This is a genomic window from Hymenobacter siberiensis (assembly GCF_018967865.2).
In the GTDB taxonomy this organism is placed as follows: Bacteria; Bacteroidota; Bacteroidia; order Cytophagales; family Hymenobacteraceae; genus Hymenobacter; species Hymenobacter siberiensis.
In genome coordinates this window covers 227,465-285,135 of the sequence record NZ_JAHLZY020000001.1, presented here as the reverse complement: position 1 = coordinate 285,135, position 57,671 = coordinate 227,465, and the positions used below count along the sequence as shown (strand labels likewise).

The window sequence follows — 57,671 nt, the reverse complement described above, 5'->3', positions numbered from 1 at the left end:
CGTTCGCCGGGCTCGCGCACTACGTTTTTGATAACGATGAGGCCATCGTAAATCTCGGGCACTTCCAGCTCGAACAAGCGCTCGAGGAAAGCGGGTGCGGCACGGGAGAGGATGATTTTCGGCGTGCCGTTAATCACTTCCACGCGGTGTACTACAGCCCGTACGGTATCGCCCTTGCGGAAACGGTCCTTGGGGATTTGCTCACCTTTCGGCATCACCAGCTCGTTGTCGTCCTTGTCCATGATGAGAGCCTCACGGCTCCACACCTGGTACACTTCACCGGTCACAATTTCGCCTACCTGGTCCTTGTACTTCTGGTACAGGTTGTCGCGCTCGAGGTCTTTCACGCGCTGAATCAGCGTTTGACGGGCCATGAGCACGGCGCGGCGGCCGAAATCCTCCAGCTTCACGCCTTCGGCCACGGACTCGCCTACTTCAAAGTCGGGCTCGATTTTCTGCGCCTCGGCCAGTGGAATTTTATCGTGGTCCCAGATATCCTCCGAGTTATCGTCCACGATTTCGCGGTTGCGCCAGATTTCGAGGTCACCGTTATCAGGGTTGATGATAACGTCGAAGTTTTCGTCCTGGTCGTATTTCTTCCGAATCATGGTACGAAACACGTCGTCCAGGATGCTCATCATCGTGGGCCGGTCAATGTTCTTGCTCCGGGCGAATTCGCCGAAGGATTCAATGAGTTCGTGGCTGTTCATAAATCACTGATTTCACGGATTTTTCACGGATTTCACGGATTTTGTAGTCGATTTCGTTGCAGAGGTACTCTGCTTTAGGACATGTATAGAGCGCTGGGGGCGGTGTCTACAAAATCCGTGAAATCCGCTAAAATCCGAAAAATCAGTGATTATTACTTGAAGGAAATAACAACCTTGGCCTCCTGAATGTCCCCGAAAGGGAAAAAGGCGGCGGGCAGGGTCGTTTTCTTGGTTTTCTGTTTGATAACTTCTTCGATTTCCACGCCCTCGGCGGTGGCGGCGGTGAGGGTGCCGGTTTTCTCGGTACCGTCGGCCAGCTTGAGGGCCAGCGAGCGGCCGATATGGCGCGGGTACTGGCGCGGGTCGGTGAGGGGCTGGTCGGCACCGGGGCTGGTGACTTCCAGGGAATAGGCGGATTCTTCGCCGTAGTGCTCGTCGATGCGACGGGCCAGACGGCGGCTAATGGTAGCGCAGGCCTGAATGGCGAGGCCGTTGGGGCCGTCGAGGGTGACGGTGACCTTGGGCAGCACCGAATCGGACAAGGTGAGGCTCACGATGAACAGCTCTTCTTCGCCGATGGCGTCGTGGAGCATTTCCAGCAGCAGGTTGCGGTCGAAGTGCATAGGGTTCTGAAACAAGCGGGCAAAAAAAGAGGGGACTGCGCGTCCCCTCTTTATCAGATTGAATACCAACTTCGGGGCAAAGGTACGACAATTGGCCGCCGAAAGCAAGATGGAGCCGTGCGGCGGCCCCTCCCCTGCTCCCGCGGGGCGAACGGCCAAAGTGCCGGGCGTAAGGAAATGATTGCGGCAACGCCAGCGGCAATCGCTGGCGTTGGTAAACCTCGGCGGCTGATGTGGGGTTTGCGAGTCGCCGGCCAACCTTCACGGCCTCGTTCACCCTCATTTTCAAATCTCTTTTTCATGAAAGCTTTCCCGATTCTTCGCACCGCTGCTTTCGGCCTGACGCTGGTGCTGGCCGGTGCCGGTGCCCACGCCCAAACGATGCCCGCCACCATGTCGGCTCCCGCTAAGGACGCAGCCAAGCCCAGCCCGGCGGCCACCACAACCGGCAAGATTGGCGCGGCCGATGTGACCGTGAAATACAGCAGCCCGGGCGTGAAAGGCCGCAAGATTTTCGGCGGGCTGGAGCCGTATGGCAAAGTATGGCGCGCCGGGGCCAACGAGGCCACCACGGTGGAATTCAGCAAAGCCGTGACGGTGGGAGGCAAAGCCCTGCCCGCCGGCAAGTATGGCTTCTTCGTGATTCCGACCGCAGGAGCGTGGACGGTCATCTTTAATAAGGTATCCAACCAGTGGGGCGCTTTCAAGTACGATGAGAAGCAGGATGCGCTGCGCGTGATGGTGACGCCCCGCAAAACGGCCCTCACCGAGCGGCTGGCCTATGAGGTGACGCCCAAGGCCCTGGTGCTGCGCTGGGAGAACGTAGAATTGCCCGTGGCCATCAAATAGCCGCTATTTACTGAATGGAAAGTAAGCGGGCGGCCCATGGTGGGCCGCCCGCTTACTTTTATGCTTTCGCTCGACTTTAGCAACCCATGGAATACAAGCTCACTCAATACAGCCACGGTGCGGGCTGCGGCTGCAAAATCGCGCCGGCCGTGCTCGACCAGATGCTGCACACCAGCATTGCCCAGCCCCAGCACCCCAACCTGCTGGTGGGCAACGCCAGCCGCGACGACGCGGCCGTGTACGACATTGGCGGCGGCCAGGCGGTGATTTCGACTACCGACTTTTTTATGCCCATCGTGGATGATGCCTATGATTTCGGGCGCATTGCGTCGGCCAACGCTATTTCGGATGTGTATGCGATGGGCGGCCGGCCGCTGCTGGCCATTGCCGTGCTGGGCTGGCCCGTGGATAAGCTGCCGCCCGAGGTAGCGCGCCGCGTGCTGGAAGGGGCGCGTAGCATCTGCGCCGAGGCGGGCATTCCGCTGGCGGGCGGGCACAGCATCGACTCACCGGAGCCTATTTTTGGTTTGGCCGTGACGGGCATGGTTGATGTTAAAGACCTGAAGCAGAATGATACGGCTACGGCTGGCTCAGAATTGTTTCTGACCAAGCCGTTGGGCGTGGGCATCATGACGACGGCTCAGAAAAAAGGTATTCTGCGGGATGAGGACGCCGATATCGCGCCGGCTCAGATGATGCAGCTGAACAAGATTGGCGCGGACCTGAGCAAGCTAACCGCCGTGACGGCCCTGACGGATGTGACGGGCTTTGGCCTGCTTGGCCACCTGGCCGAGGTGTGCGAAGGCAGCCACCTGACGGCTGAAATCGACTTCAATAAAGTACCGCGCATCGCGGCAGCCGAAGACTACCTGAAGCAGGGCAGCGTGCCCGGCGGCACAGGCCGCAACTGGGCCAGCTACGGCCACAAAATAGGTGCGGTGACGGACGAGCAGCGGGCGTGGCTTTGTGACCCGCAGACTTCGGGCGGGCTGCTGGTGTGCGTGGACCCAGCCGGGCGTGCGGCCGTGGAAGAAGTATTTGCCCGGTTTGGGCTGGCGCTGGAAAGCTTTGGCCACCTGCGCGCGCACACCGACGGCGAGGCCTGGGTGCAGGTGCAGGTGCAGGCGTAGCGCCGGGCAGTTTTTTCGGCATGAAATCGACTTTCTTCCGCCCGTTGCTCGAAGCGGCCATCGTGCTGTTTGTGGTGCTGGGGGCGGCACGCTGGGTGACGGGCCTGTTCGCAAAGCGTACCCAGGTGTACCAGACCACGGCGGCGCGGCAAATGCGGCTGCTATTCTGGCCGCTGCTGGCGCTGGGCGCGGGCTTGAGCGTGCTGCCGGCCGTGGCCATGGGCAGCACGCCGGTGAGCGGGTTCGAGTGGGCCCTGACGCTGGGCTTTATGGCCTTCACGCTGGGGCTGAGCGGACCGGCGCTGCTGCTGCATCTGCGCTACTGGGTGCTGAACCACGATACGGTGCTGGTTTTTCAGCCCGTTGATAATCGGTTTGAAGTGTATGCGGCGGGCCAGCGGCTGCCATTCGAGCGGCGCGACCTGGCCTGCGTGGAGCACGTGACGTGCAGCGCCCGCCGCACCTTCTGGGCAAAATATGACTACCTGACGCTGCACCTGCACGATGGCCGCAGCATTACCCTCACCTCGCTGCTCACGGAGCTGGAGCCGCTGGCGGTATTCCTGCGCAGCCTGCCAACGGACCGGCGCATTAAAGCCTGGTGCTGGGTGTAGCGGAGCTGGCTATATGAGCCCATCATGCTTCGGCTCCGCTCAGCATGATGGGCTTTCAGGCCCTACTTCCTGCGGTACAGGCCGGGCGTTTCCGTGGGCTCGTAGGCGCTGAAGATGCCGGGGAGCAGCTGTTTCAGGCGGGGCACTATGCGGCTCTGGTCGAGCAGGTAGGTGGGCGGATTGGGGGCCATTTTCTGAGCTACGCGCACAACGGCGGCATACTCATTGAGGTGGCCGAAATCGACCTGCGACAGTGCCCAGTCGAGGTAGGGCGTGGCGGGGTGGTTATTGAAATAGGCCCGGTCGTCGGGGCCGAGAATGAGCAGGGTTTGGCCGCGCAGGGCGGCGTAGCGCGGGTCGGGCTCCAGGCCGAAGCGGCTTTCGGCGGGCATGTGCAGCAGGCTTTCGAGGCGCGGCACCTGAGCGCGGTAGCGCAGCACCAATACGGAGTTGATGAGCAGCAGCAGCAGCAATTCCAGCAGCCAGCTCTGGCGGTAGCGCTGCCACAGAAACAGGCTGAAATAGGCCAGCGGCGGCAGCAGCAGCACCAGCGCGCCGGGAGCCGCACCGCGCTCTACGGCGGCAGCCACGCCGGCCACCACCAGCCAGACCAGCATCATCTGGCGGAATTTTATCTGGAATACCAGCCCCAGCGACGTGCCCAGCGACCGCAGCAGCGCTAGTCCCAGCACCAGCATGGGCACAATGAGCAGGCGCAATTGCAGGCCGGCGGGCAGGCCACTGGCAATGAGGTCGGTGAGGCCCGGCTGGAGGTGGAACTGCGTGAACCCCGGCAATGCTCCGGTGTAGAAGAAAAACGTGGCTACCAACGCATACGGAAAGAAAAACCCGCACAGCAGCAGTAAGGAGCTCCGAAAGGAATTGGCCGCGAAAATAACCACTGCGAATAGTCCCACTATCACAAACAGGCTCAGCGGCAGGTAGCACAGCGCCCCCAGCCCAATCAGGAAGCCGGCCCGGAAGAGGCGGCGGTTGTCGTAGCCTTCGCGGGAGGTGGGCAGCAGCGCGCTCAGCGCAAATACGATGAAAGTATTGCCCAGCAGCAGCGGCGAGAGGGCATCCAAATCGGTGCTCACGCTGCCCACCAGCAGGTAGGTGAGAGCGGCGACGTAGCCGCGCTCGGGATGCACATCGTAGCGGTTGAACACCAGGTTCAGGCGCAGGCCCTGCATGAACAGCAGCCCCAGCGCCATCATGCGATAAAGCCACACGGGGCGCGCCAGCACGGCATCGAGGGCGGCAAACGTGGCGGCGGCCAGCGGCGCGGTGCCGTCGTAGAGGTCGCGGTAGGGCATGGCGCCGCCGTGCAGCCGCTCGCCCACCAGCAGGGCCCGGAGCTCGGCCGCCGTCAGGGGCAGGCCGGCCCAGAGCAGCGGCAGGCGCAGGGCCAGCACCAGCAGCACCAAGGCCAGCAGCTGCGTAGGCAACGAGCTTTTGAAAAAGCGAAGCACTCGTTAGGGTATGAGGGTAAGAAGGTGTGGGGGTAGGAGGGTATAAGGATGCGAGGGTGGCGCAAAGGTATTGTGCGACCCCAACGCTGACAGCTATTCTTTTTATGCCTTCCGGCCCCCATCCCCCCTACCCTCCTACCCTCACACCCTCACACCCTAAAAACACCTCGTACCTTTGCCAGTCATTATGGATAGCAAAAGACAACAAAAAATGGCCAGCCTGCTCCAGCAGGAGCTGGCAGCCGTATTGCAGCGCGACCTGCCGCACCTGTTCGGGGGCGGAATGGCCCCCAGCATCAGCATGGTGAAGGTGACGCCCGACCTGGGCCAGGCCCGCGTGTACCTGAGCCTGCTGCTGGGCAACGATGCCAACGAGCGCATCGAAATAGTGCGTGACAACGCCAAGGAAATCCGCCATGCCCTGGCCAAGCGCATTCGCAAAACGGCTCGCGTGGTGCCCGAGCTCATCTTTTTCCACGACGATAGCGCCGCCTACGCCGCCCACATGGACGAGGTACTGGGCACGCTCGACATTCCAGCCGCGCCGAAGGACGACGCTACGAACGATGAGGAAAAGCCCACCCGCCCGCGTTTATTCAAAGGCGAGTAGTGAAATGGTGAGTTGGTGAGGTTGAAGTGCCTGCACTCGGTCAGCACATCAACCTCGCCAACTCACTACTCACTATTTCACTATTTCACTAGTTCACCACTTTGTACTACGACCCGATTAAGAAGACGCTCGGCCAGGTATTCAACCGCACGCCGTGGCTGCGCCGGCTGTTCTACCACCTGCTCGATTTACTGCTGCTGCGTACCTGGCACGTGCACCGCGAGCTGCGCCGCTGGGCCAAGGGCCGCACCCAGGAGCCGCTGAACATCCTCGATGCCGGCTCCGGTTACGGGCAGTACACGTACTGGCTGAGCGGGCTGAGCGCGAAATGGAACATCCTGGCCGTGGACGTGAAGGACGACCAGGTAGCCGATTCTAACCGTTTTTTCCAGCAGATTGGCCGCAAGAACGTGCAGTTTGCCGTGCAGGATTTGGTGCTCTATCAGGAGCCCAACTCTTTTGACCTGGCCCTGTCCGTCGATGTGATGGAGCATATTCTGGAAGATGTGGAGGTGTTCCGCAATATTCACGCTTCGCTGAAGGACGGCGGCATGCTACTGATTTCGACCCCCAGCGACCAGGGCGGCTCCGACGTGCACGACGACGGCGAAACCAGCTTCATCGAAGAGCACGTGCGCGACGGCTACAACATTCGCGAGATTCAGCAGAAGCTGCGCACCGCCGGTTTCGAGCGCATCGAGGCCCGCTATGCTTACGGTGAGCCGGGCCAGATTTCGTGGCGCCTCAGCATGAAATACCCCATTCTGATGCTGGGCAAGTCGCGCCTGTTTTTCATCGTGCTGCCGTTCTACTACCTCATCACGTTCCCGTTCTGCCTGCTGCTGAACTGGCTCGATGCCCGCACGGTGCACGACTCCGGCACCGGCCTCATCGTGAAAGCCTGGAAGTAAGCCGTAACACAAGCGGGCAAACCACCTGAATTTGTGCTCGTTACCGTTTAACCCGCATTTTGCCTTAGCTTTCCGAACGCTAACCCCGTAAAGCGCCCCGATAAAACCCACGCAGGAGCCGTCTGCCCCATCCGGATAATCCGTGACCTACCCGACGAGTCCGTGATTTATGAACGTCCCCATCCTCATTGCCCGGCGCTACTTTCGGTCCAAGAATAAGCGCAACATCATCACCATCATCTCCAACATTTCGATGATTGGGGTGGCGGTGGGCACCATGGCGCTGATTATCGTGCTCTCGGTGTTCAATGGGCTGGAGGATTTGGTGCGCACGCTCTACGGCAAGTCCGACCCCAACCTCGTCATCTCCGCCACCAAGGGCAAAGCCTTCGACGTGGACCGCACCTTCCTGATGAAGCTGGAAAACACCCCCGGCGTGGCCCTGCTCACGGAGGTAATCGAAGACAATGCCCTGCTGCAATACCACGACCGCCAGATGGTGGTGAAAATGCGCGGCCTGAGTGATAACTACTTCGGTCAGAGCCAGATTGATGCCAACATCCGCGAGGGCGACCACCGCCTGCGCCGCGACAGCCTGGAGCTGGCCCTGGTGGGGGCCGGCGTGCAGCACGAGCTCAGCATTACCCTGAATAACCGCCTGGCGCCCATGCGCCTGCTGTACCCGCGCAACACGCCCGGCAAAAAAACCCTCGACTTCAACCCCGAAAACGCCTTCAACGAGCAAAACCTGACGGCCGGTGGCGTTTTCCTCATCGAGCAGCACATCGACGACAGCTACATTTTTGTGCCCCTCACTTTTGCCCAGCGCCTGCTGGGCTACGGCACCCGCCGCACGGCCCTCTACGTGAAGGTGGGCCAGAGCTTCGAAATCGAAAAGGTGAAAAAGCAGGTGCGCAAGCTGCTGGGGCCCGATTTCAAAGTGCAGGATTCCGACGAGCAGCACGTCAGCCTGTTCAAGGCCATTAAAGTGGAGAAGCTGTTTGTGTTCATCACCTTCACGCTCATCCTGCTCATCGCCTCGCTCAATATCTTTTTCTCGCTCTCGATGCTGGTAATCGACAAGAAAAAGGATATCTCGGTGCTGCTGGCCATGGGTGCGAGCCAGAAAACGGTTCGGCGCACCTTCCTGTACGTGGGGGCCATTGTGGCGCTGGTGGGCGCGGCCACCGGGCTCATTCTGGGCGTCACGCTGTGCTGGCTGCAACAGCAGTTTGGCTTCGTGAGCATGGGCATGGCCACGAGCGTGGTAGACGCTTACCCGGTAAAAATGCAGGCCTCGGACCTGATTTTTACGTGCGTGTCCATTATCGTCATCACCTTGGCCGTGAGCATACGCCCGGCCCTGAATGCAAGCAAGTTGGACTTGCGAGATAATTTATAGCGTTTATCGACTTTTGGTCATCTCCGGTGATTTTCTGGCGTAAGAACATGGCATTCGCTCCTGGCAGAAAAGCGCTACTATACCAATTTTACGCTTTCTGCCCTACCTTGCGCCTTCCGCGTGCCCAGCTATGAAAGTATCTACCGCAGAACCGTTTCAAATCGTCTACTCGCTCTTCGAACATGAGTTCCTGGGCCACCTGTTTGCGGCCTACGTGGTCCAGCTAGGCCCCCGCGGCCAGCTAACCCTTCAGCACCAAACCGTTTCGGGGAAAAATGCCCACGAGTTTGCCGCCGGTCTCGATGCCACTGACTTTGAGCTGGTCGAACTCTGCGACCACATTCAGCAGGAAGCCGTGGTGAAGGAATTCTGGCCCCGCAAAATTGCCACGGCCGAGTTTTTCCTCAAGACTTACAACGCCGAAAAGGGCGACAAACCACTTCAGGAGCTCATTTCCAAGCACGTGCAAACGCGCATGGCCGGTATTCTGGCGCGCCTGGCGGGCAAGCAGGTCTTCATTATGGGCCGCGATGGCGAGCCAACGTGGAAGGAAATTGCCCTCGCCCCGGCCAAGGCATCCATCCTGTTTCACTTTCGCCGCAACGAGGAAGGCACCCACTACTTCCCCACCATCCAGTACCAGGGCCAGAAGCTTGATTTTCAGCACAAAGACGCGGTACTAGTCTGCCTGCAGCCGGCCTGGCTGCTGCTCAACGACCTGCTCTACTCCTTCCGCACCGAGGTGGACGGCCGCAAGCTCCTGCCGTTTTTGAAGAAAAAATTCATCGTGGTGCCCCGGCAGGTGGAGGAAAGCTATTTCCAGAAATTCGTGGCCCCGCTCATGGAGTCGTTTGAGGTGCACGCCCGGGGCTTCGACATTCGGTCGGAGCGCTACGTAGCGCGGCCCCGGCTCACGTTCAGCGATGCGCAGCCGGCTTTGCCCGCGCCCGAAGCACCAGTGCGCCCACCTGGCCCGCCGCGCCGGGGCCGCATCCCGCTGCCCAAACCCGTTGCGCCCCTGCTCACCGGAGCCGAAACCGAACAGATTCATTTCGAGCTGAGCTTCCGCTACGGCCCACACCTCATGCCGCTGGGTGCCAGCAAGCCCGTGAGCGTGCACCTCGAAAAGACGGCCGACAGCTACGTGTTCCACCGCCTGCTGCGCAGCCCCGAGCAAGAACAGGCCACCGTAGATGAGCTGCAGACGCGCCGGCTCACCGTGGCCAATGGCCACGGCTCACTGCCCAAGGCCGAGGCCTTTAAATGGCTGCACGACAACTCCCCCGCCCTTGCCGAGCTGGGCTACACGGTGGAAGCCGCCGCTACGGCCACCAAGAATTACTTCATCGGCCCGACCAGCGTGCAGGTGGGCATTCAGGAAGCCGGCGACTGGTTTGACGTGCGCGGCACGGTGCGCTTTGGTGACATCGAAGTGCCGTTTATCCGGCTGCGGGGGCACATTCTGCAACGCCGGCGCGAGTTCAAGCTGCCCAATGGCCAGATTGCCATCATCCCCGACGAGTGGTTTACGGACTACCTGGAGCTGTTTGCCTTCGGCGAAGAAACCGAGGACGGCCTTAATCTGCGCCGCCACCACCTAGCCCTGGTGGCCGACCTGCAAAGCAATGAACTGGCCACCGTGCGCATGGGCCGCAAGCTGGAAAAGCTCCGCGACTTTGCCGAAGTGGAGGACCACCCGCTGCCTGTAGGCTTCCTCGGCGAGCTGCGCCCCTACCAGAAAGCCGGCTACAACTGGCTGCGCTTCGTGCAGGACTACCATTTCGGCGGCTGCCTGGCCGACGATATGGGGCTTGGCAAAACCATCCAAACGCTGGCCATGCTCCAGCACCGCCGCGAAAGTGGCGAGGCTCAAGGAGCTGCGTCGCTACTGGTACTACCTACCTCCCTGGTTTTCAACTGGCTGAACGAAGCCCAGAAGTTCACCCCCGAGCTACGCGTGCTGGCCTACACCGGCACCTACCGCGACAAAAACCCTGACCGCTTCGCCGATTATGATGTAGTGCTGACCAGCTACGGCATCGTGCGACTGGATACGGAGCTGCTGGCCGGCTACAAGTTCGACTACGTGATTCTGGACGAGTCGCAGGCCATCAAAAACCCGTCGAGTACCACCTCGCAGGCCGTGCGGCAGCTGCACTCCAAGCACCGGCTCATTCTCACGGGTACGCCCGTGGAAAACAGCACGATGGATTTGTGGTCGCAGATGTCCTTCATCAACCCGGGCTTGCTGGGCACGCAGGCATTTTTCCGCAAGGAATTCCTCAAGCCCATCGAGAAAGACCAGGACGAAGGCCGCACGCGCCGCCTGCACGCGCTCATTAAGCCGTTTATCCTACGGCGGCACAAAGCCCAGGTGGCTAAAGAATTGCCTGCCAAAACGGAGCAGCTCAGCTACTGTCAGATGACGGAAGAGCAGGCCCACGCCTACGAGGAAACCAAGAGCTTCTACCGCAACAAAATCCTGCGCAACCTCGATGAGCACGGTCCGGCCAGCACCCAGTTTCTGCTATTGCAGGGCTTAACCCGGCTGCGGCAAATTGCCAATCACCCGCGCTTGGCCGACGAAAACTACGTCCACGAGTCGGGCAAGCTGCGCGAAGTGCTGCGCATGCTTCGCAACGTAGTGGCCGAAGGGCACAAGGTATTGGTATTCAGCCAATTCGTACAGCATTTATCCCTAGTACGTGCCGCGCTCGATGAACGGCAGATGCCCTACGCTTACCTCGACGGCGCGACCCGCGACCGGCCCGCCGAAGTAGCCCGTTTTCAGGAAACGGAAGAGTTGAAAATCTTCCTCATCAGCCTAAAAGCCGGCGGCGTGGGTCTCAACCTTACCGCCGCCGACTACGTCTTCATTCTAGACCCGTGGTGGAACCCGGCCGTGGAAGCCCAAGCCGTGGACCGCGCCCACCGCATTGGCCAGCAGCGCCCGGTGTTCACCTACAAGTTCATCACGCAGGGCACGGTTGAGGAAAAAATCCTGGCCCTGCAACGCCGCAAGCTGGCCCTGGTGAGCGAGCTCATCGCTACCGACGAGACCGTGATTAAGCACCTCACGCGGGAGGATATTGAGGAACTGCTGGGGTAAGTGAGCAGATTTTATTTAATCATTCCCGTTTTCAATTTACTTTTAAGCATATTTTTGCCCGGCTTTTTCCGTAAAAAAAGCCATTCGCTTTTCCATTTTCTTCTCTCAGGGTTTCTTCTCTTAGGCCAGCGCTGAATATATGGCTCCTGTTTCTGCACTGCATCCGCGTTGGAAAACCACTAGGCGGAAATGGTGCGGCTTGGTTTGCCTGCTGCTGGCTACCACGGCGGGCCATGCCCAAACCACCCAGCCGGAGCCCCAAACCAAGCCCGTAGCACCAGCTTCGGCCCCAAACCAGCTGTCGCCCCAGAAAATGGAGGAGGCACTGCGCCTCCTGCTCCGAGCCGACTCAGTGGCTTCGCAGCGCCAGCGGGCGCACCTGGGGTCCGGTGTGGAGTTTTCAGACCGTTGCCTTTCCTACTAACCGCTACCTGTTTGCCCGAACCGTAGTGGGCAACACCGACATTTACTCGGCAGATGGTACTGCTATGCCGGTGCAGCTCACCTTTGGGAGCACCGTGGAAACGGCCCCGCAGCTCAGCCCCACCCGCGACCTGATTGCGTACACGTCCAATGCTACGGGCCTATACCAGCTGTACACGATGAATCGCGACGGCTCGAACCCACGCCAGATTACCACGCTGGATGTGGATGGATACAACAACCGGGGCGTGGGCTACCGCTGGTCGCCGGATGGCGCATATTTCATCTACGCGCACAACGACAAGCTCTACCGCATCAACCGCGACGGCACCGGGCGGGTAGAACTGGCCACCGCGCCCACCGGCCGCAACTTCCGCGAGTGCGACTGGACGGCCGAAGACGGCGGCCACCTGGTGGTGCAAACCGTGGGCGCGGATATCTTCGACTCCGAACTCTACATCTACAATACCGATGGCACCAACTCCCGGCTGCTGGTGGGCAACCTGCCGGGCCGGGTCGATTCGCCCAGCTTCAGCATCGACGGACTGACGGTTGTGTACACGCGGGACGTAGCAGGCTTCAACTCTGCCGCTGGCCGGCAGCAGGACGCGCGCATTTTCAGCCGCCGCACCGATGGAACCGGAACGCCTGTGGACCTATCATCGGGCACCAATAACAGCGGCAAAACCTTGGGCACCAATGACCTGACCCCGCGCTTCGCTCCCGATGGATTTCACTTGATTTTCGTGAATCGGACTACCGACGAAGTTGCACCGCCCGAAGTATGGACAGCTGACCTCGACGGCAGGAACCGCACCCGCCTGTTCACCAACGCCTTTTTGCCCGATTACAAATAGCGTCGGGCCAACAATTACCGCCGGCCGGAGTTAGCAAACCATGCACGTTACGCTCCGCACCGCCGTTTCGCAGTCCCCGGCCGTGGTGATGGCCGGTTTCACCCGCGAATTATTTGTGGCCCTGGCCCCGCCCTTTCCCCGGCTGCGGCTGCTCCGCTTCGACGGCTGCCACACCGGCGACCGGGTTGAAATCGAGCTTGATACGCTAGTGAAGCGACTATCCTGGACCTCGCTGATTGTGGACGATGGTGTGCAGCCCGACGGCACCCATTTTTTTGTAGATGAGGGCCAGATACTACCGCCACCGCTGCGATTCTGGCGGCACCGGCATCTTATTCAGCCTGGTCCCAAGGGCGGCAGCGTGATTGTGGATGCCCTGGAGTACCGCACGGCCTCGCGCCTGCTCGATGCGCTGATTTATCCGGCCATGTGGGCGCAGTTTGCCTGGCGGCGGCCTATTTACCGGCGCTGGTTCCGGTAGGCGGGGTGGCCCGGCGCGGGGCCGTACCTTTGCGGGCCTATGCTAAATCCCGCCACCATCGTCCTCAAAAACGGAAAAGACCACAGCCTACGCCGCCGCCACCCCTGGGTGTTCTCGGGGGCCATTGCCCGCGTGCAGGGCGAAACCCTGGAGGGCGACCCCGTGCGCGTGGAAGCCATTGATGGCGAGCTGCTGGGGGTGGGCCATTTCTCGGGCGGCGGCTCCATTGCCGTGCGCATGCTGGACTTTGGCCAGGACGCCCAATTGCCCACGCCCGCATTCTGGGAGGCCAAGCTAGGCAATGCCTACGCCCTGCGCCAGCGCCTGGCCCTGACGGGCACGGCCGATACCAACGTATTTCGCCTCATCCACGCCGAGGGCGACGGCCTGCCGGGCCTCATCATTGATGTGTATGGCGACGTGGCCGTGGTGCAGGCCCACAGCGTGGGCATGTATCGTGCCCGCCCCGAAATTGCGGCGGCCCTGCAAGTGGTATTCGGCCACAAGCTGCGCGCCATTTACGACAAGAGCGCCGAAACCGTGCCCGGCAACGCCGTGCCCGATGCCCAAAACGGCTACCTCTTTGGTGAGAGCACCGGCACCGAGCATTTGGTGATGGAAAACGGCCACCAGTTTGCCGTGGATTGGGAAACGGGCCAGAAAACCGGCTTCTTCATCGACCAGCGCGACAACCGCGCCCTACTGGCCCGCTACTCGCCCGGTCGCAAGGTGCTCAACACGTTCTGCTACACCGGCGGCTTCTCTGTTTATGCGCTGGAAGCCGGGGCCGAGCTGGTGCACTCCGTCGATTCGAGCAAAAAAGCCATTGCCCTCACCGAGCGCAACGCGGAGCTTTCGAACCACGCCGACCGCCACGCCGCCTATGCCGATGACGTGCTGGGCTTCCTCAAAAACCACTCGGCCGAGTACGACCTGCTGGTGCTCGACCCACCCGCCTACGCCAAACATATGGGCGCGCGCCACGCCGCCCTCATGGGCTATAAGCGCCTGAACGCGGCTGGCATTGCGCACCTCGCGCCGGGCGGGCTGCTGTTCACGTTCAGTTGCTCACAAGTGGTGAGCCCCGAACTGTTTGAGGGCGCGGTGCTGGCGGCGGCAATTGAGGCCGGGCGGCCGGCGCGTATTCTGCACCGCCTCACCCAACCGGCCGACCATCCGGTGAGCTTGTTTCACCCCGAGGGGGCTTATTTGAAGGGGCTGGTGCTGGCGGTAGAATAGCCTGTCTGAAAAATAAAATGGCGTTTCGGCCCGGACAGAGAACGTCCGGGCCGGAGCGCCACTTTATTTTTGGCAGCTTCGACAAAACTTCTCCCCCCGCTACGGCGGTTAGCAGTTCAGTGTTTAAAAAGACAACCAAAATAACGCCTTCACAGCAGTCCGTGGCCATCATCGGCGCGGGCATTGCCGGCATTGCCACGGCGGCGCGGCTGGCGGCGGCCGGCCACCCGGTCACGGTATTTGAGGCCGGGCCCACATTCGGGGGTAAGATGCAGCAGTTTGCGCTGCCCGGCGGGTACCGGTTCGATGCCGGGCCGTCGCTCTTCACCTTGCCGCAGCTGGTGGATGACATTTTCCGGCTGGCTGGTCGCCGGCCCGAAGACTACTTCCGCTACGAGCGCCTCGACCCCATCACCCAGTACTTTTTTGCCGATGGCACCCGCCTCACCGCCTGGGCCGATGCCGGGGAGTTTGCGACCGAAGTGGAGGCCAAGCTTGGCACACCGGCAGCCGAGGTAACGCAGTTTCTGAGCCGCGCTGGGAAGGCGTATGACGCCACGGCGGGCACGTTTCTGCACAAGTCGCTGCACAAGGCCGGCACCTATTTCAGCCCCGAAACCCTGAAAGCCGTGGCCGCCCTGCCGCAGCTCGGCCTGCTGGGCACCATGCACCAGCGCCACGAAACGGCCTTTGGCCAAGATGCACGGCTGGTGCAGCTTTTCGACCGCTACGCCACCTACAACGGCTCCGACCCCTACCAGGCGCCCGCCACGCTGAGCATGATTCCGCACCTGGAGCACGGAATCGGCGCTTTTTATCCCGAGGGCGGCATCTACGCCATTGCCGAAAGCCTGCAACGACTGGCCACGGAGTTCGGCGTAAAATTCCGCTACAACGAAGCCGTGGAGGAAATCATCATCGCCGACAAGCAGGTGACGGGCCTGCGCACGGCGCTGGACGTGTACGACTTCGGCCGGGTGGTGAGCAACATGGACGTGGTGCCCACCTACCGCCGCCTGCTGCCGCACCAGCCCGCGCCGGAGCGCACGCTGGCGCAGCCCCGCTCCTCCTCGGCCCTGATTTTTTACTGGGGCATTGCCCGCGCGTTTCCGGAGCTGGATGTGCACAACATCTTCTTCTCGGCCGATTACCAGGCCGAGTTCAAGGCCATTTTCGAGGAGAAAACCGTGGCCGACGACGTGACGGTGTACGTCAACATCACCTCCAAAAAAACGCCCGCTGATGCCCCACCCAGCCACGAAAACTGGTTTGTGATGGTGAACGTGCCCCACGACCAGGGCCAGGACTGGGACGCCCTCACCCAAAAAACCCGCGCCACCGTGCTCCGCAAGCTGAGCCAGGCCCTTGGCACGGATATCGAGCCGCTAATTGCGGCCGAAAAAACCTGGACACCGCCCGGCATCGCGGCCGATACCTCGTCGTTTGGCGGTGCGCTCTACGGCAGCTCCAGCAATAATCCGCTGGCGGCGTTTTTGCGGCACCCGAATTTTTCGGGGCGGCTCGACGGGCTGTACTTTTGTGGTGGTTCGGTGCATCCGGGCGGCGGCATTCCGCTGTGCCTGCTGTCGGCCAAAATCGTTTCGTCGTTAATTAATGAGGGATAGGGAACAAGGGACAAGGAACGGCGACCGAATGCTATCGCCGCTGCTCGCCGTCCTGCTTTCCATTGCCGACCTATCCCCTGTTCCCTATTCCGTTTTTCTTCCATGGTTGATTACACCGAGCCGCTCCCGGCCGCGACTAACCGCCGGCTGCGTGTGGCCCAGGGCCTGGTGTTGCTGTTTCATTTCACTGGTTTCGTAGGACTGGCTTTTTCCAACAACCCCGATTTCTACCTGCGCTTTACGCCGCTCACGCTCGGGCTCACGGCGCTGCTGCTGCTCTGGTTTCAGCCGGGACGCAACGCCAGCTTCTGGGGCTTTTGCCTCACGGTGGCGCTGCTGGGCTTTGGGGCCGAGTTTGTGGGCGTGAACACGGGCCGGTTTTTTGGGCACTACACGTATGGCGACACCCTGGGCTTCAAGCTCTTTGATTCCCAACCCTTTAAAGGCGTGCCGCCGATGATTGCCCTCAACTGGGTGGTGACCACGTACTTGTGCGGTATGCTGGTGCGCTACCTGCCGCTGGGCGAGCTGCCGCGCATTCTGCTGGCGGCGGCCCTCATGGTGGGCCTCGATGCCTGCATGGAGCCGGTGGCCGGGCGTTTCGATTTCTGGCATTGGTCGGCCAACGTCATTCCGTTTCAGAATTTCCGCGACTGGTTCATCTTTGCCTGTATCTTGCAGATGCTGTTTAACCGCACCACATTCCCCAAACGCAACCCGCTGGTGCCGCTGGTGTACATTACGCAGCTGCTATTTTTCTTCCTGCTCGGAGCTCTCTAGGCAGCGTGGCAATGCCCGGCGCGGAGCCAGCTCGGCCCCTCATTCTTCTTTTTGAGAACAGACCTGTCTCTTTTTGCAGATGCGTGATTTTACCTTGTCCACACCTTCATTGGAAGCCGCCATTTCGGTTTTCTACCGCTACGGCCTGCGCGATGCGTCCGACGCGGCCCTGGCCAAGGCCCTGAACACCACCGAGCCCGACCTGGCGGCCCAGTTTCCCAGCCGCGAGCTACTGGTACACCAAGCCGTGCTGGCCGATATGGAGTGCCAGAAGCGCGAGCACGTTGCCCTGTATGTACAGTACTCGTCGGCCGTGGAGCGCCTTTATGGTTTGTTGCAGTTGGGACTGCGCGACTTGGCAGCCGTTCCGGACCAGTACTACGGCGACCTGCAAACCGGCTTTCCCCTCACCTGGGATGCCGTGATGGAGCACCTGAATTCCTACTCGCCCCCCCAGCTTTAACAGCTGCTCAACGACGAAATTGGTAGCCGGCTGTTTCGTTCCGACATTAATATTCAACTGGTTACCAAGATATTGCTTGAGCAGCTCAACGTGATGCTGAACCCCCAGGTGTTCCCGCCCGACCGCTACAACATGCGCGAGGTTTTTCGCAGCATCTTCCTGTATTACATTCGGGGCATCTGCACCGATGACGGCGCGCGGATTGCGGCCGAGCATTTTGCCCGGCTGTAGGCAGCCCTGGCGTCGCGACCGGGGTTAACTCTCTGTACCGATGCGTTTATCAATACTAAGCGGCTGGCTGGTGCCGGCCGCTGCGGGCCTGCTGTTGGCGGGCTGCCAGGGCAAAACCTCAACTTCGGAAACGGCCACGACCACGGCCGAGACCGAAGCTGCCCCCACCGACACGGCCAGCGTGGCGGCCCCGAACGACGGCATCACGCCGGCGCTCATCGCGCAGCACATCAAGGTGCTGGCTTCGGATGAGTACCAGGGCCGGCGGCCGTTCACGGCGGGCGAGGAGAAAGCCACGGCTTATCTGGCTTCGGAATTCAAGAAGCTGGGCTTGCAGCCGGGGACCAATGGCTCGTATTTCCAGGCGGTGCCGCTGGTGGAAATCGCGGGCAAGCCCGACTCGATTGCCACGGTGACGGGAAACGGCAAAACCCTGAGCCTGAAATACCGCGACGACTTTATGTTCCTCACCGAGCAGGAAAAGCCGGTTGTCACCATTAAGAATTCGCCGCTGGTGTTTGCCGGCTACGGCGTGACGGCCCCCGAATACCAGTGGGACGACTACGCCGGCCTCGATGTGAAGGGCAAGACGGTGGTGGTGCTCATCAACGACCCCGGCAATGCGGGCGACGACTCCACGATGTTCAAGGGCAAGGCCATGACGTACTACGGCCGCTGGGGCTACAAGTACGAAGAGGCCGCCCGCCACGGCGCTACCGGCCTGCTCATCATTCACGACACCAAGCCGGCCTCCTACCCCTGGACGGTGGTGCAAAGCAGCAACGGCGGTGCCAAGCTGCACCCCCAGACGCCCGACCACGGGGCCAGCAAAGTGGCCCTGGAAGGCTGGATGACGCTGGACGCGGCCAAGCGCCTCTTCACGGCCGCCGGCCAGAACTACGACGAAGCTTACGCCGCCGCCAATAAGCGCGGCTTTAAAGGCAAGGCCCTGGGGCTGAACCTCAGCACGACCATCCGCAACAAAGTCACCCGCAAAACTTCGAAAAACGTGGTAGCGGTGCTGCCTGGCACCACCCGCCCGCAAGAATACATCATTTACTCGGCGCACTGGGACCACCTGGGCATGGGCAAAGCCATTGCCGGCGACTCAATTTACAACGGCGCGCTCGACAACGCCAGCGGCTGCGCCGGCCTGCTGGCCATTGCCACAGCCTTTAAGCAGGCGCAGGAAAAGCCGCAGCGCAGCATCGTATTCCTGGCCGTAACCGGCGAGGAGCAGGGCCTGCTGGGTTCTGACTACTACGCCCAGCACCCGCTATTTCCGGTGAAAAACACGGTGGCCGACATCAACATGGACGAGCTGCTGGCCTTCGGGCCGATGCGCGATGTGACCGTGGTAGGCTACGGGCAGTCGGAGCTGGACGACTACGCCCGCGCCGCCGCCAAGGAGCAGAACCGCTACGTCATCCCCTTTCAGCACCCCGAAACCGGCAGCTTCTACCGCTCCGACCATTTCAGCTTTGCCAAGGTGGGCATTCCGGCCCTCTATGCCAGCGGGCAGTTTGAGAGCCGCCTGCACGGCAAAGCCTTCGCCGAAAAGCAGCGCAAGGACTTCGAGGAGAAAGCCTACCACCAGCCCGCCGACCAGTACGACCCCACCTGGGACCTGCGCGGCGCGGCCGAGGATGCCCGCCTGATGTTCCGCGTGGGCCAGAAACTGGCCGGCGAAACGACGTTTCCGAAGTGGAAGGACGGCTCGGAATTCAAGGCCACGCGGGAGAAGAGTGGGCCGGGAAAATAGGACACTTTCTGTACCTTCCTTAGCCCCGGCGGGGCGACACTCGTCAGCCAAGTGTCACCCCGCCGGGGCTTTTGTTTAATCCGTTTATTACACCAGCAGCCAGCCCAGCAGGCCGGCCCGCACCGTCCAGGCCAGCGTGCGCAGCCAGTTGGTGCGGGTGAGGCCGTCGATGGCTACGTAGTCGAATCCCTGTTCGAGGCGATTGTGGAAGGGCACTGAGATAAAGAACGTGGCCGACCAAATCAGCACTACCAGCCCCAGATTCCACCAGCCGGCCCCGCCGGGCAGGGCGGTGCGGCCGGCCCAGGCCAGCCAGCCGGCCAGGCCCAGTTCCAGCACCATGGGGGCCAGCACCACGTAGCTCATGCGGCGGGTGTGGGCCGCGTGGAAGGCCGGCCACGCCGCCGTGGGCACCAGCCCGAAGCTGGGGTAGTGCACCACCTGCACCGTCCAGATGAGGCCGGTGAGGCAGGCCGCGACGGCAAAATTGAGCAACAGCAGCAGGTGAAGCGTCATAAATTAAAATTTATTTTTGGTCGGGATATGACAGTTTTCGAGGGCTTGCGTGCTGCGCAGACGCTCCCGTAAATAACGCGGTAAACACCGCGAACGGTGCGTGGTTTTCGTGCCCAATGGTCCGCTGGTATTTCCGGCCCTGCTTACCCCGGTGCAGGCCGGCATGAAGGTGTAGCGTGAGGAGCCGTTCGGCCCGGTGGTGCCGGTGGCCCGCTTCGCCCACACCCAAGAGGCCATTCAGTACCTCATCAATTCCGACCACGGCCAGTAGGTGAGCATCTTCGGCCCAGAATCGCAGGAAGTGGCCGACCTCATCGACCAGCTCGTGAACCAGGTCAGCCGCGTGAACATCAACGCCCAGTACCAGCGCGGCCCCGACACCTTCCTCTTCACCGGCCGCAAAGACTCGACCGAAGGCACCCTCTCGGTGAACGACGCCCTGCGCTCTTTCAGCATCCGCACGGTGGTGGCCACCAAGCAGACGGAGGCGAACAAGCACCTGCTCAATGAGCTTGTAGACGGCCAGGAAAGCAGCTTTCTGAGCACACGGTTTATTCTGTAAATCTGGCCACGCCGCTAATAAAAAAACGCCGGCCCGTAATCACGGGCCGGCGTTTTTGTTACTGAACTCACTGCGTGCTACTGCCGGGTCAACGTAATGTCATTTGGCACGCTGAAGCTCGGAGGCGCGGTATTGTTGTAGGAGTTGTTCAGAAAGTCTACTCTACCCTACTATTTTTAGTAGTTGATTTCGAGCAAGTTGTCTCGTAGTGCAGTTTAGCAGCGTTTCAACCAGGCGGGCCAACGGGTCATCGGGCCGGGTTAGCGGGCGGGTGAGTTGGCGGAGGAGGTTGAGGCCGTGACGAGCCAGGCTCGCGGCCCGGTAGCCGTGCTTCTTGCGGGCAATGGGGTGGCGGCCGCCGTGGGCGGCTGCGCCCCCGCCCAGGCAGAAGGCGTAGGCCAGGCTGACGAGGGCCACGAGTTTGCGCAGCTTTTGCAAGCAGCGCAAGTGGGTGGCTTCCAGGTTGAAACCCCGGCCTTTCAGGTTTTGGAAGCACTGCTCAATCGTCCACCGCTTGGCGTAGCGTTGCGCGAGGTGGTTCAGACCGGCCGTGGCAAACAGGTAGACGAACTCGCCCGCCGCCACGGCCTTGACCCAGGCCTGTCCCCAGACCCCGTCGACCTGTACGTGGGCGAAGCGGCGCACCTGCCCCGGCACCAGGCCCAGGTCGGCCACGGCCTGCCGCCGGCCGTCGGCGTGGGTCAGGCAGTGGTGCTTGGGCACGCGCATGACAAAATTCAGTCCGTTGTCTTTGAGCCACTTGAACCACGCATGGCCGACAAATTCCCGGTCGCCTACGACCAGGCCGATGCGGTCTTTCCCCAGCAAAGCCACGCACTTTTCGAGCACCGCGATGCGGTCGGCGGCGTTGGAGTTGCCGCTGCGGTTGTCGAGCAGCTGCCAGTAGAGCGGCACGTGGACCTCGCCCGTGCCGACGGTGACGAGCAGCACGTTGACCTGGCACTGGCCGAAGTCCCACTCCGTGCGGTCCAGGCACAAACGCAGCTTGCCCTGCGCAGGCAATAAACTAAGCAAAAGCCTGGCCACCAGCATGTAATTGAGGTCGACTTCGCGGAAAAAGTCCTGAATGCGCGTTTCGTTCGAGGCGGGCTTAGCGGCGTCGTTGAGGTGCTGGGCCACTTCGCCAAATTGCACGTTGCGGCTCTTTATCAGGCCAAGAATGAACTGGCCCACAAACTTTTGGCGAGATAAGTGGCCCACAAACGGGGCCTGTTGCAAAAGCGTCGTAATTTTGGCAGCGAAGTGTTGCTTCACGGGGCAGAACGGGTTTTTGGTGGTTGGAACCCCAAAGGTCGGGCTGCCCCGTTTTTGTACCTGAAAAATAGTAGGGTAGAGTACAGAAAGTCACAAAAGGCACTCAAACGGTGATGCAGAGCGCAGCGAAGCATCTTGCTCGCATCGTTGAACGGGCCTGACGATGCGAGCAAGATGCTTCGCTGCGCTCTGCATCACCGTTCGGGGACTTTCTAAACAGCTTCAAATTTTGAGGACTGAATCCAGCCTACCAGGGTACTTTTTTTATTTTGGACCTGACGCTTTTTTAAAACCTAAAATGCCCTGTGAGACAATGGAGGCCCATGACTCCATTTATATGCGTTCAACCATGCTTAGAGCAGTTTCCAATTCAGTGTACATGATAGCCGCAATGGTCAAACCAGTTTTTGGCATCGTGCTCGCTTATCCATTCGGCCGCCGTGCGAATGGCTTCTTCCAGCGCATCACGGGTGCGGGCCTGGGCCTTGCGCAACCAGGTTTTAAGTTTGCTGAAAGCCAATTCAATCGGGTTAAAATCGGGGGAATATGGGGGCAGATATAGCAGCCGCGCCCCGTATTTTTGGACCACCTGCTCCAGCCCGTCTACCTTGTGCACGGACAGGTTATCGAGCACCACCACGTCGCCCGGCCGCAGTGTGGGACCCAGCACCTGGTCGAGGTAGGCCGTAAACACGTCCCCGTTGACGGCGCCGTTCACGCTTAACAGGGCCCCGAGTCCGTTGGGCGTGAGCGCGGCGATGAGCGTCACGTTGGGGCCGCCGTGCAAGGGCACGGCCTGGTCCACGCGCCGGCCCTGCGCGGCGCGGCCGTAGCGGCGGCAATAGGTCAGGTTGGTGCTGGTCTCGTCCACGAACACGAAGCGCGTCCAGTCTTCCGCTTGCACGGCCTCCACGAACGAGCGGCGCAAGGCTACGACCCGCTCCGTATCGCGTTCGGCGGCGTGAACGCTTTTTTTTTGCGGCCCCAGCGCATGCTTTCCACGGCCCGCCACACGGCCGTGCGACTCAGGGCCGGCCCGCCGGCCGCCGCCAGAGCCGCTCGCACCTCGTCGAGCGTCGCGTCGGGCTGCTGGCCCAGGCAGACGAGCAACTGCGCCCGGCCCGCCGGGTCCAGCCGTGGCGCAGGACCGCCGCTGGGCGGCAAGGCCGCCACCGAACCCGTGGTGCGCTGCCGGCACAAGAGTTTGTCCACAAAGGAGATGGATACCCTAAATTGGGCCGCCACCTGATAAATGCGGACCCCTGGCAGGGCACAGGCGGCCACCACGCGCTCCCGCAAATCAATCGAATAGGCTTTCATACCGAAAAATAGGTGAAAATCTGTACACGGAACAGGAAACCGCTCTAACAACAAATTGTCCTGGCTCAACCAGTCCCCATGACTCCATTTATATGCGTTCAACCTGGTCACCGTTGGAGACACTTGTGGGGGGGCAATTTTACCGAATGGGCATCCGCGTATTTCTGGGCGCCATCCCTAGTAATACCGTCATTGGCAAACCTATACTCCGTAGACGCGAGCCTTCTCACTAACAAACCAGACGTTTGGCAACTAGGCGCGCTCAGCGCGACCAGCAGGCAGGCGAATAGGGCATAATATTTCATAAATCAAATATGTAAAATTATTTTATCAATATTCAATATTAGAATTGTTTTAAATCAAAAATATTTGGAATTATTACCCTGCAGAATCTACCCGCGCAAGCATCTTTTATAGATTGACAATTGTCGTTGCCTGCATCTTTGCCAAATTCTCCTATTCGTATTATCATCAAGCCCTGCCGTTTCCCTGCATGAAAAAATCTCTGCTTCTCCTGCCCCTGCTGGCTGCGGCCGTCACCGGCTGCCCCTCCAACTCCCTGAAAACGGCCAGCACTGCCGATAAACCCGACATCCTACACGCGGCTCTGGACACGACCGTGGCTCCCGGCGACGACTTTTTCTCCTACGCCAACGGCACCTGGATTAAGAACAACCCCATCCCGGCGTCGGAGAGCAATATGGGCATCGGCAAAAAGGTGCAGGACGAGGTGTATGCCCGCCTGCGCCAGACTAGCATTGAGGCGGCCGGGGCCCAAAATGCCACGCCCGGCAGCAACGCGCAGAAAATTGGCGATTTCTGGGCCGTGGGCATGGATTCGGTAAAGGCCGATAAACTCGGGGCCACGCCCCTGAAACCGGAGCTGGACCGTATCGCGGCCATGAAAACGGTAGCCGAAGTACCGGGCGTTATCGGCCACGAAATACCGCTGGGCGTGAATGCGCTCATTGGCCCGCGCGTGGGCCAGGACGATAAGAACAGCGACAAAATGGCCCTCTACCTGCGTCAGGCGGGCCTGGGCCTGCCCAACCGCGACTACTACTTCAACACCGACTCGCGCACCAAAAACATCCGCGCCGAGTACGTGAAGCACGTTGCCAACACCTTCCGGCTGCTGGGCCAGGATGACGCCACGGCCCAGGCCAACGCTGCCCGGGTAATGGCCCTGGAAACCACGCTGGCCAAGTCCTCGCGCAAGCTCGAAGCCCTGCGCGACCCGTATGCCAACTACCACAAAATGAGCATCGCGCAGCTCGACAAGCTCACGCCCGGCATCGACTGGAAAACCTGGCTCGGCCAGATGGGCGGAACCAGCGTGGACACCGTCATCGTGGGCCAGCCCGAATTTTACCAAACGGTAGGGCAGTTGCTGAAAACCAAGCCGCTCGACGACTGGAAAGCCTACCTCGCCTGGCACGTAGCCCACGAGTATGCGCCCACGCTCAGCGGCCCGTTTGTGGATGAGAACTTCCATTTCTACGGCACGGTGCTGCGCGGGGCCACGGCCATCCGCCCGCGCTGGAAGCGGGTGCTGGATATGCAGGAGAATGCCCTGGGCGATGCGCTGGGCCAGCTTTTCGTGAAAGAATACTTCAAGCCCGAAGCCAAAGCCCGCTACGACACCCTGGTGAAAAACGTGGTATCCGCCTTCGCCGACCACATCCAGAAAGTGGACTGGATGAGCGCGCCCACCAAAGTAGTGGCCCTGGATAAGCTCCACAAAATCACCCCCAAAGTGGGCTACCCCGATAAGTGGAAAGACTACTCGGCCCTGACCATTGACCGCAGCTCATTGGCCGCCAATGTAATGCACGCCAACCTGTGGCAGCACAACTACGAGCTGAACAAGCTGGGCAAACCCGTGGACCGCACCGAATGGGGCATGACGCCGCAGACCTACAACGCCTACTACAACGGCTCTAACAACGAGATTGTGTTGCCGGCCGCCGCCTTCGCCATCCCCGGCCTGCTCGATGCCGATGCCGACGACGCGCTGGTGTACGGCTACGCTGGCGCCAGCACCATCGGCCACGAGCTTACCCATGGTTTCGACGATGAGGGCAGCCAGTACGACGCCCACGGCAACCTACACGAGTGGTGGAGCAAAGAAGACCGCAAGCGCTTCAACGAGCGTGTGAATGGCATCGTGAAGCAATTCAACGACTATACGCTGCTCGATTCGCTGCACATCAACGGCAAGGCCACGGCCGGCGAAAACATCGCCGACCTCGGTGGAATCGTCATTGGCCTCGATGCCTTCAAAAAGACCAAACAGTACAAAGAGGGCAAAAAAATCAACGGCCTTACGCCTACGCAGCGCTACTTCCTGGGCTACGCCCTGGGCTGGCAGATGCATGTGCGCGACGAGAGCCTGGCGTCGCAGCTGCTCACCGACGTGCACTCGCCCGCCCAATACCGCGTGAACGGCCCGATGGCCGACGTGCCGGCCTTCTACGAAGCGTTCGGCATTAAGCCCGGCCAGAAACTCTACCGGCCCGATTCGACGCGCGTGATAATTTGGTAAGCTGGGTAGAATAGGTCGGTAAAAAGAACGTCATGCTGAGCGCGGTCGAAGCATCTCGCGTGCAATAGTAAACCCATTCGATTGAGTTACTACCACACGCGAGATGCTTCGGCTACGCTCAGCATAACGTTTTTTTTAGCCCTTTCGGTATCGCGCCTACTTCGCCGCCGGCAGGCTCACCGTCACGTTGGTACCCGCGCCGGGGCGGCTCTGAATCACCAGTGTGCCGCCGTGCCGGTGCACGAAGGCACGGCACAGTGCCAGGCCCAAACCCAGGCCGGTGGATTGGGGCATGAGGGACGGCTCGGGCAGCGCCGAGCCGCTCATGAGCGATGAAACGGTGGCGGCGCTCATGCCCGGCCCGGTGTCGGTGCAGCTGAGCAGGACCATGCGGGGGTCGTCGGGGTCGGGGGCGGCTTCGAGGTAGACGTGGCCGCCGGCGGGCATGAATTTCAGGGCGTTGCCCACCAGATTACGCAGAATGGTGCGGGTCATGTTGCGGTCGGCCAGCAGGCGCAGGCTGGGGGAAGCAGCCATGGTGATATGCTGCCAGCTGGCGGCCGCCGTGGTCTGGTACAGGGCCTGGCACTCGGCAAACAGGTCCGTTACCAGCAGGGGCGTGGGGCGGCACTCCAGCTCGCCGGTCTGGCTCACGGCCCAATTCAACACGTTGTCGAGCAGGTGGTTGAGGCTTTCGGAGGCCTGGCGCACCAGGGCGGGCAGGCGGGCCAGGCCGGCCTGGTCATTCTGGGCAATGTAGGAATCAATGAGGCTGGTGACGCCGGCAAAGGCCGTGACCGGGCCACGCAGGTCGTGGGCCACAATGGCGTAGAGCTTGTCTTTGAACACGGCCACGGTGCGCAGCTCCTCCGAGGCCTTTTCCAGGGCGCGGTTGTTGGCGGCCAGGGCGGTGCGGCTGCGGCGCAGGTTGCGGTGCAGGTACACGGCCACCAGCAAGCCCAAAGCCAGAACAGCCACGGCCGCGCCCAGCAGGCGGTTGTGCCAGCCCTGCTCGGCCTGCTCGGCCGTGAGCTGGCGCAGCCGCCGGACCCGCTCCTGGGTTTCGTAGCTGACCTGAGCGGCCGCCAGGGTTTGCATGGTCTGGCGGTTGTTCAGGGTATCGTTCAGGTCCACGTAGCGCTTGTTCCACTCATAGGCTTCGCGGTAGTGGTCGTACTCTGCCGCTTCGGCCGCCAGAATACTGTAGGCATCAAGCACCCGCTCCAGGTAGCCGCTTTGGCGCGCGATGCTCAGGGCTTCGCGCACGGCGGCGTCGACGCGGTCAGGCTGGTCGGTCTGGATGTAGTACATCGCAAACAAAATCAGCTGCTCGGCCTGGTTGCGCATCGCGTGCTGGCGGCGGCTGATGGCCAGCGCCTGCGTGAGCAGCCGTTTCACCCGGGGCAGGCGGCCCAGCTGCATCTGGTAGGTAGCCAGGCTGGAGAGGTAGGTCGACTCGGCGGTGGAGTCGCTTTGGCGGCGTGCCAGGGCCAGGGCCAGCGAATCGTAGTGCAGGGCCTGCGACACCTGCCGCCGGTAGAAGAACAGGCTGCCCACGTTGCCCAGCAACTCCATGCGGGAATGCGCCGTGACGCCCGGCCGCGTATGCAGCTGCAGCGCCCGCTGGTACTGGCGCCAGGCCGTAGTAGAGTCGCCGCGCTCGTGGTAGATGCTGCCCTGCGCCGTGTAGGTGCGCACCAGCGCGTCGGTATCGTGTTGGGCGCGGGCCAGCTCCTGCGCTTCGCTCAGCAGGTTCAGGGCTTCCGGGCCGTTGGAGAGATTGGCGTAGCAGCTGGCCAGACTCAGCAGGCTGCGCAGCAGGCCGGGGGCTTGCTCATCGGCGGGCAGGGTGCGGGCCAGCGCCACGGCGGCCTCGCCGTAGGGCAGGGCGCGGGCGGGCTGCTCGTCGTGCAGCCGGTAGCACAGGGCCGTGAGCAGGCGCAGCCGAGTGGTATCGGGCAGGCGGGTGGCCAGCCGCTGGCGGAGCACCTCGGGATTGACCGGCACGGATGCCCCGGCGGGCACCTGCGGCACCAGCAACCCCAAGGCTATCAGCCATCTCAGCAAAAAACCGGGCCGCGTCATAAATGGCTGCATAGTGCTAGCCAAAGATAAGCAACACCCGGTTAACCTTCACGCTTTAATGCTATTTTTAAAACGTCGCAAATTCTCATTCTGGAACTGAAACCCGTCAAAAAATAGTATAAATGCAGAATAACTCCTGATTTTACCCGATTAAGGCAGATGCTGCCCATTACCAAAATCAGATTCAGGTTATGGCGATACAATTTCTATACGGCACCTAATTGCCCTGAGCCAAACTGGCCGGACTGGCCCGCCAGCCTAGTTCAGGGGTATTTATTGCTGAGCGGCGTTGCGTTCGGCCTGCCGGGCCAGCTTGGTATTGAGGCGGGCGGCGTCGCCGCGCCGCACCACGCGGGCAATGTGAATGCTGAGCTCGTAGAGCAGCATGATGGGGATGGTAACGATAATCTGGGCCGAGATGTCGGGCGGGGTAATGACGGCCGCGATGATGAGAATGACCACAATAGCATGCTTGCGGTAGACCTGCATGATTTCGGCCGACACCAGCCCCGCCTTGGCCAGGAAGAACACAATCATGGGCAGCTCAAACACGAAGGCGCACGACACGCTCATGGTGGTGAGCGTGCTCAGGTAGCTCTGCATATCAATCTGGTTTTCGATGCTGGCATCGACCACGTAGCCGGCCAGGAAGTTGATGCTGAGCGGCGCGGCAATGTAGTAGCCGAACATCAGACCCATAATAAAGAGGATGGACACGAAAAACACGGCTCCCTGCGAGTTCTGCCGCTCGTGCGGGTAGAGGCCGGGCTTCACAAAGCGCCAGATTTCCCAGAACAAATACGGAAACGCCAGCAGGATACCCACGATAAACGACGTGCTGATGTGCATGGTGAGCTGCCCGCTCATCTCACGGTTCTGAATGACGAAGCCGATTTTATCGATGCACAAATCCGGCGCGTGCACCCACTCGCCGAACTTGCAGAACATGCGGTACGTCCAGAAATCGGGCCGCGAGGGGCCCAGAATCAGGTCGTGAAACAGGAAGTCTTTGGCGAAAAACGCCCCAGTGGCGAACACCACCACCGAAATAGCTGCCCGGATGATGTGCCAGCGCAGCGCCTCCAGGTGGTCGATGAAGGACATTTCGTGCTGTTCGCCCAGCGGTTTTGGTTGTTGCGGTTGAGGTTGCACGGAGGGGAATAGGGGATTAAATTTTGGAGAGAGCGGAAACTAAAACGTCATGTCGAGCGCAGCCGAGACATCTCGCTCGCTTCGTTGCAACAGCTTTGGATTACTGCTGCACGCGAGATGTCTCGGCTGCGCTCGACATGACGTTCTGACTATTCAGCCCTACATACGTAAAAAATTACGCAAACAGCGGGTAGTCCTGCAACCAGGCATTCACCTGCTGGCGCACCTGCCCGATGCGGGTGTCGTTGTCGTGGTTCATCAGCGTTTCGTCAATCAGCTCCACGATGCGGACCATGTCGGACTCGCCCAAGCCACGGGTAGTTACGGCGGCCGAGCCAATGCGGATGCCGCTGGTCACGAAAGGCGACTTGTCGTCGAAAGGCACCATGTTTTTATTGATGGTGATATCGGCCCGCACCAGCGTGTTTTCGGCCAGCTTGCCGCTGAGGCCCTTCGAGCGCAGGTCAATCAGCATGAGGTGGTTGTCGGTGCCGCCCGAGATGATATCGTAGCCCAGGCCAACGAAGCTGGCTGCCAGTGCCTGGGCATTGCGCGCCACTTGCTGGGTGTAGGTTTTGAAGTCGTCGGTGAGCGCCTCGCCGAAGGCCACGGCCTTGGCCGCGATGACGTGCTCCAGCGGCCCGCCCTGGGTGCCGGGGAATACGCCGGAGTCGAGCAGCGCCGACATGGGGCGGATTTCGCCCTTTGGGGTTTTCAGGCCGAAGGGATTATCGAAATCTTTGCCCAGCATGATGAGGCCGCCGCGGGGGCCGCGCAGGGTTTTGTGGGTCGTGGTAGTCACGATGTGGCAGTGGTCGAACGGCGAGTTCAGCAAGCCCGTAGCAATGAGGCCCGAAGGATGCGAGATGTCGGCCAGCAGCAGGGCGCCCACTTCGTCGGCGGCTTCGCGCAGGGCGGCGTAGTTCCAGTCGCGGGAGTAGGCCGAGGCCCCGCAGATAATCATCTTGGGGCGCTCGCGGCGGGCAATATCCTTGATTTTACTCCAGTCGATGAGGCCGGTTTCGCGCTCCACGCCATAAAAGCTGGGCACGAAATATTTACCCGAAAAATTGACCGGTGAGCCATGGGTGAGGTGGCCGCCGTGGCTTAGGTCAAACCCCAGGATTTTGTCGCCGGGCTTGAGGCAGGCCAGAAACACGGCGGCGTTGGCCTGGGCCCCGGAGTGGGGCTGCACGTTGGCCCACTGCACACCAAACAGCTCCTTCACGCGGTCAATGGCTAATTGCTCCACCTGGTCTACTATTTCGCAGCCGCCGTAGTAGCGCTTGCCAGGCAGGCCTTCGGCGTACTTATTGGTGAGCACGGAGCCCTGGGCGGCCATCACCTGTTCCGAAGCATAGTTTTCGGAGGCAATGAGTTCCAGACCGTGGGTTTGGCGGGTTTTCTCCTGCGCAATGAGGTCGAAAACGGCGGTATCGAGGAGGCGGGCGGGGGCGGCTGTTTGCATGGGCGTAAAGGTAATAGGGGATAAGGGATAGGGAATAAGGGATACGAATGGGTGGCAAGGAAATCAGGTTGAACGCATATAAATGGAGTCATGGGCCTCCATTGTCTCACAGGGCATTTTAGGTTTTAAAAAAGCGTCAGGTCCAAAACAAAAAAGTACCCTGGTAGGCTGGATTCAGTCCTCAAAATTTATATGCGTTCAACCTGCAAGGAAATAGAAGGGCCGGCAGGCCGAGCGCAGCCGCGGCATCTCGCTCGCATCGTTGCAATCGTATTGATTACTGCTGCACGCGAGATGCCGCGACTGCACTCGGCATGACGACCTTTTCCCTTTGTATTCCCTATCCCTTTTTCCCTATCCCTTCTTCACTATCCCTTTTTCCCTATCCCTTATCCCCCTATTCCCTATTTCCGTCGTTACTTGCTAGAGCCTTTACTTTCTGCTATGTCCACGCCCCTTGCCGAAACCATTACCCAGCTGCGCATCGGCAATCAGAAATCTCTGGTTGACTTTTACCAGCGCAGCCGGCACCTATTTGCCCGCTGGGCGCAGCGCAAGCACCAGCTGCCCGCCGACAAGGCCCACGGCCTGCTGCAGGACACGTTGCTCGATTTTTACGACCACGTAGCCGACGGCCGCATCACCCGCATGCCCGAGGACTTGCGCGCCTACCTCTACGGCATGGCCCAGGAGCGCATTGCGGCCCAGGTGCCCGCCCACCAGCCCCTACCCGCCGCCGAGGCCAGCCGCCGCCAGCGCCTGCTCGCCCAGTTCAGCCAACTCAGCACCGACTGCCAGCAGGTGCTCACCTACTTTTATTTTCGGGGCTACCACTTCGAGAAGATGGGCGGCAAAATGGGCTTCCCCAACGCCACCGTGGCCCGCCGCCAGAAAAGCACCTGCCTGCGCAAGCTCTACGACTTGGTGCGCGGCGGGTATGAGCCGATGAACAGCGGCGGGGCGTAAGGGTAGCTGAACGTTAATAAGCGGAACGTTGATGAAAAGGCCGTCATGCTGAGCGCAGTTGAAGCATCTCTACCGCGCCACTAATCCTTTTGATTGAATTACTATTGCGGTAAAGATGCTTTGCTGCGCTCAGCATGACGGCCCTTTATCAAACTACCCTTCGCCCTGTGCCCATGGACCTCCGCCCTTACTTCGATGAGCTCGAACGCTTCGCCGATGGCCAGATGAGCCCGGCCGAGCAGGATGCCTTCGAGCTGCGGCTGGAGCAGGACGAGGCCCTGGCCGACGCCCACGCCGCCTACGAGCAGCTGACCGCCGACCTGCGCTGGGCGGCAGGGCACGACGCCCTGCGCCTGCGCCTGCAAGCCCTCGACGACCGCATGAACGAGCGCGGCACCGCCCTGGCCCGCGCCCACCACCTCACCCAGCGTCGCCAGCGACGTTGGGCCGTGTGGGGCACCCTGGGCGCGGTGCTGCTGCTGGCCGCCGGCGTAGCCACCTGGTACCTGGCCCGCCCCACCCAGGCCCGGCCCGCCCGCAACTGGGAAGCCTACTACCAGCCCGACCCCGGCCCCGCCGTGACCACCGGCCTGCTGCATACCCGCCCCCTGCTGGCCGAAGCCCTCGACCAATATCAGTCGGGCCACTACCCGGCCGCCCTGCACTCGCTGGGCCGCGTGAGCGCCACAAGCGTGGGGGCCGACACCCTGCTCTACCTGCGCGGCATGATGCTGCTGCGCCAGGGCCAGGGCAATGCCGCCCAGCTCTACCTGCGCCGCGTGAGCGACGACAGCGCCGCTTCCAGTGCCCTGGCCCGCCGTGCCCGCTACCACCTCGGCATGGCTTACTGGCAGGCCCAGGAGCTGGCTCCCGCCTTCGTTACCCTGTGCGCCGTGGCCGCCGACTCGCTCAGCCCCTACCGCGCCTCGGCCCGGCGGGTAGTAGCGGCCGGCGTGCTCGACGGGCAGTAGCGCAGTTTAACTCCTGCCCGGAATGATGAAGATACGGTGCCGCTACCGCTTGCCGATGGTGTAGGCGGGCTCGCAGTTAGGCACCAGGGTCAGCTTCCAGGTATCGAGGTTGAGGGCGGCGAGGTGGGCCAGCTCGGGGTTGTGGCGGTACACGCAGCCGGTATCGAGGCCCAGCGCGCCGGGGTGGGTGGCGGCTTTGGCGCGCACCTGGGCGGTGGGCGTGGGTACGTGGCCGTGCAGCAGGCGGCGGCCTCCCAGCCGCCCGGGGTCGTACACGTAGCTCTTGGTGTTCATCATGGTCGTGTAGTCCTGACGCATTTCGGCGGGGGGCAGGGCGAAATTGTAGCCGGCGTGCACGAGCATGAAATCGGGCAGCTCAATCTCATAAGGCAAGCTGGCCAGCCAGTCGAGGTAGGGCGCGGGAATGTCGGAGAGGCGCGACACGCCGAAGCTGCGCAGCGTGGGCAAGCGGCCGCGCGGCCCCAGCCAGTCCCAGCGCCAACGGTGGCGGGCGGCGTCGAGCAGGGCCTGGTCGTGGTTGCCACGCAGGCAGTGCACCTGGTAGCCAGCCGCTTGCAGATACATCAGGTAGTCGAGCACGCCACGGCTGTCGGGGCCTTTGTTCACGTAGTCGCCCAGCAGGTAAAGCTCATCTTTCCGGCTGAGCTTGAGCGCTACTTCAACCAAGTGGCGGAAGGTGTGCAGGCAGCCGTGCAGGTCGGTAGTGGCGTAGCGGCTCATGGCAGGCAATTACAACAAGAAAAGCACGCCATACACCGCATGACGTGCTTTTTAATTCGACACGTTCTTTATAACCGGACCAATGGCACGGCTTAGCGGCAGTTAGTGGCCGCCGCCGTAGGCCGGCTTGTCCAGCTCGGGTTTGTCGAGGTTGCGGTTGGGGTCCTGGATGCCGGCGTCGAGGGCTTCCTGCTCCAGGCGCTTGCGGGTTTCCTCATCCATGCCCGATACGGGCACCGCCGGCACCCTTGGGCTGCTCGGACTGGGTGGGGGCACCCTTGTTTTCGCTGGATTGCTGGTTGGATTTCGTATTGAACATGATTGGAGGGGAAAAATAGTGAGAAGATAGCCAGGCACTTTTACCTCAACCTATTGGCTGATAGCAGTATCGGCGGCATCAGGGTCGTTAAGCTCGGCATTGGTATCGGTGCCGGTGATGGGCTTGATGGGCTTTGGCTCCATCTGGCCCATGCCCACGCGGGAGTTGGGGTTCAGCATTTCATCAACGCCGGGGCGGTGGTCGTGCGCGTCGAGCTCATCGATGGGACGGCCGCTGGGCACAATGGTATCGGTGTAGTCGTCGAGGGCGGGCATGTCCTGGTTGGGGCGGTCGGGCCGGCCTTCGTCCTCCGAGCGCATGTTGTCGCGGGGCGGGACCATGTCGTCGGCATTTTCGTTCACGCCCACGGCCGTCGAGCCGCCGGAGGTGTCGGAACCGAAGCCTTCCTTGCCGTCGCGGTTGCCGAAACCACCACGGGCCGCTTCGTTCTTGGGCGGGTCGGCGTTGGGAATGTGATGGCCGGCCTCCATTTCTTCGTTAGTCGTATCGTCGTTGATGACGCGAATGGGGCGGTTATTGGGGTCGATGGCCATGGGAATTGAAAGTGATTGCGTGATAGTGCGTGTAGAAAAGGTGTACTTTGGTTTAAGCATTTGGGTTGTCTAACGCCCTGCTCACACCTCCTTCCTCATTTCTTAAATATAGAACAAATCATGTGGAATAACGTCGACAATAGCCTCCGCCGCAGCTTCCGGTTCAGTGACTTTAAAACGGCCTTTGCCTTCCTCACCGAAGTAGCCGCCGAGGCCGAGCGCCTCGACCACCACCCGTGGTTCAGCAACGAGTACAACGTGGTGGAATTCCGCCTCCGCACCCACGATGCCAGCAATGCCGTGACGGCCCGCGACCATCGCCTGGCGGCGGCCATTGATGCGGTGGCGGCGCGATATGAGGTGCAGTAAGTAACCGACTCCCCTCCTTACCAAGGAGGGGATGTTTTCGCGCCAACGAAAAACGGGGTGGTGGCACCGCAGGGTGGCGTTGGACGAGAATAGAACGAATCGGACACATATTGCGCAACGCCACCCTGCGGTGCCACCACCCCAGCCAGCGCTACGCGCTGGCATCACCTCCTTGGTAAGGAGGGGAGTTTGATGTTCAACCTACTCTACCTTTGTCGCTATGCCCAACACGGTTCTATACCTCGTGCCCACGCCTATTGGCAATCTGGAAGATATTACCCTGCGGGCCATCCGCATTCTGGGGGAAGTGGGTACCGTGCTCTGCGAGGACACCCGCACCAGCGGCCGCCTCATGCAGCACCTAGGCATCAAGAAGCCCCTCCTCTCCTACCACCTGCACAACGAGCACCAGCAGGTGCCGCGCCTGCTGGAGCGCCTGGAGAAGGGCGAAATAATGGCCCTGATTTCCGATGCCGGCACACCGGGAATCTCCGACCCCGGGTTTCTGTTGGTGCGCGAGTGCCTGGCGCGGGGCCTGGGCGTGGAGTGCCTGCCGGGCGCCACGGCCTTTGTGCCGGCGCTATTGAAATCGGGCTTCGGGGCTGAGCGGTTTACGTTTGAAGGATTTTTGCCGGCAAAAAAGGGCCGGCAGACACGCCTGCAACAGCTGGCCTCGGAAACCCGGACCATGATTTTTTATGAGTCGCCGCACCGCATTGTGAAGACACTGGGCCAGTTGGCCGAGGTGCTGGGCCCGACGCGGCCGGCCTCCGTCAGCCGCGAATTGACTAAATTATTTGAAGAAACCGTGACCGGCACGCTGGCCAGCCTGGAGGCTGACTTCGCGGCCCGGCCCGCTATTAAAGGAGAAATTGTCGTTGTCGTCGAAGGAAACCTCATCCCGCCCCCCCGCGAGCCCCGCCCCGGCCGCGAAGACCGATACCGCCGCGCTGCCGACGACGACGACGACGACACCGCCTACGAAGACTAAACCCCTGCTGCAGCAGCCGCTGGTACTGGCCGTGCTGGGGGCCTTGCTCCTAAGCGGTGGCTGGGCCCCGTGGCCCACGGCCTGGCTGGTGCCGCTGCTGTTCATCGGCTGGGTGCCGTACCTGCTCATGGAGCGGCAGCTCACGCTCACGGGAGCCCGCAAGGGCCGCGTGTTTGCCAGCACCTACCTCATGCTGGTGGGCTGGAACGCCCTCACTACCTGGTGGGTAAGCTACGCCGACCTGCCCGCCGGCATTGCCGCCGTGGTACTCAATGCGCTGCTCATGTGCCTGCCGCTCATGGCCTTCCGCCAGACCAAGAAGCGGCTGGGCAACCGCTGGGGCTACCTGTCGCTGCCCATCTACTGGATTGCGTTCGAGCAGCTGCATTTGCATTGGGACATTACCTGGCCCTGGCTCACGCTGGGCAACGGCTTCGCGGCCGCGCCACAGTGGGTGCAGTGGTACGAGTACACCGGTTTTCTGGGCGGCTCGGTGTGGGTGTGGGTGGTGAATCTGCTGTTTTTCCAGGCCCTACTGAAGCACTTGCCGGGGTTGGCATTCCAGCCCGCAGCTACCGGGGCGGCTGAAGCAACCAGCATCGAAACCGGGCGAAAGTCAGCTTTTGAGTGGCAGCCATCATTCAATACGCCCCTCTTTCTCATCCTGCTGCCCCTGGCGCTGTCTTACCTAATAAGCAGCAAGTACCAGGAAAAAGGCCCCACGGCCGAAGTCGTAGTGGTGCAGCCCAACTTCGACCCCTACGTGGAGAAGTTCGAGGGCGGCCCCAAATTCATTCCCTACGACGAGCAGCTCACGCGCCTGCTGGCACTTTCCGAACAGCACCTCACGCCCGCCACGCGCCTCGTGCTCTGGCCCGAAACGGCGCTGGAGGAACCCTATTGGGAGAATACCATCGAAAACAACCCCAAAATCCGCCGTGTGCGCGAGTGGCTGGGGCGGCACCCCGGCGTAGCCTTGCTCACGGGCATCACCACGCTCAGCTCCTACCCGAGCAAGGAGGCAGCCAGCGAAACGGCCCGCTACCGCGACGACCTCGGCTACTACGATTTCTTCAACACCGGCGCGTACTTCGCCAGTGCCACCGCACCGGTGGTCTTCTACCATAAGTCGCGCCTCGTGCCCGGCGTGGAGAAGATTCCGCCCGTGCTGGCCTCGCTCATCGCGCACATCGACCTGGGCGGCACCGTAGGCAGCGTGGGCAGCCAGGCCGAGCGCACTGTGTATCCGGCGCCGGCCAATGCGCCGGCCCTGCGCGTGGCCCCGGTCATCTGCTACGAATCCATCTACGGCGACTTTATCGGCGAGTACATGGCCAACGGGGCCACCCTGCTGGGCCTCGTCACCAACGATGCCTGGTGGCACGACTCGCCCGGCTACCGCCAGCTGCTGAGCTACGGCCAGCTGCGCTGCATTGAAACCCGCCGCGACCTGGCCCGGGCGGCCAACACCGGCTTCACCGGTTTCATCAACCAGCGGGGCGAAATCATCCAGCGCGAGCCGGCCTGGATTGCCACCGCCAGCCGCGCCACCGTGCACCTCAATGATGAAATGACTTTCTATGTGCGCTTCGGGGAGCTGATTGGGCGGGGCGCGCAGGTGCTGGCAGTGCTGCTGCTCGGGTTTGCCATTGTGGTAGGCTGGACGAGAAAGAAAAAAGCTCCCCTCCTTCTTTAAGGAGGGGATGTGAGCGCCGAAGAGGCGCGAACGGGGGTGGTTGCGGCGTTGAACGGCAACTAATTAACGCTTAGCTGCATTCGCTAAAAATCGATTAAAACCCTAGCCAGCCGTTCGTTCTCACCTCGTCCAACGCCGCAACCACCCCCGTTCGCGCCTCTTCGGCGCTCACATCCCCTCCTTAAAGAAGGAGGGGAGTATTTCCTTCTACGATGCTTTCAATGTCCCTCGATTTCACCCAACTCTCCCACGACCTCGCCGCCCTGTGCCGCACCACGGCCAAGTTCATCCGCGAGGAAGCCACCACGTTTAACCGCGCCAAGATTGAGCACAAGGGCGTGCACGACCTCGTGAGCTACGTGGACCAGGAAACCGAGCGCCGCCTTGTGGCCGGCCTGCGCCTGCTGCTGCCCGAAGCCGGCTTCATCACCGAAGAAGGCACCGCCGGCCCCGACGCGCACACTGAGGAATTTATCTGGATAATCGACCCGCTCGACGGCACCACCAATTTCGTGCACGGTCTGCCGGTGTACTGCATCAGCGTGGCGCTGGTGCAGCACCGGGAGCTGGCAGTGGGCGTGGTGCACGAGGTGGGCCGCGACGAAAGCTTCCGGGCCGTGCGCGGCGGCGGCGCATTCTGCAACGACCAGCCCATCCGCGTCACCGACGTAGCCGAATTAAATAACTCGCTCATCGCCACCGGATTCCCCTACAAGGATTTCGGCAAGATGAATGATTTCCTGAAAATCCTCGGCTCGTTTTTCACCCGCAGCCACGGCGTGCGCCGCCTCGGCTCGGCCGCCGCCGACCTGGCCTACGTGGCCGCCGGCCGCTGCGAAGGCTTCTTCGAGTTCAACCTGAACTCCTATGATGTGGCGGCCGGCATTCTGCTGGTGCGCGAGGCGGGCGGCCACGTCACCCAATTCCTGACCGATGGCGACCCGCTGTTCGGCCGTGAGCTGGTAGCCAGCAATGGGCTTATTCACGCCGAGATGCAGGCCGCCATCGGCGAGTTCTGGCAGTAGCGCAAACTATTCTTTTTCATCCATAGTTTACCAGTCATGCTCCTGCTTGCCATCACCTCCGTCGAAATTCAGTACCTGCTGATTGGCGTGCTGTTCATCGCGGCGGCGTTTTACGTCGGGCGCATTTTCTACCGTGCGTTTTTCAGCAAAACAGCGGCCGGCTGCGCCAAGGGCTGCGGCGGGGCCTGCGGGCAATTGGATATCGATAACCTGCAGCGCACCATTGAGGCGCGTGCGGCGACCAAATAGCGAGAGGCGCTGATAAATAGTGCTTCTGCATTTTTCTATGGCTTTGGGATAACCCGTCCCCGCCCCGGCTGCGTATAGCCGGGGCGGGAGCGGCTTTTGCGCCCCCCGCACCGCATCATCCTTACCCAAACACCCCACCGCCATGCAGGACAAAGAAGAAGAACGGTCGCTTGTCAACGTTGAGAACAAACTGAACAAGGACGGTTTCACCCAGGATTTCAACGTCATGGATGGCCGCCTGCATACCATTGGTAGCGACTCAAACAAGAGCTATGCTGCTGACGAAGTAACCATCGTGGATTTCTACCGCTTCGAGGGCGAAAGCAACCCCGACGACATGTCCGTCCTCTACGCCATTGAGGCCCACGACGGCGTAAAAGGCACCATCTCAAACGCCTACGGCACCTACGCCGACTCCGACACCGACGACTTCCTCAAGCAGGTCGAAGACCTCGGCAAAGACCTGACGAAGAAGGACAAATAGGGAGTTAATTATAAATTTTGGATTATAAATTATGAATGGCCATTCGGCAAATTCATAATTTATAATCCAAAATTTATAATTAACCTTATCCCCACACCTTGGTGCCTTCCGAGCAGTTGCGGCACATGTCAATCTGGTCGCGGCCTTTGAGGAGGCTGCCGCGAAACTGCTGGTACTTGGGACCGCGCCAGAGCTGGCGGAAGGTTTCGGTTTTGAGGTCGCCCTGGCGGTATTCGGCGTCTTTGTCGAAGCAGCAGGGCACGACCAGCCCATCCCAGGTGATGACGCAGGAATGCCACATTTTCCAGCAGTGGTCTACCAGCTTGTTTTTCAGGCTCCAGTTGCCATCGCCGTTGTTCTGGTAGCGCGAGTAATAGTCGATGGTGGGGATGAGCGGCGAGCCCTGCGCGTGGTCGTAAATCTGGGCCGTTTTGAACCACACGTCGTCCACGCCCATGGCGTCGGCCAGTTGCCGGGCATCGTCAATCTGGTGCTCATTGGGCCGCACCACCAGGAACTGGAAAATGATGCGGGGCGTGCTCGATTTCAGCTCCTTGCGCCATTTCACGATATTACGGGTGCCCTCCAATACCTTTTCCAGCTTGCCGCCCACGCGGTATTGCTGATACACTTCCTGCGTGGTGCCATCGAGGGAGATGATGAGGCGGTCGAGGCCGCTTTCCACCGTTTTGCGGGCGTTCTGGTCGTTCAGGTAGTGGGCGTTGGTGCTGGTGGCGGTGTAAATGCCCTTATCCGCCGCGTACTTCACCAGCTCCAGGAACTGCGGGTGCAGGTAGGGCTCGCCCTGGAAGTAAAAAATCAGATACCACAGCCGGCTGGCCACTTCATCAATGGTTCGCTTGAACAAATCGGCCGGCAGCATCCCCGTGGGCCGCGTGAACGAGCGCAGGCCACTGGGGCACTCCGGGCAGCGCAGGTTGCAGCTGGTGGTGGGCTCGAAGCTGAGCGCCATGGGCAGGCCGCGCAGGCGGGCCTTGCCGGTAATCTTGCTCAGGATATAGGAGCCCACAATCTGCGTCGCGTTCCAGACCCGCAGCGGGGTGGCTTTAGACAAAACATTGAGGCTATCTGTGAGCACGGACATAGAAAGGGGCTAAAAGCAGTAGCGCGAACTTTGTAGTTCGCGTCCCCGCGCCGTTAGGGAGTTCGATGGCGCGGGGACGCGAACTACAAAGTTCGCGCTACTTCGGTTGCATTCAGTCGAACGCTTATTTCTTAGTGGCCGGGAAATCGATGGCGCTGGTATAGGTGCTGGCCTTGCCAAACGACTGGTTGATTTCGTCCACGGCAGCACGGCTGCTCAGGCGCTTGGGCTTGGTGTTGAGGAAGGTACCATCCTCGCCTACCAGCATGTAGGTGGGCACTTCCTGCAAGGCATACTCCTTGGCTACCACCGAGCGCAGCCCGCCGCCAGGAATGCGTACCTGCACGCCGGGCAGTTTTTTCACGGTCACGAGCGAACGCCAGGCTTGCTCGTTCTCGTCCAAGGCAATGTTGATGAAGGTGATGTTCTTGCCTTCAAACTTGCGCATCAGCTCCTGTGCGTAGGCCAGGTCACGCAGACACAGGCCGTTGGTGCTTTTCCAGAAGTTGAGGTAAACCAGCTTGCCGGCGAAATCGTGCAGGTGCACGGTGTCGCCGTTGGCAGTGGGCAGCTTAAAATCGGGAGCCGGGGCGCCGATGGCGAAATCCTTATGCTGATTAAAATCGGCCTGCAGCGTGAGATAGAACTGATTTTTGGGGTCGTAGTTGCGGAAATCGGCCAGCATGGCGGCCGACTGCTTCACGTGCCCAAAGCGGAACGACTCCTGCAGCACGCGGCCCAGAATAACAGCCCGCGACGGACCGGTGAGCTTCTTGCTGGCCAGCGCGTAGCAGGCCGGGTAAAAGTCGGGGTCGGAGCGCTGGTGGTGGTCCTGGCTCACGGTGAAGTGCACGTAGTTGAGCAGGAACTCGTGGTACAGCTCGCTCTGCACGGCGTTGGGCTCGTTGAGCAGGCCGGGCTCGCGCAGAAAGTTGTAGTAGTCAGGAGCCATTTTCAGGCGGCCCTCGGTGTTCACCACCTGCTCGCGCAGGTCCTGAAAGGTCAGCTTATCATTGGCGTAGGCATACACCACTTCGGCATGGGCATAGTTATAAAACTCCTGCGTGAACGACTGCTTGGCCGCATGGTCTTCCAGAAACTCGTATTCGTGCTTGCGGCGGTACTCCAGGAAGGACAGAAACGGCGCTTCGTAAAGCTGAATATTATCGGGCAGCACCTGAAAACCATCATTTTCCACAAACTGGGCATCGGCTTCCACCAGGTAGTTGTTGGCGTTGGCGGCTTGTTGGCGATGGCGCTGCTCGTCGGTCAGGTTGGCACGGTTGCGCAGCTTGGTGGCGAAGCCGGAGGGCACGTCATTGGGCTTAAATTTCAGCGTGCCCGACATGTCGCTGCCCTTAAAGCGCACGTCCATGTCGGTGCCGGGGTCCAGAAAGAGCGGGGCCACGTCGTCGCCATACACCAGGTCGGCCTTGGTGGCACCGCTCACGGGCACCACCACCTTAAAATCGCCCTTGTCGCTGAGCGGCACCCGAAACAGCTTTTCCTTGGGGTCAAGCGGGTTTTCGCGCAGCGAAATCGCAACGGAGTCAGTGGTAGGACCACTCACCCGCCCGGTGAGGGTGGCCATGCCCGCCGAGGCAGCAGCCGCAGCCGGAACCGCTTTGGCGGCAGCACCCACTACCGTGGTAGTCCGGCCCTGGGTGTGGCCCAGCAACGGGACCAGAACCAAAACTGCTCCGACCAGCCGGCGCGTACAAGTGACGAAAGATGATATCATGACAATAAGAACCAGCTCCGAGCAGTTATTAACAACCTCAGCAGCTACCTAGACAATGGATAGAACCAACGGAGTTTACCAGGCCATTCGCGGCAAAAGCCTATCAGTACTCCGAAGATAAGGCTTTTTGATTTATAAAATCCAAATCAAAATTCTGGCTTTTCACGGCTTGCCCGGCACTTCGGCTTCCACCAGCCGCAAACCCCTGCGGCTGATGCCTGATAATCAAGCAGGTTTTCCTCAACCGAATAATCCGTCCAGCACTTCGTCGAGCCGGCTCACCGCGTGCACTTTCAAGCCAAACCTAGCTAAGTCCAATCCCTTGCCATTAAACCGGGATACGTACATTTCCTGAAAACCCAGTTTTTCGGCTTCGGCCAGGCGCTGGTCGAGGCGCGAGACAGCGCGTATTTCGCCGCTCAGGCCCACCTCGGCGGCCAGGCAAACGTGGCCGGGAATGGGCACATCATTGAGCGAGGAAACCACGGCGGCGCACACGGCCATGTCCAGGGCAGGGTCGTCGAGGCGCAGACCGCCGGCAATGTTCAGAAACACGTCGTGCTGGCCCAGGCGCAGGCCGGCGCGCTTCTCCAGCACGGCCAGCAGCATTTGCAGGCGCTTGGCGTCGAAGCCGGTGCTGCTGCGCTGCGGCGTGCCGTAGGACGTGGGCGATACCAGGGCCTGCACTTCCACCAGCAGCGGGCGGTTGCCCTCCAGCGTAGCCCCGATGGCCATGCCGCTCAGGCTTTCGCCGCGCTGCGAGAGCAGAATTTCGGAGGGGTTGCTCACCTGCCGCAGGCCGTCGCCCTGCATTTCGTAAATCCCTAATTCTGAAGTGCTGCCGAAGCGATTTTTGGTGGTGCGCAGGATGCGGTAGCTCATGTGCCGGTCGCCCTCGAACTGCAGCACGGTGTCCACCATGTGCTCCAGGATTTTGGGGCCGGCAATGCTGCCATCTTTCGTGATGTGGCCGATGAGCATGACCGGCGTGCTGGTTTCCTTAGCAAATTTCAGGAATTCGGCGGTGCATTCGCGCACCTGGCTCACGCTGCCCGCGCCACTCTCCACCAGCGTGGAGTGCATGGTCTGGATGGAGTCGATGACGAGGATATTAGGCTGCACCTGGTCAATCTGCCGGAAAATGTTCTGGGTATTTGTCTCTGTCAGGATGTAGCAGCCGGGGTGCTGGCCGTCGGCCATGCGCTCGGCGCGCATTTTTATCTGGGCTTCGCTTTCTTCGCCGCTCACGTACAGCACCTTCATCTGGCGCAGGCTCAGGGCAATTTGCAGCATGAGCGTACTCTTGCCAATGCCCGGCTCGCCGCCGATGAGGATGATGGAGCCCGGCACGATGCCGCCGCCGAGCACGCGGTTCAGCTCGCCATCGGGCGTGATGATGCGGGGCTCGTCTTCAGCCAGAATATCACCGAGCGGGACGGACTTGGCGGCTTTCTTGGTGTTGCCGCCGGGCACGGTGCTGGCGGGCTTCCACTGGCCGGTGGTGGTGGCCACGGTTTCCTTCTGGATAACTTCTTCAACGTAAGTATTCCACTCGCCACACACGGGGCAGCGGCCTATCCATTTCGATGATTGAGCACCGCAGGATTGGCAGAAATAGACGGTTCTGGCTTTGGCCATGAAAGGGTGTTTTTTGCTAAATTGAGTGAATATTTATAAGACCGACGGCAGCAAAAAAGTTGCCTGCTAACGGAAGCATTATAGGCGGCTATCCGTCTATAATTGCCCGTGCAAGGTACGGCCAGCCCCGGCCCATGCCCACTTAACCTTCTTCCCTTCGCGGGGTTGCTTTGCCATGCCTGAACCCCTCGTCCTCACCGCCGCCGACTTCGCCCCCATCATCGCCTTCGCTGGCCTGGCGCCCGACACGCTAACGTGGCTGCTGGCCCACGGCGAGGCCAACCGCTACGCACCCAATGAAGTCATTATCGAAGCAGGCGCGGCCGCCGACTTTATGATGGCCGTAGTGCGCGGCGGCATTCAGTTCTACGCTGGGCAGGGCGGACCGTCCACGCCGGTGTTCCGCGTCGGAACCGGCCAGGTATCGGGCGTGCTGCCTTATTCCCGGCTGCGCGAAGTAAAAAACCAGGGCACCGCCACCGGCGAAACGGTGCTTTACCTGCTGCACCGCGACCATTTTCCGGCCCTGGAGCAAGTCAGCCCCGAGCTGGTGCAGCGCCTCGTGGGCATTATGAACGACCGCAGCCGCGACCAGGTGCGCAGCCAGGAGCGCGATGACAAGCTGCGCGCCCTGGGCAAGCTCTCGGCCGGCCTGGCCCACGAGCTGAACAACCCCGCCGCCGCCATTGCCCGCGCCGCCCAGGCCCTGGCCAACCGCGTGGGGGCCAAGCCCGCCCTGTTTGTGGAGCTGGTGAGCCATTGCCCCTCACCCGCCGCCATGCTGGCCCTCACCGCCTTAGCCGTGCCCACCGCCGAAGCCCAGCCCCCACAAAGTGCCCTGGCCCGCGCCGACCGCGAAGACGAGCTGGCCGACTGGCTCGCCACCCACGGCGTGCCCAACGGCTACCACCTCGCCCCCGCCCTGCTCGAAGCCGGCCTCTTGCCCGCCGCTCTGGCCGCCGTGGCCGAACTGCTGCCGCCCGCCGCCCGCCCGGCGGCTTTTGCCTGGCTCGAAGGCCAGCTCACCACCATGCAGCTGGTACGCGACGTGCAGGAGGCCGGCGGCCGCATCAGCAAGCTGGTGGCCGATGTGAAAACGTACTCGCACATGGACCGCGCCGGCGTCTTCGAACCCATCGACGTAACGGTTGGCCTGGAAAGCACTCTCAATATGCTCGGCTTCCAGCTGCGGCAAAAGAATGTGCGGGTTGTCCGCGATTATGCGGCCGGCCTTCCTGCTATTCGCGGGCAGGTAAGTAGCCTCAACCAGGTGTGGACCAACCTGCTTGATAATGCCATTGATGCACTGCCCGCGCAGGGCGGCGAAATCACGCTGCGCACCGCGCTGGAAGGCGGCTTTGTGCGCGTATTTTTGATTGACAACGGCACCGGCATTCCGGCCGACGTGCTGCCGCACATCTTCGAGCCTTTCTATACTACCAAGCAAGCCGGCGACGGCTCGGGGCTCGGCCTCGACATTGCGCAGCAGATTATCCGGCAGCACGATGGGCGGCTGGAGGTTGAGTCGGCACCCGACTACACCGAATTCTGCGCCTGGCTGCCAATAGCTAATTAATTCAGCATCTGTATTATGCCTGACAAAAAACCCATCATCCTCGCCGTTGACGACGACCCGCAGGTACTGGCCGCCATTGCCCGCGACCTGCGCCAGGAGTTTAGCGCCGAGTACCGCATTCTGCGCGTGAATTCCGGCCCCGAGGCGCTGGCCACCATCAAGGAGCTTTATGAGAAGGAGGAACCGCTGGCCCTCATCGTGGCCGACCAGCGCATGCCCGAGCTGGAAGGCGTGGAGCTGCTCACGGCCTCGCGCGAATTTTTCCCGGATGCCAAGCGCGTGCTGCTCACCGCCTACGCCGATACCGAGGCCGCCGTGCGCGCCATCAACTCGGCCCGGCTTGACCATTATCTGATGAAGCCCTGGGACCCGCCCGAAAATCTGCTTTATCCGATTCTGCACGATTTGCTCACGGCCTGGCAGGCCGCCTACAGGCCTAAGTTTGGGGGCATCCGGCTCATTGGTTTTCAATGGTCGCCGCTCTCGCACGAGCTCAAGGATTTTCTGAGCGGCTACATGGTGGGCTACCAGTGGCTCGACTACGAAACCAGCCCCGAAGCCAAAGCCTTGGTGAAAGCACGGGGCTTCACGTCCACCGACTTACCGCTGGTTATCTGCGCCGATGGCCAGGCCGTGGCCAATCCTACCAAAGCCGCCCTGGCCGAGCATTTGAACATCGCCAACCAACCTTTGCAGGACCTGTACGACGTGGTGGTAGTGGGCGCCGGGCCGTCGGGGCTGGCCGCCGCCGTGTACGGCGCCAGCGAAGGCCTCAAAACCCTCATCATCGAGCGCCAGACGCCCGGCGGGCAGGCTGGCACCAGCTCGCGCATCGAAAACTACCTGGGCTTCCCCACCGGCCTGAGCGGGGCCGACCTGGCCTTTCGTGCCTGGACCCAGGCCGTGCGCCTCGGGGCCGAGTTCCTGGCCCCGCAGGAAGTGGCCGAACTCTGCATTCAGGACGGCTACAAAGTCCTGACCCTGAGCGATGGGCGTGAAATCAGCACCAAAGCCGTAGTCCTCACCACCGGCGTGAGCTACCGCACCCTCGACGTACCGGGCATGGAGCGCCTGAGCGGCGCGGGCGTGTACTACGGCGCGGCCCGCACCGAAGCCCGCAGCTGCGATGAGCAGGACGTGTACATCGTGGGCGGCGGCAACTCGGCCGGGCAGGCGGCCATGTACCTGGCCACCTACGCCCGCCGGGTGTTCATCGTCATTCGCGGAGCCGACCTTGCAGCCAGCATGTCGACGTATCTCATTGAGCAGATTCGCACTACGCCCAATATCAAGCTGCTGCCATACTCCCAAATCAAGGAAGTATGCGGCCAAGACTACCTCGAAGCCGTGATGGTGGACGTGAATGGCACCGTCGAAAAGCGGCCGGCCCGCGCGCTATTTGTCTTCATCGGGGCCAAGCCCAGCACCGAATGGGTGTGCGACCAGGTGCTGTGCGACGGCAAAGGCTTCCTCCTCACCGGCCGCGACCTCGTGACAGACCCGCGCTACGCCGAAGTCTGGAAAAAAGACCGGGAGCCGTATCTTTTAGAAACATGCGTGCCCGGCATCTTCGCCGCTGGCGACAGCCGTGCCGGGGCCATGGCCCGCGTGGCCTCGGCCGTGGGCGAGGGCAGCATGGCCATCAAATTCGTGCACCAGTACTTAGACGAGTAGGTAAAATGGCAAATGAGTAAATGAGTAAATGAGTAAATGAGTAAATGAGTAAATGAGTAAATGAGTAAAGTTGACGTTCAACTGCCTGAAAATGTGCAGACAGAACGTCAACTTTACTCATTTACCATTTTACTATTGTAGCATCAGCTGGTCGGGCAGGTTCATCAGGTAGTCGCCGTAGCCGCTTTTGCGCAACGGGGCGGCAATGGCGCGGAGCTGGTCGGCATCAATAAAACCCTGGCGGTAAGCGGCTTCCTCAATGGAACCTACTTTCAGGCCCTGGCGCTGCTCAATTACTTTCACGAATTCGCCCGCCTGCATCAGGCTTTCAAACGTGCCGGTATCGAGCCAGGCCGTGCCCCGGCCCAGGATGCCCACTTTCAGCGTGCCGCGCTTGAGGTACTCGCGGTTCACGTCTGTGATTTCGTATTCGCCGCGCGGGCTCATTTCGAGGTTTTTGGCGATTTCCACCACGTCGTTGTCGTAGAAATAAAGGCCGGGAACGGCATAGTTGCTCTTAGGCTTCTCCGGCTTCTCTTCGATGCTGAGGGCATTTTTGTCGGCATCGAATTCCACCACGCCGTAGCGCTCGGGGTCGTGCACGTGGTAGGCGAACACCACGCCGCCCTGGGGGTCGTTGTTCGACTTCAGCAATTCCTCCAGGCCCGCGCCATAGAAAATATTGTCGCCAAGTACCAGGGCTACCTTGTCTTTGCCAATGAAATCGGCACCCAGCACGAAGGCCTGGGCCAGGCCGTTGGGCACTTCCTGCACTACGTACTGGAAATCGCAGCCTAGGTTTTTGCCGTCGCCCAAAAGCTTTTTAAACTGCTCCTGGTCGTGGGGCGTGGTGATAATCAGCACTTCCCGAATACCAGCCGACAGCAGAATCGACAGTGGATAATAAATCATCGGCTTGTCGTACACGGGCATCAACTGCTTCGAGACCGCCAGCGTGAGCGGATGCAGGCGGGTGCCGGAGCCGCCGGCGAGGATAATTCCTTTCATAGGTAAGAATTGTAGCCTGGACTCTGCGAGTCCGGGTATTGGAGAATCTGGACTAACGCCCGGACTCACGGAGTCCAGGCTACAAATTAATTACGTTCCTGAATGAACGCCTGATTGGCCTTGAACCACGCCAGCGTCTGCTTCAAACCCTCGCGGATGCGCACCTGCGGCTGGTAGCCCAGCAACCGGTTGGCCTTCGAGATATCGGCCAAAGAGTCGCGGATATCCCCGGCGCGGTCCGGCCCAAAAACCGGAGCCAAATCCGAGCCCGCTTCCTCGCGCAGGATGTCGTACATCTGCACCAGCGAAGTCCGGTCGCCCACGGCAATGTTGTACACCTGGCCCAGGGCCTCGGGGTTCGTTACCAGAGCGGCGCGGATGTTGGCCTCCACGCAGTTCTCCACGAAGGTGAAATCGCGAGTCTGGCCGCCGTCGCCGTTCAGCGTGGGTGGCGTATTTTGCAGAATAGCGTCGATAAACAGCGGAATTACCGCCGCGTAGGCTCCGCCGGGGTCCTGGCGCGGGCCGAAGATATTAAAGTAGCGCAGGCCAACGATTTCCATGCCGTAGGTTTTCGCAAACACATCAGCATACAGCTCGTTGGCATATTTTGTCACCGCGTAGGGCGAGAGCGGCTTGCCGATGCGGTCTTCCACTTTGGGCAGGCCGGGGTGGTCACCGTAGGTCGACGACGAGGCCGCGTACACGAAGCGCTTCACGCCCGCGTCTTTGGCGGCGGTCAGCATCTGCACGAAGCCGCCCACATTCACATCATTCGTCAGCACCGGGTCCTTAATGGAGCGCGGCACCGAGCCAAGCGCGGCTTCGTGCAGCACCACGTCCACGCCTGCGCAGGCAGCGGCGCAGGTAGCCGCGTCGCGGATATCGCCTTCGATGATTTCCAAGCGGTTATCATCTGAAAACAGCGCCAGATTTTTGTGAAAGCCGTTGGAATAGTTGTCCAGCGTCCGCACTTTCTTCACGCCGTATTTCAGCAGATACTCCACGATGTTGGAGCCGATGAAGCCCGCGCCGCCGGTAACGAGAAAGGTCAGCTTGTCGAGCGGCTGCTCATGGAAGGGGTTTTCGTACACTTCGTTTAGTTATGAGTTATGAGTTTAGGACTTACGCACTTCAAAAGCTATGTAACCTGAAAATGAACGACTTGGATTCAAGACGCATATTTGTTATATTGCTGTTTTTCAGTTTGTTAGTGTTTCAACTGCGTAAGTCCTAGAGTTAAAAGGTAAGAGTTGAGTCTTGGTAGCCAGAGCTGCTGTTGTATCAACTCCTAACTTTTAACTCATAACTCTTAACTGAGCGCTAGCGCCCCGCGTACTGCTTCTGGTTGTAGTCCTGGTACGCGCCGCTCGTTACGCTGTTGAGCCACTCTTCGTTGGCGAGGTACCAGTCCACGGTCTGGGCGAGGCCCTGCTCGAAGGTCACGGACGGCTTCCAACCCAGCTCGTTCATAATTTTGCTGGAGTCGATGGCGTAGCGCATGTCGTGGCCGGCGCGGTCGGTCACGAACTTGATGAGCTTGCGCGAAGTGCCCTGCGCCTGGCCGGTTTTCTCGTCTACCACGTCGCAGAGCAGTTCGATGAGCTTGAGGTTCTGCCACTCGTTCACGCCACCGATATTGTAGGTTTCGCCATTTTTGCCGTTGTGGAACACCGCGTCGATGGCCGTGGCGTGGTCTTTCACGAAGAGCCAGTCGCGCACGTTTTCGCCTTTGCCATACACCGGCACCGGCTGGCCGGTGCGCAGGCGGTGAATAGCCAACGGAATCAGCTTCTCGGGGAAGTGGTTGGGGCCGTAGTTGTTCGAGCAGTTGCTGAGCTTGATGGGCAGGCCGTAGGTGTGGTGCCAGGCGCGCACAAAGTGGTCGGAGCTGGCTTTCGAAGCCGAATAGGGCGAGCGGGGGTCGTAAGAAGTTTCCTCCGTGAACATCTCGGGGCCGAAGTCCAGCGAGCCGTACACCTCATCGGTGCTCACGTGGTAGAATACGTGGCCATCGTAGCCGCCGGGCTGCCACAGGTTGCGGGCCGCGTTCAGCAGGTTCACCGTGCCGATAACGTTGGTTTTCACAAACGCCATCGGGTCGGTAATGCTACGGTCGACGTGCGATTCGGCCGCGAGGTGAATCACGGAATCGGGCTCCTCGTTGGCAAACAGCTGGTCGATAAATGACTGGTCAGAAATATCGCCCTTAATGAAGCGGTAGTTTTCAGCCTTCTCAATGTCGCGCAGGTTTTCCAGGTTGCCGGCGTAGGTCAGCGCGTCGAGGTTGATAATCTGGTGCTCGGGGTATTTCGTAACGAAGAGCCGAACTACGTGGGAGCCGATAAAGCCGGCGCCGCCAGTGATGAGGATTTTCATGATTTCAAATGTGAAAATGTGACTGATGTGAAAATGATGGCAATGGCTATTTATCAAGCACATTTCCACATTTCCCCATTTCTCATATTTATTTCAGGGTTTGCTGCCACTTCCAGGAACTGGCCAGGGAATCAGCCAGGGAAGTTTCGGTTTTGAAGCCCAGCACCTGCGCGGCCTTGGTGGCATCGGCGTAGATGGCGGGCACATCGCCGGGGCGGCGCGGGCCGATGCTGTAGTTCAACTTCTGGCCGCTGGCCTGTTCGAATGCCTGCACTACTTCGAGCACTGAATTACCGTGCCCGGTGCCCACATTAAAGGTTTCGACGGACTCACTGGCTTTGCGGTCCAGCAGGCGCTGCACGGCCACGATGTGCGCCTTGGCCAAATCCACAACGTGGATGTAGTCGCGCACATTAGTGCCATCGGGCGTGTCGTAGTCGCTGCCATTGATGGTCAGCTTCTCGCGGATGCCGGCCGCCGTTTGGGTGATGTAGGGCACCAGGTTATTCGGCACGCCCAGGGGCAATTCGCCGATTTTGGCGGATTCGTGCGCCCCGATGGGATTGAAGTAGCGCAGCAGAATGGTGCGCAGCTTGTTGGTCGGGGCCGCCGACACATCATGCACGATTTCCTCGCACATCTGCTTGGTGCGGCCGTAGGGCGACGAGGCCGGCTTGGTAGGTGTGGCCTCGGTCACGGGCAGCGCATCGGGAATGCCATACACGGTGCACGACGACGAAAACACCAGGTTCTCGACCCCAAAGTCCGGCATTACGGCCAGCAGCGTCAGCAGCGAGCCCACGTTGTTCTGGAAGTAGGCCAATGGCTTAGCCACTGACTCGCCCACAGCTTTGTAAGCCGCGAAATGAATCACGCCTTTGATATCCTTCTCGGCCTCAAACACGCCACGCAGCGCAGCTTCATCACCGCAGTCGATGCGGTAAGTCGGCACCTTTACGCCCAGAATTGACTCGATACCGGCCAGGGCTGGCTCTTCCGAGTTGCTGAAATTATCTACGATAACCGGCTGATAGCCGGCCTGCTGAAGGGCAACTACCGTGTGGGAGCCAATGTAGCCGGCTCCGCCGGTAACAAGAATCTTCATGTTATTAGTTATTAGTTGAAAGCCATTAGCTGTTAGCTTTTTTTGACTGCTACTCCACAGAAATGGCTAACAGCTAAAAGCTAATGGCTAACCGCTAAATAATTACAGGCTCCAGTATTGCAGGTCTTTCATCTTGCCGCGGTACAGGCCTTTGATGTCGACCAGCACGGCATTTTCGGAAGTAATGGACTGGAAGTAGGCCTCGTCTTTGGCGGCGTAGGGCGCGTGGCTCACGGCTACAATCACGGCGTCGTAGTCGGTGCGCACATCGTCGTTTTGGGTCAGGCGGAAGCCATACTCGTGGTGCAGTTCGTCGGAGTCGGCGTGCGGGTCCACTATGTCGACATTCACCGAGAAGTTTTTCAGCTCCTGGATTACGTCGGCCACTTTCGAGTTGCGGATGTCTTCCACGTTCTCCTTGAAGGTAGCGCCCATCACCAGCACGCGGCTTTTGGCCACGTCCTTGCCTTTCTTAATCATCATCTGCACCGTTTTGCGGGCGATGTAGGCTCCCATGTTATCGTTGGTGGTGCGGCCCGAAAGAATGACTTTGGCGTCGTAGCCCAGCTCTTTCGCTTTGTAAGTCAGGTAGTATGGGTCCACGCCGATGCAGTGGCCACCCACCAGACCGGGCGAGAACTTCAGGAAATTCCACTTGGTACCCGCAGCTTCCAGCACCTCGTAAGTGTTGATGTTCATGCGGTCAAAAATCATCGACAGCTCGTTCATCAGCGCGATATTGACGTCACGCTGGGTGTTTTCGATGATTTTGGCAGCCTCGGCCACGCGGATGCTGCTGGCGCGGTGCACGCCGGCATCTACCACCAGCTCGTACACTTTGGCCACGGTATCGAGGGCTTCCTCGTCGTTGCCGGACACCACTTTCACGATGCGGCGCAACGTGTGCTCCTTATCGCCGGGGTTGATGCGCTCAGGCGAGTAGCCCACTTTAAAATCAGTCGGGAATTTTAGGCCCGAGAGGCGCTCCATTACCGGAATGCAGTCCTCCTCGGTGCAGCCGGGGTATACAGTGCTCTCAAACACCACATAATCACCTTTTTCCAGGACCTTACCTACTGAACCCGAGGCGCCAAGCAGCGGCTTAAGGTCGGGCTGTGCGTGCTCATCGATGGGCGTGGGCACGGCCACGATGTAGAATTGCGCCTGACGCAGCACCTCCAGCGAATCGGTGAAGGTGATGTCGCAGCCTTCAAAATCCTTCTTTTCCAACTCACCGCTCGGGTCAATGCCTTCTTTCATCTGGGCCACGCGGCCGGCGTTGATGTCGAAGCCAATCACCTTGAGTTGCTTGGCAAATTCGAGGGCAATGGGAAGGCCCACGTAACCGAGGCCGATAACGGCCAGCGTGGCCTCTTTGCGCAATAGTTGGTCGTACACTGCTAAAATTATGGGTTGTGAATTATGAATTATGAATTCCCCCGGGGCCGTCTGGCGGTGGTTGTTACCACGGGCCGCACCGATTGCTCGTCGGCGCTCAGCTCATATTTTTCGGCACTTTCGGGGCAAGTGGCGTGCCCTTGCTGGTCGAAGCTGAGGCGGTGGCCGTAGGCGCTCATCCAGCCTTGTGGGCGGGCGGGCGTGCCGTATACGAGGGCATACGCCGGAACGTCGTGCGTGACTACGCTGCCCGCGCCCACAAAGGCGTAGCGGCCCAGCCGCGTGCCGCACACGATGGTGGCGTTGGCCCCAATTGTGACGCCCTGCTCCAGATAAGTGGTCTGGTACTGGCCGGGACCTTTGCGGGGCACGGCGCTGCGCGGGTTTTTCACGTTGGTGAACACCACGGAAGGGCCCAGGAATACGTCGTCCTCACAGACGACGCCACCGTAGAGGCTCACGTTATTCTGCACCTTCACGTTGCGGCCCAGGGTCACGCCGTCGGCCACAAACACGTTCTGACCCAGGTTGCATTCTTCGCCGATATCGGCCCCGGCGCAGACGTGGCTAAAGTGCCAGATGCGGCTACCCCGGCCTATCTGGCACCCTTCGTCGAGGATGGCCGTGGGATGGGCGTAATAATCGGGGGTATTATGGGGCATTCGGGGCGGTCGGGCGGTTCAGCCTGCAAAGGTAAGGAGAAGGGCGGGGTTAGCTTCGTACTTTTGGGTAATCCCCTTATTGTCCTTGTATTATGGCTCAGCCCGCCTTCCAAACCGAACCCACCAGCTACGTTTCGCCCGAAGAATACCTGCGTCTGGAACGCGAGGCGGAATTCAAGCACGAATATTTTCAGGGCGAAATCCGCGCTATGGCCGGTGCAGGCTACGCGCACAACCTGATTTGCGCGAACCTGACCGGCGAACTTTATAGCCGATTACGCAGCCAAGGCTGCTCGGTGGTGGGCAGCGACCAGCGCCTGCAAATCATGAGCGGCAGCGCCTTCGTGTACCCCGACCTGACGGTGGTGTGCGGCAAGCCGGAATTCAACGAAGAAAAAAAGCCCGATACGCTGCTGAATCCCACGCTGCTGGTGGAAGTGCTTTCGCCCACTACCAGCCAGTACGACCGCAGCGAAAAGTTCATGCTCTACCGCCAGGTGCCCAGCCTCCGCCAGTACCTGACGTTGGATGCCCAGGCCATTCACGCCGAGCTACATACGCTGGACGACCTGGGGCGCTGGGTCCTCACCGAAACCCGCGACCTGAGCGCCACGCTGGATTTGAGCAGCATCGGCTGCCAGGTGCCGCTGGCGGAGGTATATGCGGGGGTCTGAACCGCGGATTTAGCGGATTATTCGGATTTTGTGGGTGGTGCCAGGACGGAATCAACTATCCTGAACACGGCAATGCGTGTGCGCGAAAAATCACCCACGAAATCCGCTAAATCCGATAAATCCGTGGTCAGAGCTTCACGCACACGTTCTGCGCCTCGGTAAAAAACCGCAACGCTTCCAGCCCGCCCTCGCGGCCGACGCCGGAATTTTTCATGCCGCCGAAGGGCGTGCGCAGGTCGCGGTGCAGCCAGGTGTTTATCCAGACGATGCCGGTGTGTAGCTGGTGGGCCACGCGGTGGGCGCGCTGCAAATCGCGCGTCCAGAGGGTGGCAGAGAGGCCGTAGTCGGTGCTATTGGCCATCAGCAGCGCTTCCTCATCGGTATCGAAGGGCGTGAGGGTGACCACGGGACCGAAAATTTCTTCCTGGTTGGTGCGGCAGTCGAAGGGCAGGTTCTCGAACACGGTGGGCTCCAGGAAATAGCCGCTTTCACAGCGGCCGGGCACGGTGGCGCGGTGGCCGCCGGCCAGCAGCGTGCCGCCTTCTGCGTGGGCTAGTTTAATGTAATCGAGCACCTTGTGCAGGTGGGCTTCGCTCACCAGGGCACCTTGTTTGGTATCGGCTTCGAGCGGGTCACCGATTTTCTGGTCCTGCAGCTGCTTCAGAAACTCAGTTTTGAATGCCTCGTAAATCGGGCGCTCGATGAAAATGCGGGAGCCGCACAGGCAAATCTGCCCCTGGTTGGCGAAGCTGCTGCGGATGCTGGTGGCCACGGCGGCGGCCAAGTCGCAATCGGCGAAGATGATGTTGGGATTCTTGCCGCCCAGCTCCAGGCTGAGCTTTTTGAACATGGGCGCGGCCGTAGCGGCCAGGTGCCGCCCGGTGGCCGTACCGCCCGTGAAGCTGATGGCCTTGATACCCGGATGCTCCACAATGGCCTGCCCGCAGTTGGGGCCGTTGCCGTGGATGATGTTGAGCACGCCCGCCGGCAAGCCGGCTTCCATGCATAATTCACTCAGCAAAAAAGCGGTGGCCGGGGTTATTTCCGAGGGCTTGGCCACCACGCAGCAGCCCACGGCCAAGGCCGGCGCAATTTTCCAGGTAAAGAGGTAGAGCGGCAGGTTCCAAGGCGAGATGCAGCCCACCACGCCCACGGGGTGGCGCACGGTGTAGTTCACGGCCACGCCTTCCTGCACGTGGGCTTCGGTGGCGAAGTGGCCGGCAGCAGTGCCGAAGAAGTGGAAATTGGAGGCGGCGCGGGGGATGTCCATCACGCGGGCCAGGCTCAGGGGCTTGCCGTTATCCTGGCTTTCGGCGCGGGCCAGACGGTCGAGGTTGGCATCGATGAGGTCGGCGATTTTTACCAGCAGGCGGCCCCGGTCTTCAGCGGGCAGCGCGCGCCAGGCGGGCAGAGCGACTTCGGCGGCGGCCACGGCGGCGGCCACATCCTCGGGGCCGGAGTCGGGAATCTGGCCGTAGACCTGGCCGGTGGCGGGGTCTACGTTATCGAGGTAGCGGCCGGCTTGCGGTGGCACGAGCTGGCCGTTGAGGTAGTTCTGGATGCGGAGCATGATAATTTGGCCGTAAACTCAGGTTCGCTTTGCAATTTCACCGGGGCTACCAAGCATAATATTTTGCTAACCAGGCTGATAGCCAGCAGATAAATCAGGAACAATTTCCTCACGAACCGGCTGACTGATAAGGTGCCATTCCTTCCGCCAGGCCGTGAGGCGGTACAGCTTTACCAGGCCCACCACGATGGCCAGCGCAAACAAGCTGGCCACGAAACGAGGTTCGAACACCAGGACGGAATATTTTCTCAGCTCCAGGTATCGTAACACCGATTCAAGGTTCAGGAAATAAGCCACCGAAACGATAATATAAAGGACGTAATCGCTCCGCAGGAAACCGTAGGCCGCCAAAAAGAGCACGGCCGCGTGCCAGTACCGCTCGTGCATCTGGGTATTGAAGAACGCGAACAGGAGCGGAATCAGCCCGATGCTGAGCAAGACCTGCGCAAAGTCGTCCGGCGAGTATGCAGCGGCCACGAACGGCGATATGCGCTGCTGGCGCAGGTTACGCACAGTGAGCAGCAACAACGGCAGCAATGCCAGCGCCGACGCCACGAAGAACATCAAAAGCCCCCAGGCCCGGTACGTGATTCCGGCGAACAGCTGGGAATCGGGAGCCGTGAGCGGGTCGGGGGTTGGAACCAGAATATGCCAGATGTTGAAGGCATTCATGGACAGGTACGGAAAGAAATTCGACGCGCCCAGGTTAATTTCCATGATGCGCGGCAGATAGTTCTCTTCGCCGCCCCAAATGAAGGGAGCCAGGATTAAGGTCATCAGTGCCGCCCCGGCCACAAGGGCCACTACCAGCTGCCGGGGCCGGTGCCACCACAGCGGGACCCACAGCAGCGGCGGCAGCGGCGGCAGCGGCGGCAGCGGCGGCAGCGGCGGCAGGAAAATCATGGCCTGGGGCTTAGCGGCCAACGACAGCACGAAGAACAACATGCTGGGCACTGCCCGCTGCCGCACGGCCAGCACCACGGCCCCAAACGCAAAAAACGTGTAGATGGCATCTACCTGAATCCACACCAGCGTAGCGTAGAGGTAGCCGATGTTTAACAACAGCAGCAGCACCAGGCCAAAGCGCCGGTCGCGCTCGCGCACCAGCGACGCCGCCCAAAAAGCCCCCGCAAAATCGAACACCAGGGTAAACGCCTTGAGCCAATGCCGGTAGTAGATGAACTTATCGACATCGCCCAGCACCCACCCAAAAAACCATAAAATGTAGTGATACAAGGGATTGTATGAGTTGCTTGGCGTCTTACAAACGTTGCCCAGCCCCTGGTAAAAAATATCCTTGCCCCAGGCCACCCAAAAGCTCATGTCGCTGTCGTGGCCCGCGCGGGGCACCAGCAGCAGCAGCAGCAGCAGCAGCAGCAGCGAGAAAAGCAGAATAGTATAGGCCGCCTGCCGACGAAATGAAAGAGTACCCATTGGTGTCAAAAAAACAGGTGCCCGCAACAAGCCGGGCAATAAAATACTGCGGCTAGCGCGTGAGTAACGGTTGGGCCGGGGTGCTTTCGAGAGCGGCGGGCGTTTGGTTCGATTCGGCGATGATGTAGAGCGGGCGCTGGCGCACGTTGGCACTAAGGCGAGCCATGTACTCGCCAATAACCCCCACGGCAATGAGCTGCACCCCGCCCAGAAACAGAATGCTCATCATGAGCGAGGCCCAGCCGGGCTCGTAGTCGTGCCGTACCAGGCGGGCATACAGGGTGTAAAGCATGAGCAAAAATGCCACACCCGACACCGTGAACCCCATCACCGTGGCCGCCTTCAGCGGTGCGTCGGAGAAGCTGGTGATGCCGTCGAGGGCGAAGCTGAGCATCTTGCGGTAGGTGTAGCCGGTTTCGCCCCCGGCACGCTCGGCGCGGTCATACTCCACAAAGGTTTGGCGGAAGCCCACCCAGGCAATCTGCCCCCGCAGGAACTTGTGCTGCTCGGGCATCTGGCGCAGGGTGAGCACAATGCGGCGCGAAATGATGCGAAAGTCGCCGGTATCGACGGGAATGGAAACCCGCGTAATTCGCGCCAGCATTCGATAGAAGAGCTTCGCGGTCAGCTTCTTGGCGTAACTCTCGCCCTGGCGCGAGCGGCGCTTGGCATATACCACGTCGTAGCCCTGCTGCAGCTTGGCGTACAGGTCCACGATGAGCTCGGGCGGGTCCTGCAAGTCGGCGTCGATGATGGAGATGGCTTCGCCCCGCGCGTGGTCGAGCCCGGCCGAAACGGCAATCTGGTGGCCAAAATTGCGGCTAAAATCGAAGTAGCGCACCCGCTCGTCCTGCGCGGCCAGGGCTTTCAACATGGTGAGCGACTGGTCGTGCGAGCCATCGTTGACAAAAATCAACTCGTAGCCGCCGGGCAGGCTCATGCCGTCGAGCACGCCTTGCAGGCGGCGGTACAGCTCGGCAATATTGGACTCTTCGTTGTAAATGGGAATAATGACGGATAAGTCCATGCGGGCAAGTTATTGAATAGCAATGGTTCCAAAGTACAGCCGATACCTATCCGGCGCTTTCCGCCGCATCATAGCTGCCGGGCGGGGCCGATGATGCGCAA

51 protein-coding genes and 2 pseudogenes (1 of these 53 cut by a window edge) are annotated in these 57,671 nt (G+C 60.7%); 29 read left to right on the top strand and 24 right to left on the bottom strand.

The window, feature by feature from the left end:
• A pseudogene (gene nusA / locus KQ659_RS01270) lies at positions 1-710 on the bottom strand (transcription termination factor NusA); its annotated part reaches 523 nt to the left of the window's first position; the annotation flags it as partial.
• 152 nt (positions 711-862) lie between these two features.
• Positions 863-1,348 carry an LSm family protein gene (locus KQ659_RS01265; protein ID WP_226915689.1) on the bottom strand — a complete coding sequence of 162 codons (486 nt, stop codon included), beginning with the start codon at positions 1,346-1,348 and terminating at the stop codon, positions 863-865.
• Between the two features lie 285 nt (positions 1,349-1,633).
• Here KQ659_RS01265 and KQ659_RS01260 point away from each other — a divergent pair, with 285 nt between their 5' ends.
• The 3 genes from KQ659_RS01260 (at position 1,634) to KQ659_RS01250 (ending at position 3,926) form a co-directional block, all read left to right on the top strand.
• A complete protein-coding gene (locus KQ659_RS01260) occupies positions 1,634-2,182 on the top strand; it encodes a DUF2911 domain-containing protein (protein WP_226929797.1) in 549 nt (182 codons plus the stop codon).
• A gap of 86 nt (positions 2,183-2,268) precedes the next feature.
• Positions 2,269-3,312: a selenide, water dikinase SelD gene (selD, locus tag KQ659_RS01255; protein WP_216690416.1), complete on the top strand. Its 1,044-nt coding sequence runs from the start codon at positions 2,269-2,271 to the stop codon at positions 3,310-3,312.
• Between the two features lie 20 nt (positions 3,313-3,332).
• The gene (locus tag KQ659_RS01250) at positions 3,333-3,926 is read left to right on the top strand and encodes a hypothetical protein (RefSeq protein WP_216690417.1); all 594 of its coding nucleotides are present in this window, start codon (positions 3,333-3,335) and stop codon (positions 3,924-3,926) included.
• Positions 3,927-3,988: 62 nt separating this feature from the next.
• On the opposite strand, the gene KQ659_RS01245 is transcribed toward KQ659_RS01250, so the two are convergent.
• The gene (locus KQ659_RS01245; RefSeq protein ID WP_216690418.1) at positions 3,989-5,398 is read right to left on the bottom strand and encodes a hypothetical protein; all 1,410 of its coding nucleotides are present in this window, start codon (positions 5,396-5,398) and stop codon (positions 3,989-3,991) included.
• A gap of 187 nt (positions 5,399-5,585) precedes the next feature.
• On the opposite strand from KQ659_RS01245, the gene KQ659_RS01240 reads away from it, so the two are divergent.
• From KQ659_RS01240 to KQ659_RS01180, 13 genes are all read left to right on the top strand, one after another.
• Positions 5,586-6,008: a ribosome-binding factor A gene (locus tag KQ659_RS01240; protein WP_216679160.1), complete on the top strand. Its 423-nt coding sequence runs from the start codon at positions 5,586-5,588 to the stop codon at positions 6,006-6,008.
• Positions 6,009-6,109: 101 nt separating this feature from the next.
• Positions 6,110-6,919 carry a class I SAM-dependent methyltransferase gene (locus tag KQ659_RS01235; RefSeq protein ID WP_216679161.1) on the top strand — a complete coding sequence of 270 codons (810 nt, stop codon included), beginning with the start codon at positions 6,110-6,112 and terminating at the stop codon, positions 6,917-6,919.
• Positions 6,920-7,088: 169 nt separating this feature from the next.
• Positions 7,089-8,321, top strand: coding sequence for an ABC transporter permease (locus tag KQ659_RS01230; protein WP_216679162.1), 1,233 nt, complete (start codon positions 7,089-7,091; stop codon positions 8,319-8,321).
• 130 nt (positions 8,322-8,451) lie between these two features.
• Complete coding sequence (locus KQ659_RS01225) at positions 8,452-11,430, top strand: DEAD/DEAH box helicase (RefSeq protein WP_216679163.1); 2,979 nt, start codon at positions 8,452-8,454, stop codon at positions 11,428-11,430.
• Positions 11,431-11,569: 139 nt separating this feature from the next.
• Positions 11,570-11,854, top strand: coding sequence for a hypothetical protein (locus tag KQ659_RS01220; protein WP_216679164.1), 285 nt, complete (start codon positions 11,570-11,572; stop codon positions 11,852-11,854).
• Complete coding sequence (locus tag KQ659_RS01215; RefSeq protein ID WP_216690419.1) at positions 11,820-12,710, top strand: TolB family protein; 891 nt, start codon at positions 11,820-11,822, stop codon at positions 12,708-12,710. Before KQ659_RS01220 ends, KQ659_RS01215 begins: the two co-directional genes overlap by 35 nt.
• A 40-nt stretch (positions 12,711-12,750) precedes the next feature.
• Positions 12,751-13,191 (top strand): SRPBCC family protein, encoded by a 441-nt coding sequence (locus KQ659_RS01210; RefSeq protein ID WP_216690420.1) that lies wholly within the window; start codon positions 12,751-12,753, stop codon positions 13,189-13,191.
• A 39-nt stretch (positions 13,192-13,230) separates the two neighbouring features.
• Positions 13,231-14,430: a class I SAM-dependent rRNA methyltransferase gene (locus KQ659_RS01205; protein WP_216690421.1), complete on the top strand. Its 1,200-nt coding sequence runs from the start codon at positions 13,231-13,233 to the stop codon at positions 14,428-14,430.
• 161 nt (positions 14,431-14,591) lie between these two features.
• On the top strand, positions 14,592-16,055 hold the full coding sequence (crtD, locus tag KQ659_RS01200) for a 1-hydroxycarotenoid 3,4-desaturase CrtD (protein ID WP_226929796.1): 1,464 nt from the start codon (positions 14,592-14,594) through the stop codon (positions 16,053-16,055).
• Positions 16,056-16,157: 102 nt separating this feature from the next.
• Complete coding sequence (locus tag KQ659_RS01195; RefSeq protein ID WP_216679169.1) at positions 16,158-16,835, top strand: carotenoid biosynthesis protein; 678 nt, start codon at positions 16,158-16,160, stop codon at positions 16,833-16,835.
• A 79-nt stretch (positions 16,836-16,914) separates the two neighbouring features.
• On the top strand, positions 16,915-17,298 hold the full coding sequence (locus tag KQ659_RS01190; protein ID WP_216690422.1) for a TetR family transcriptional regulator: 384 nt from the start codon (positions 16,915-16,917) through the stop codon (positions 17,296-17,298).
• A gap of 72 nt (positions 17,299-17,370) precedes the next feature.
• Positions 17,371-17,529, top strand: coding sequence for a hypothetical protein (locus KQ659_RS01185; protein ID WP_216679171.1), 159 nt, complete (start codon positions 17,371-17,373; stop codon positions 17,527-17,529).
• A 40-nt stretch (positions 17,530-17,569) separates the two neighbouring features.
• Entirely contained in the window at positions 17,570-19,291 is a 1,722-nt protein-coding gene (locus KQ659_RS01180) for a M28 family metallopeptidase (RefSeq protein ID WP_216690423.1), read from the top strand.
• 87 nt (positions 19,292-19,378) lie between these two features.
• Here the strand turns inward: KQ659_RS01180 and KQ659_RS01175 are convergent, their stop codons facing one another.
• Positions 19,379-19,807, bottom strand: coding sequence for a hypothetical protein (locus KQ659_RS01175; RefSeq protein WP_216679173.1), 429 nt, complete (start codon positions 19,805-19,807; stop codon positions 19,379-19,381).
• 124 nt (positions 19,808-19,931) lie between these two features.
• Between KQ659_RS01175 and KQ659_RS01170 the strand changes: the two are divergent.
• A pseudogene (locus tag KQ659_RS01170) lies at positions 19,932-20,369 on the top strand (aldehyde dehydrogenase family protein); the annotation flags it as partial.
• A 162-nt stretch (positions 20,370-20,531) separates the two neighbouring features.
• Here the strand turns inward: KQ659_RS01170 and KQ659_RS01165 are convergent.
• The 3 genes from KQ659_RS01165 to KQ659_RS01155 all read right to left on the bottom strand — a co-directional run bounded on the left by KQ659_RS01165 (position 20,532) and on the right by KQ659_RS01155 (position 22,964).
• Positions 20,532-21,644: an IS4 family transposase gene (locus KQ659_RS01165; protein WP_216690424.1), complete on the bottom strand. Its 1,113-nt coding sequence runs from the start codon at positions 21,642-21,644 to the stop codon at positions 20,532-20,534.
• A gap of 370 nt (positions 21,645-22,014) precedes the next feature.
• A complete protein-coding gene (locus KQ659_RS01160; protein WP_216690425.1) occupies positions 22,015-22,656 on the bottom strand; it encodes an IS630 family transposase in 642 nt (213 codons plus the stop codon).
• On the bottom strand, positions 22,575-22,964 hold the full coding sequence (locus KQ659_RS01155) for a COG3415 family protein (RefSeq protein ID WP_216690426.1): 390 nt from the start codon (positions 22,962-22,964) through the stop codon (positions 22,575-22,577). The genes KQ659_RS01160 and KQ659_RS01155 overlap by 82 nt, the downstream gene beginning before the upstream one ends.
• A 493-nt stretch (positions 22,965-23,457) precedes the next feature.
• Here KQ659_RS01155 and KQ659_RS01150 point away from each other — a divergent pair, with 493 nt between their 5' ends.
• Complete coding sequence (locus KQ659_RS01150) at positions 23,458-25,509, top strand: M13 family metallopeptidase (RefSeq protein WP_216679175.1); 2,052 nt, start codon at positions 23,458-23,460, stop codon at positions 25,507-25,509.
• A gap of 156 nt (positions 25,510-25,665) precedes the next feature.
• Here KQ659_RS01150 and KQ659_RS01145 read toward each other — a convergent pair whose 3' ends face one another.
• The 3 genes from KQ659_RS01145 to KQ659_RS01135 all read right to left on the bottom strand — a co-directional run bounded on the left by KQ659_RS01145 (position 25,666) and on the right by KQ659_RS01135 (position 30,214).
• Positions 25,666-27,606, bottom strand: coding sequence for an ATP-binding protein (locus KQ659_RS01145; RefSeq protein WP_226929795.1), 1,941 nt, complete (start codon positions 27,604-27,606; stop codon positions 25,666-25,668).
• Positions 27,607-27,867: 261 nt separating this feature from the next.
• Positions 27,868-28,746, bottom strand: a complete 879-nt coding sequence (gene tatC / locus KQ659_RS01140; RefSeq protein ID WP_317196060.1) for a twin-arginine translocase subunit TatC — start codon at positions 28,744-28,746, stop codon at positions 27,868-27,870.
• 175 nt (positions 28,747-28,921) lie between these two features.
• Positions 28,922-30,214 carry a serine hydroxymethyltransferase gene (locus KQ659_RS01135; protein WP_216679178.1) on the bottom strand — a complete coding sequence of 431 codons (1,293 nt, stop codon included), beginning with the start codon at positions 30,212-30,214 and terminating at the stop codon, positions 28,922-28,924.
• Positions 30,215-30,658: 444 nt separating this feature from the next.
• Here KQ659_RS01135 and KQ659_RS01130 point away from each other — a divergent pair, with 444 nt between their 5' ends.
• Both KQ659_RS01130 and KQ659_RS01125 read left to right on the top strand, forming a co-directional pair.
• Positions 30,659-31,180, top strand: a complete 522-nt coding sequence (locus KQ659_RS01130; protein WP_216679179.1) for an RNA polymerase sigma factor — start codon at positions 30,659-30,661, stop codon at positions 31,178-31,180.
• Between the two features lie 173 nt (positions 31,181-31,353).
• Positions 31,354-32,151, top strand: a complete 798-nt coding sequence (locus KQ659_RS01125; protein WP_216679180.1) for an anti-sigma factor family protein — start codon at positions 31,354-31,356, stop codon at positions 32,149-32,151.
• 42 nt (positions 32,152-32,193) lie between these two features.
• On the opposite strand, the gene KQ659_RS01120 is transcribed toward KQ659_RS01125, so the two are convergent.
• Positions 32,194-32,892 (bottom strand): metallophosphoesterase family protein, encoded by a 699-nt coding sequence (locus tag KQ659_RS01120; RefSeq protein WP_216679181.1) that lies wholly within the window; start codon positions 32,890-32,892, stop codon positions 32,194-32,196.
• 369 nt (positions 32,893-33,261) lie between these two features.
• Positions 33,262-33,765 carry a hypothetical protein gene (locus KQ659_RS01115; protein WP_216679182.1) on the bottom strand — a complete coding sequence of 168 codons (504 nt, stop codon included), beginning with the start codon at positions 33,763-33,765 and terminating at the stop codon, positions 33,262-33,264.
• 120 nt (positions 33,766-33,885) lie between these two features.
• Between KQ659_RS01115 and KQ659_RS01110 the strand changes: the two genes are divergently transcribed.
• From KQ659_RS01110 to KQ659_RS01085, 6 genes are all read left to right on the top strand, one after another.
• Positions 33,886-34,134, top strand: coding sequence for a 4a-hydroxytetrahydrobiopterin dehydratase (locus tag KQ659_RS01110; RefSeq protein WP_216690428.1), 249 nt, complete (start codon positions 33,886-33,888; stop codon positions 34,132-34,134).
• Between the two features lie 220 nt (positions 34,135-34,354).
• Complete coding sequence (gene rsmI / locus KQ659_RS01105; RefSeq protein WP_216685563.1) at positions 34,355-35,125, top strand: 16S rRNA (cytidine(1402)-2'-O)-methyltransferase; 771 nt, start codon at positions 34,355-34,357, stop codon at positions 35,123-35,125.
• Positions 35,007-36,821, top strand: a complete 1,815-nt coding sequence (gene lnt, locus KQ659_RS01100; RefSeq protein ID WP_226929794.1) for an apolipoprotein N-acyltransferase — start codon at positions 35,007-35,009, stop codon at positions 36,819-36,821. The genes rsmI and lnt overlap by 119 nt, the downstream gene beginning before the upstream one ends.
• 221 nt (positions 36,822-37,042) lie before the next feature.
• The gene (locus tag KQ659_RS01095; protein WP_216679185.1) at positions 37,043-37,846 is read left to right on the top strand and encodes an inositol monophosphatase family protein; all 804 of its coding nucleotides are present in this window, start codon (positions 37,043-37,045) and stop codon (positions 37,844-37,846) included.
• Between the two features lie 36 nt (positions 37,847-37,882).
• Positions 37,883-38,095 carry a hypothetical protein gene (locus tag KQ659_RS01090; protein ID WP_216679186.1) on the top strand — a complete coding sequence of 71 codons (213 nt, stop codon included), beginning with the start codon at positions 37,883-37,885 and terminating at the stop codon, positions 38,093-38,095.
• A 142-nt stretch (positions 38,096-38,237) separates the two neighbouring features.
• Positions 38,238-38,579 (top strand): hypothetical protein, encoded by a 342-nt coding sequence (locus tag KQ659_RS01085; protein WP_216690429.1) that lies wholly within the window; start codon positions 38,238-38,240, stop codon positions 38,577-38,579.
• 85 nt (positions 38,580-38,664) lie between these two features.
• Here KQ659_RS01085 and KQ659_RS01080 read toward each other — a convergent pair whose 3' ends face one another.
• The 3 genes from KQ659_RS01080 to radA form a co-directional block, all read right to left on the bottom strand.
• Positions 38,665-39,684, bottom strand: a complete 1,020-nt coding sequence (locus tag KQ659_RS01080) for an SPASM domain-containing protein (RefSeq protein ID WP_216690430.1) — start codon at positions 39,682-39,684, stop codon at positions 38,665-38,667.
• A gap of 124 nt (positions 39,685-39,808) precedes the next feature.
• On the bottom strand, positions 39,809-41,425 hold the full coding sequence (locus tag KQ659_RS01075) for a TlpA family protein disulfide reductase (RefSeq protein ID WP_216685565.1): 1,617 nt from the start codon (positions 41,423-41,425) through the stop codon (positions 39,809-39,811).
• 240 nt (positions 41,426-41,665) lie between these two features.
• Entirely contained in the window at positions 41,666-43,063 is a 1,398-nt protein-coding gene (radA, locus tag KQ659_RS01070) for a DNA repair protein RadA (protein WP_216679192.1), read from the bottom strand.
• A 175-nt stretch (positions 43,064-43,238) separates the two neighbouring features.
• On the opposite strand from radA, the gene KQ659_RS21355 reads away from it, so the two are divergent.
• Positions 43,239-44,639 (top strand): ATP-binding protein, encoded by a 1,401-nt coding sequence (locus KQ659_RS21355; protein ID WP_216690431.1) that lies wholly within the window; start codon positions 43,239-43,241, stop codon positions 44,637-44,639.
• A 15-nt stretch (positions 44,640-44,654) separates the two neighbouring features.
• Positions 44,655-46,313, top strand: coding sequence for an FAD-dependent oxidoreductase (locus KQ659_RS01060; protein ID WP_216679194.1), 1,659 nt, complete (start codon positions 44,655-44,657; stop codon positions 46,311-46,313).
• Positions 46,314-46,445: 132 nt separating this feature from the next.
• Here the strand turns inward: KQ659_RS01060 and rfbA are convergent, their stop codons facing one another.
• The 6 genes from rfbA to KQ659_RS01030 form a co-directional block, all read right to left on the bottom strand.
• The gene (gene rfbA, locus KQ659_RS01055; RefSeq protein ID WP_216679195.1) at positions 46,446-47,321 is read right to left on the bottom strand and encodes a glucose-1-phosphate thymidylyltransferase RfbA; all 876 of its coding nucleotides are present in this window, start codon (positions 47,319-47,321) and stop codon (positions 46,446-46,448) included.
• Positions 47,322-47,407: 86 nt separating this feature from the next.
• Complete coding sequence (locus KQ659_RS01050) at positions 47,408-48,415, bottom strand: SDR family oxidoreductase (protein WP_216679196.1); 1,008 nt, start codon at positions 48,413-48,415, stop codon at positions 47,408-47,410.
• A gap of 229 nt (positions 48,416-48,644) precedes the next feature.
• A complete protein-coding gene (gene rfbB, locus KQ659_RS01045; RefSeq protein ID WP_216679197.1) occupies positions 48,645-49,700 on the bottom strand; it encodes a dTDP-glucose 4,6-dehydratase in 1,056 nt (351 codons plus the stop codon).
• An 88-nt stretch (positions 49,701-49,788) separates the two neighbouring features.
• Positions 49,789-50,805, bottom strand: a complete 1,017-nt coding sequence (gene galE / locus KQ659_RS01040; protein ID WP_216679198.1) for a UDP-glucose 4-epimerase GalE — start codon at positions 50,803-50,805, stop codon at positions 49,789-49,791.
• 102 nt (positions 50,806-50,907) lie between these two features.
• Positions 50,908-52,203, bottom strand: coding sequence for a nucleotide sugar dehydrogenase (locus tag KQ659_RS01035; protein ID WP_216679199.1), 1,296 nt, complete (start codon positions 52,201-52,203; stop codon positions 50,908-50,910).
• 29 nt (positions 52,204-52,232) lie between these two features.
• Entirely contained in the window at positions 52,233-52,865 is a 633-nt protein-coding gene (locus KQ659_RS01030) for an acyltransferase (RefSeq protein WP_216679200.1), read from the bottom strand.
• 92 nt (positions 52,866-52,957) lie between these two features.
• Between KQ659_RS01030 and KQ659_RS01025 the strand changes: the two genes are divergently transcribed.
• Positions 52,958-53,539 carry a Uma2 family endonuclease gene (locus tag KQ659_RS01025; RefSeq protein ID WP_216679201.1) on the top strand — a complete coding sequence of 194 codons (582 nt, stop codon included), beginning with the start codon at positions 52,958-52,960 and terminating at the stop codon, positions 53,537-53,539.
• A 127-nt stretch (positions 53,540-53,666) separates the two neighbouring features.
• Here the strand turns inward: KQ659_RS01025 and KQ659_RS01020 are convergent, their stop codons facing one another.
• From KQ659_RS01020 to KQ659_RS01010, 3 genes are all read right to left on the bottom strand, one after another.
• Positions 53,667-55,109 (bottom strand): aldehyde dehydrogenase, encoded by a 1,443-nt coding sequence (locus KQ659_RS01020; RefSeq protein WP_216679202.1) that lies wholly within the window; start codon positions 55,107-55,109, stop codon positions 53,667-53,669.
• Positions 55,110-55,175: 66 nt separating this feature from the next.
• Positions 55,176-56,543, bottom strand: coding sequence for a hypothetical protein (locus tag KQ659_RS01015; RefSeq protein ID WP_216690432.1), 1,368 nt, complete (start codon positions 56,541-56,543; stop codon positions 55,176-55,178).
• Positions 56,544-56,595: 52 nt separating this feature from the next.
• The gene (locus KQ659_RS01010; RefSeq protein ID WP_216690433.1) at positions 56,596-57,570 is read right to left on the bottom strand and encodes a glycosyltransferase family 2 protein; all 975 of its coding nucleotides are present in this window, start codon (positions 57,568-57,570) and stop codon (positions 56,596-56,598) included.
• Between the last annotated feature and the right edge of the window lie 101 nt (positions 57,571-57,671).

Bases quoted from the DNA above. Each gene is read 5' to 3' on its own strand.
- KQ659_RS01230 (WP_216679162.1), top strand. From the start codon at position 7,089: ATGAACGTCCCCATCCTCATTGCCCGGCGCTACTTTCGGTCCAAGAAT.
- rfbA (WP_216679195.1), bottom strand. From the start codon at position 47,321: ATGAAAGGAATTATCCTCGCCGGCGGCTCCGGCACCCGCCTGCATCCG.
- KQ659_RS01080 (WP_216690430.1), bottom strand. From the start codon at position 39,684: ATGTCCGTGCTCACAGATAGCCTCAATGTTTTGTCTAAAGCCACCCCG.
- KQ659_RS01190 (WP_216690422.1), top strand. From the start codon at position 16,915: ATGCGTGATTTTACCTTGTCCACACCTTCATTGGAAGCCGCCATTTCG.
- KQ659_RS01195 (WP_216679169.1), top strand. From the start codon at position 16,158: ATGGTTGATTACACCGAGCCGCTCCCGGCCGCGACTAACCGCCGGCTG.
- KQ659_RS01115 (WP_216679182.1), bottom strand. From the start codon at position 33,765: ATGGCCATCGACCCCAATAACCGCCCCATTCGCGTCATCAACGACGAT.
- KQ659_RS01240 (WP_216679160.1), top strand. From the start codon at position 5,586: ATGGATAGCAAAAGACAACAAAAAATGGCCAGCCTGCTCCAGCAGGAG.
- KQ659_RS01225 (WP_216679163.1), top strand. From the start codon at position 8,452: ATGAAAGTATCTACCGCAGAACCGTTTCAAATCGTCTACTCGCTCTTC.
- selD (WP_216690416.1), top strand. From the start codon at position 2,269: ATGGAATACAAGCTCACTCAATACAGCCACGGTGCGGGCTGCGGCTGC.
- KQ659_RS01210 (WP_216690420.1), top strand. From the start codon at position 12,751: ATGCACGTTACGCTCCGCACCGCCGTTTCGCAGTCCCCGGCCGTGGTG.
- KQ659_RS01110 (WP_216690428.1), top strand. From the start codon at position 33,886: ATGTGGAATAACGTCGACAATAGCCTCCGCCGCAGCTTCCGGTTCAGT.
- KQ659_RS21355 (WP_216690431.1), top strand. From the start codon at position 43,239: ATGCCTGAACCCCTCGTCCTCACCGCCGCCGACTTCGCCCCCATCATC.
- KQ659_RS01175 (WP_216679173.1), bottom strand. From the start codon at position 19,807: ATGACGCTTCACCTGCTGCTGTTGCTCAATTTTGCCGTCGCGGCCTGC.
- KQ659_RS01150 (WP_216679175.1), top strand. From the start codon at position 23,458: ATGAAAAAATCTCTGCTTCTCCTGCCCCTGCTGGCTGCGGCCGTCACC.
- KQ659_RS01010 (WP_216690433.1), bottom strand. From the start codon at position 57,570: ATGGACTTATCCGTCATTATTCCCATTTACAACGAAGAGTCCAATATT.
- KQ659_RS01025 (WP_216679201.1), top strand. From the start codon at position 52,958: ATGGCTCAGCCCGCCTTCCAAACCGAACCCACCAGCTACGTTTCGCCC.
- KQ659_RS01135 (WP_216679178.1), bottom strand. From the start codon at position 30,214: ATGCAAACAGCCGCCCCCGCCCGCCTCCTCGATACCGCCGTTTTCGAC.
- radA (WP_216679192.1), bottom strand. From the start codon at position 43,063: ATGGCCAAAGCCAGAACCGTCTATTTCTGCCAATCCTGCGGTGCTCAA.
- rsmI (WP_216685563.1), top strand. From the start codon at position 34,355: ATGCCCAACACGGTTCTATACCTCGTGCCCACGCCTATTGGCAATCTG.
- KQ659_RS01145 (WP_226929795.1), bottom strand. From the start codon at position 27,606: ATGCAGCCATTTATGACGCGGCCCGGTTTTTTGCTGAGATGGCTGATA.
- KQ659_RS01015 (WP_216690432.1), bottom strand. From the start codon at position 56,543: ATGGGTACTCTTTCATTTCGTCGGCAGGCGGCCTATACTATTCTGCTT.
- KQ659_RS01085 (WP_216690429.1), top strand. From the start codon at position 38,238: ATGCAGGACAAAGAAGAAGAACGGTCGCTTGTCAACGTTGAGAACAAA.
- KQ659_RS01120 (WP_216679181.1), bottom strand. From the start codon at position 32,892: ATGAGCCGCTACGCCACTACCGACCTGCACGGCTGCCTGCACACCTTC.
- KQ659_RS01155 (WP_216690426.1), bottom strand. From the start codon at position 22,964: ATGAAAGCCTATTCGATTGATTTGCGGGAGCGCGTGGTGGCCGCCTGT.
- KQ659_RS01125 (WP_216679180.1), top strand. From the start codon at position 31,354: ATGGACCTCCGCCCTTACTTCGATGAGCTCGAACGCTTCGCCGATGGC.
- KQ659_RS01205 (WP_216690421.1), top strand. From the start codon at position 13,231: ATGCTAAATCCCGCCACCATCGTCCTCAAAAACGGAAAAGACCACAGC.
- KQ659_RS01260 (WP_226929797.1), top strand. From the start codon at position 1,634: ATGAAAGCTTTCCCGATTCTTCGCACCGCTGCTTTCGGCCTGACGCTG.
- rfbB (WP_216679197.1), bottom strand. From the start codon at position 49,700: ATGAAAATCCTCATCACTGGCGGCGCCGGCTTTATCGGCTCCCACGTA.
- KQ659_RS01180 (WP_216690423.1), top strand. From the start codon at position 17,570: ATGCGTTTATCAATACTAAGCGGCTGGCTGGTGCCGGCCGCTGCGGGC.
- galE (WP_216679198.1), bottom strand. From the start codon at position 50,805: ATGAAGATTCTTGTTACCGGCGGAGCCGGCTACATTGGCTCCCACACG.
- KQ659_RS01090 (WP_216679186.1), top strand. From the start codon at position 37,883: ATGCTCCTGCTTGCCATCACCTCCGTCGAAATTCAGTACCTGCTGATT.
- KQ659_RS01250 (WP_216690417.1), top strand. From the start codon at position 3,333: ATGAAATCGACTTTCTTCCGCCCGTTGCTCGAAGCGGCCATCGTGCTG.
- KQ659_RS01020 (WP_216679202.1), bottom strand. From the start codon at position 55,109: ATGCTCCGCATCCAGAACTACCTCAACGGCCAGCTCGTGCCACCGCAA.
- KQ659_RS01060 (WP_216679194.1), top strand. From the start codon at position 44,655: ATGCCTGACAAAAAACCCATCATCCTCGCCGTTGACGACGACCCGCAG.
- KQ659_RS01030 (WP_216679200.1), bottom strand. From the start codon at position 52,865: ATGCCCCATAATACCCCCGATTATTACGCCCATCCCACGGCCATCCTC.
- KQ659_RS01095 (WP_216679185.1), top strand. From the start codon at position 37,043: ATGTCCCTCGATTTCACCCAACTCTCCCACGACCTCGCCGCCCTGTGC.
- KQ659_RS01130 (WP_216679179.1), top strand. From the start codon at position 30,659: ATGTCCACGCCCCTTGCCGAAACCATTACCCAGCTGCGCATCGGCAAT.
- KQ659_RS01075 (WP_216685565.1), bottom strand. From the start codon at position 41,425: ATGATATCATCTTTCGTCACTTGTACGCGCCGGCTGGTCGGAGCAGTT.
- KQ659_RS01220 (WP_216679164.1), top strand. From the start codon at position 11,570: ATGGCTCCTGTTTCTGCACTGCATCCGCGTTGGAAAACCACTAGGCGG.